At 44.5% G+C, this 55,013-nt stretch carries 42 protein-coding genes and 1 pseudogene; 4 read left to right on the top strand and 39 right to left on the bottom strand.

The window, feature by feature from the left end; genetic code table 11:
• Positions 1–182 precede the first annotated feature (182 nt).
• From msrB to ABID29_RS08535, 10 genes are all read right to left on the bottom strand, one after another.
• On the bottom strand, positions 183–1,301 hold the full coding sequence (gene msrB, locus ABID29_RS08580) for a peptide-methionine (R)-S-oxide reductase MsrB (protein ID WP_354365744.1): 1,119 nt from the start codon (positions 1,299–1,301) through the stop codon (positions 183–185).
• A 21-nt stretch (positions 1,302–1,322) separates the two neighbouring features.
• Positions 1,323–1,886 carry a redoxin family protein gene (locus ABID29_RS08575; protein WP_354365743.1) on the bottom strand — a complete coding sequence of 188 codons (564 nt, stop codon included), beginning with the start codon at positions 1,884–1,886 and terminating at the stop codon, positions 1,323–1,325.
• A gap of 12 nt (positions 1,887–1,898) precedes the next feature.
• A complete protein-coding gene (locus tag ABID29_RS08570; protein WP_354365742.1) occupies positions 1,899–2,183 on the bottom strand; it encodes a hypothetical protein in 285 nt (94 codons plus the stop codon).
• A gap of 28 nt (positions 2,184–2,211) precedes the next feature.
• On the bottom strand, positions 2,212–2,931 hold the full coding sequence (ccdA2, locus tag ABID29_RS08565; protein ID WP_354365741.1) for a thiol-disulfide oxidoreductase-associated membrane protein CcdA2: 720 nt from the start codon (positions 2,929–2,931) through the stop codon (positions 2,212–2,214).
• 1,266 nt (positions 2,932–4,197) lie between these two features.
• Positions 4,198–4,428, bottom strand: a complete 231-nt coding sequence (locus ABID29_RS08560; RefSeq protein ID WP_354365740.1) for a DUF3165 family protein — start codon at positions 4,426–4,428, stop codon at positions 4,198–4,200.
• A gap of 31 nt (positions 4,429–4,459) precedes the next feature.
• Positions 4,460–6,301, bottom strand: a complete 1,842-nt coding sequence (gene typA / locus ABID29_RS08555; RefSeq protein ID WP_354365739.1) for a translational GTPase TypA — start codon at positions 6,299–6,301, stop codon at positions 4,460–4,462.
• A gap of 283 nt (positions 6,302–6,584) precedes the next feature.
• Positions 6,585–6,977 carry a rhodanese-like domain-containing protein gene (locus ABID29_RS08550; RefSeq protein WP_354365738.1) on the bottom strand — a complete coding sequence of 131 codons (393 nt, stop codon included), beginning with the start codon at positions 6,975–6,977 and terminating at the stop codon, positions 6,585–6,587.
• Positions 6,970–7,197, bottom strand: coding sequence for a YqgQ family protein (locus ABID29_RS08545; protein WP_354365737.1), 228 nt, complete (start codon positions 7,195–7,197; stop codon positions 6,970–6,972). Before ABID29_RS08545 ends, ABID29_RS08550 begins: the two co-directional genes overlap by 8 nt.
• Positions 7,198–7,397: 200 nt before the next feature.
• Positions 7,398–8,312, bottom strand: a complete 915-nt coding sequence (locus tag ABID29_RS08540) for a DMT family transporter (RefSeq protein ID WP_354365736.1) — start codon at positions 8,310–8,312, stop codon at positions 7,398–7,400.
• A gap of 608 nt (positions 8,313–8,920) precedes the next feature.
• Positions 8,921–9,394, bottom strand: coding sequence for a Dps family protein (locus ABID29_RS08535; RefSeq protein WP_354365735.1), 474 nt, complete (start codon positions 9,392–9,394; stop codon positions 8,921–8,923).
• A gap of 132 nt (positions 9,395–9,526) precedes the next feature.
• Between ABID29_RS08535 and ABID29_RS08530 the strand changes: the two genes are divergently transcribed.
• Complete coding sequence (locus tag ABID29_RS08530) at positions 9,527–10,180, top strand: prepilin peptidase (RefSeq protein WP_354365734.1); 654 nt, start codon at positions 9,527–9,529, stop codon at positions 10,178–10,180.
• Between the two features lie 56 nt (positions 10,181–10,236).
• Here the strand turns inward: ABID29_RS08530 and ABID29_RS08525 are convergent, their stop codons facing one another.
• The 14 genes from ABID29_RS08525 to eno form a co-directional block, all read right to left on the bottom strand.
• Complete coding sequence (locus ABID29_RS08525) at positions 10,237–10,755, bottom strand: VanZ family protein (protein WP_354365733.1); 519 nt, start codon at positions 10,753–10,755, stop codon at positions 10,237–10,239.
• Position 10,756: 1 nt separating this feature from the next.
• A complete protein-coding gene (locus ABID29_RS08520; protein ID WP_354365732.1) occupies positions 10,757–11,296 on the bottom strand; it encodes a VanZ family protein in 540 nt (179 codons plus the stop codon).
• Positions 11,296–12,378, bottom strand: a complete 1,083-nt coding sequence (rlmN, locus tag ABID29_RS08515; RefSeq protein ID WP_354365745.1) for a dual-specificity RNA methyltransferase RlmN — start codon at positions 12,376–12,378, stop codon at positions 11,296–11,298. Before rlmN ends, ABID29_RS08520 begins: the two co-directional genes overlap by 1 nt.
• 119 nt (positions 12,379–12,497) lie before the next feature.
• On the bottom strand, positions 12,498–13,148 hold the full coding sequence (locus tag ABID29_RS08510) for a YutD family protein (RefSeq protein WP_354365731.1): 651 nt from the start codon (positions 13,146–13,148) through the stop codon (positions 12,498–12,500).
• A 404-nt stretch (positions 13,149–13,552) separates the two neighbouring features.
• Positions 13,553–14,611, bottom strand: coding sequence for a SepM family pheromone-processing serine protease (locus ABID29_RS08505; protein WP_354365730.1), 1,059 nt, complete (start codon positions 14,609–14,611; stop codon positions 13,553–13,555).
• Positions 14,601–15,089, bottom strand: coding sequence for a pantetheine-phosphate adenylyltransferase (gene coaD, locus ABID29_RS08500; RefSeq protein WP_354365729.1), 489 nt, complete (start codon positions 15,087–15,089; stop codon positions 14,601–14,603). Before coaD ends, ABID29_RS08505 begins: the two co-directional genes overlap by 11 nt.
• Positions 15,090–15,354: 265 nt before the next feature.
• The gene (locus ABID29_RS08495) at positions 15,355–15,654 is read right to left on the bottom strand and encodes a hypothetical protein (RefSeq protein WP_354365728.1); all 300 of its coding nucleotides are present in this window, start codon (positions 15,652–15,654) and stop codon (positions 15,355–15,357) included.
• Positions 15,655–15,664: 10 nt separating this feature from the next.
• Positions 15,665–16,204: a 16S rRNA (guanine(966)-N(2))-methyltransferase RsmD gene (rsmD, locus tag ABID29_RS08490; RefSeq protein WP_354365727.1), complete on the bottom strand. Its 540-nt coding sequence runs from the start codon at positions 16,202–16,204 to the stop codon at positions 15,665–15,667.
• 388 nt (positions 16,205–16,592) lie between these two features.
• The gene (locus ABID29_RS08485) at positions 16,593–16,976 is read right to left on the bottom strand and encodes a hypothetical protein (RefSeq protein WP_354365726.1); all 384 of its coding nucleotides are present in this window, start codon (positions 16,974–16,976) and stop codon (positions 16,593–16,595) included.
• 456 nt (positions 16,977–17,432) lie between these two features.
• Positions 17,433–18,722 carry an adenylosuccinate synthase gene (locus ABID29_RS08480; protein ID WP_354365725.1) on the bottom strand — a complete coding sequence of 430 codons (1,290 nt, stop codon included), beginning with the start codon at positions 18,720–18,722 and terminating at the stop codon, positions 17,433–17,435.
• 522 nt (positions 18,723–19,244) lie between these two features.
• Positions 19,245–20,441, bottom strand: a complete 1,197-nt coding sequence (locus ABID29_RS08475; protein WP_354365724.1) for a hypothetical protein — start codon at positions 20,439–20,441, stop codon at positions 19,245–19,247.
• Between the two features lie 20 nt (positions 20,442–20,461).
• Positions 20,462–21,922, bottom strand: coding sequence for a beta-Ala-His dipeptidase (pepD, locus tag ABID29_RS08470; protein WP_354365723.1), 1,461 nt, complete (start codon positions 21,920–21,922; stop codon positions 20,462–20,464).
• A gap of 299 nt (positions 21,923–22,221) precedes the next feature.
• Complete coding sequence (locus ABID29_RS08465; protein ID WP_354365722.1) at positions 22,222–22,875, bottom strand: GNAT family N-acetyltransferase; 654 nt, start codon at positions 22,873–22,875, stop codon at positions 22,222–22,224.
• Positions 22,876–23,105: 230 nt separating this feature from the next.
• The gene (eno, locus tag ABID29_RS08460; protein WP_354365721.1) at positions 23,106–24,410 is read right to left on the bottom strand and encodes a surface-displayed alpha-enolase; all 1,305 of its coding nucleotides are present in this window, start codon (positions 24,408–24,410) and stop codon (positions 23,106–23,108) included.
• Positions 24,411–24,611: 201 nt separating this feature from the next.
• Between eno and ABID29_RS08455 the strand changes: the two genes are divergently transcribed.
• Positions 24,612–25,067 (top strand): YueI family protein, encoded by a 456-nt coding sequence (locus tag ABID29_RS08455; RefSeq protein ID WP_354365720.1) that lies wholly within the window; start codon positions 24,612–24,614, stop codon positions 25,065–25,067.
• A gap of 70 nt (positions 25,068–25,137) precedes the next feature.
• Here the strand turns inward: ABID29_RS08455 and yghU are convergent, their stop codons facing one another.
• Complete coding sequence (gene yghU, locus ABID29_RS08450) at positions 25,138–25,929, bottom strand: glutathione-dependent disulfide-bond oxidoreductase (protein ID WP_354365719.1); 792 nt, start codon at positions 25,927–25,929, stop codon at positions 25,138–25,140.
• Between the two features lie 216 nt (positions 25,930–26,145).
• Between yghU and srtB the strand changes: the two genes are divergently transcribed.
• Positions 26,146–27,006 carry a class B sortase, LPKTxAVK-specific gene (gene srtB / locus ABID29_RS08445; protein WP_354365718.1) on the top strand — a complete coding sequence of 287 codons (861 nt, stop codon included), beginning with the start codon at positions 26,146–26,148 and terminating at the stop codon, positions 27,004–27,006.
• Positions 27,007–27,073: 67 nt separating this feature from the next.
• Here srtB and thrS read toward each other — a convergent pair whose 3' ends face one another.
• The 6 genes from thrS to ccpA all read right to left on the bottom strand — a co-directional run bounded on the left by thrS (position 27,074) and on the right by ccpA (position 41,313).
• A complete protein-coding gene (thrS, locus tag ABID29_RS08440; protein ID WP_354365717.1) occupies positions 27,074–29,014 on the bottom strand; it encodes a threonine--tRNA ligase in 1,941 nt (646 codons plus the stop codon).
• Positions 29,015–29,857: 843 nt separating this feature from the next.
• The gene (locus ABID29_RS08435; protein WP_354365716.1) at positions 29,858–31,201 is read right to left on the bottom strand and encodes a glycosyltransferase family 4 protein; all 1,344 of its coding nucleotides are present in this window, start codon (positions 31,199–31,201) and stop codon (positions 29,858–29,860) included.
• 2 nt (positions 31,202–31,203) lie between these two features.
• Positions 31,204–32,199 (bottom strand): glycosyltransferase family 4 protein, encoded by a 996-nt coding sequence (locus ABID29_RS08430; protein ID WP_354365715.1) that lies wholly within the window; start codon positions 32,197–32,199, stop codon positions 31,204–31,206.
• A 152-nt stretch (positions 32,200–32,351) separates the two neighbouring features.
• Positions 32,352–35,243 (bottom strand): VaFE repeat-containing surface-anchored protein, encoded by a 2,892-nt coding sequence (locus tag ABID29_RS08425; protein WP_354365714.1) that lies wholly within the window; start codon positions 35,241–35,243, stop codon positions 32,352–32,354.
• Between the two features lie 273 nt (positions 35,244–35,516).
• Complete coding sequence (locus ABID29_RS08420; RefSeq protein ID WP_354365713.1) at positions 35,517–39,833, bottom strand: MucBP domain-containing protein; 4,317 nt, start codon at positions 39,831–39,833, stop codon at positions 35,517–35,519.
• A 475-nt stretch (positions 39,834–40,308) separates the two neighbouring features.
• The gene (gene ccpA, locus ABID29_RS08415; RefSeq protein WP_354365712.1) at positions 40,309–41,313 is read right to left on the bottom strand and encodes a catabolite control protein A; all 1,005 of its coding nucleotides are present in this window, start codon (positions 41,311–41,313) and stop codon (positions 40,309–40,311) included.
• 176 nt (positions 41,314–41,489) lie between these two features.
• Between ccpA and ABID29_RS08410 the strand changes: the two genes are divergently transcribed.
• Complete coding sequence (locus tag ABID29_RS08410; RefSeq protein ID WP_354365711.1) at positions 41,490–42,566, top strand: M24 family metallopeptidase; 1,077 nt, start codon at positions 41,490–41,492, stop codon at positions 42,564–42,566.
• A gap of 366 nt (positions 42,567–42,932) precedes the next feature.
• Here the strand turns inward: ABID29_RS08410 and ABID29_RS08405 are convergent, their stop codons facing one another.
• From ABID29_RS08405 to ABID29_RS08370, 8 genes and pseudogenes are all read right to left on the bottom strand, one after another.
• The gene (locus ABID29_RS08405) at positions 42,933–43,814 is read right to left on the bottom strand and encodes a CPBP family intramembrane glutamic endopeptidase (RefSeq protein WP_354365710.1); all 882 of its coding nucleotides are present in this window, start codon (positions 43,812–43,814) and stop codon (positions 42,933–42,935) included.
• Complete coding sequence (locus ABID29_RS08400) at positions 43,811–44,551, bottom strand: CPBP family intramembrane glutamic endopeptidase (protein ID WP_354365709.1); 741 nt, start codon at positions 44,549–44,551, stop codon at positions 43,811–43,813. Before ABID29_RS08400 ends, ABID29_RS08405 begins: the two co-directional genes overlap by 4 nt.
• Before the next feature lie 201 nt (positions 44,552–44,752).
• Positions 44,753–48,235, bottom strand: coding sequence for an FtsX-like permease family protein (locus ABID29_RS08395; protein ID WP_354365708.1), 3,483 nt, complete (start codon positions 48,233–48,235; stop codon positions 44,753–44,755).
• Positions 48,236–48,244: 9 nt separating this feature from the next.
• Positions 48,245–48,946, bottom strand: a complete 702-nt coding sequence (locus ABID29_RS08390) for an ABC transporter ATP-binding protein (protein ID WP_354365707.1) — start codon at positions 48,944–48,946, stop codon at positions 48,245–48,247.
• Positions 48,947–49,317: 371 nt separating this feature from the next.
• Positions 49,318–49,806, bottom strand: a complete 489-nt coding sequence (tpx, locus tag ABID29_RS08385) for a thiol peroxidase (protein WP_354365706.1) — start codon at positions 49,804–49,806, stop codon at positions 49,318–49,320.
• A gap of 345 nt (positions 49,807–50,151) precedes the next feature.
• Positions 50,152–50,790: an ABC transporter ATP-binding protein gene (locus tag ABID29_RS08380; RefSeq protein ID WP_354365705.1), complete on the bottom strand. Its 639-nt coding sequence runs from the start codon at positions 50,788–50,790 to the stop codon at positions 50,152–50,154.
• Between the two features lies 1 nt (position 50,791).
• Positions 50,792–52,807, bottom strand: a complete 2,016-nt coding sequence (locus ABID29_RS08375) for a DUF1430 domain-containing protein (protein ID WP_354365704.1) — start codon at positions 52,805–52,807, stop codon at positions 50,792–50,794.
• A gap of 510 nt (positions 52,808–53,317) precedes the next feature.
• Positions 53,318–54,343: pseudogene (locus tag ABID29_RS08370) on the bottom strand (tyrosine-type recombinase/integrase); the annotation flags it as partial.
• Positions 54,344–55,013 lie beyond the last annotated feature (670 nt).

The raw sequence follows: 55,013 nt of genomic DNA, 5'->3' as shown, positions 1-55,013 counted from the left end.
ATAATGGTTAGAGGATTGATAAACAAAGTCCGTGTAAAGGCTGAGAGCATAAAAATCATGTGGAAAATATAAAGAATTTTACTATCCCTCATCTCGAACAAGGTATTCGTCTTCTACTATCAGTATAGAATAAATGGTCTTCACCTTCTTTTGTTCGCTTTGTCCTTATTATAACAGAAAGACTAGACATAGGCTAGGAGGTAACCATATCCTTTAGCTTCCATCTCTGCTTTCGGGATAAATCTAATCGATAAGCTATTGATACAGTAGCGAAGACCTCCCTTATCTTCTGGTCCATCTGTAAAGACATGCCCTAGGTGGGAATCCCCAACGCGACTCCGCACTTCCGTCCGTGTCATATTATAGCTTGTATCTTCTTTATAACGAGCGACGTCCGGGCTAATAGGTCGAGAGAAACTTGGCCAACCACAGCCTGATTCGAACTTATCCTTAGAAGAAAAGAGGGGTTCTCCTGTCACAACATCCACATAAATACCATCTTCAAACTGATCCCAATAACGATTGGAGAAGGCTCTCTCTGTAGCATTGTTTTGGGTGACATCGTACTCTTCCTTGGTTAATTTTTTCTTAATTTCTTCATCACTTGGTTTTTTATATTTACTTTCATCGATGACAGGATAAACCGCATCATTGACATTGATATGACAGTAGCCATTTGGATTTTTCTTGAGGTAATCTTGATGATAGTCTTCTGCTAAGACATAGTGATCAAGTGGTACATTCTCAACCACGATAGGCTTGTCAAATTTCTGACTTAGTTCGTCCAAGGCTTGTTTGATGATAGGCGCATCCTCTTTATCTGTATAGTAGATACCTGTTCGATACTGACTTCCGACATCATTGCCTTGCTTGTTTTTGCTTGTTGGATCAATGATACGGAAGTAATGCAGGAGCAAGTCACGCAAAGTGATTTCACTCTTGTCGTACTGAATGTGAACAGTCTCTGCATGCCCTGTCTGTCCAATTAACTGATAGTTGGTAGTATCACTCTTACCATTAGCATAGCCAACCGTGACATCTACCACTCCATCTACCCGTTCAAAGTAGGCTTCCACTCCCCAAAAGCACCCTCCTGCCAGATAAATTTCCTTTAGATTTTCAGGGGCCACCTTAGACGTATCCTTTAATTGACGTTCTGTACTTGTTTGCTTGGCAGTTGGAGCTGTACTCATCTTCTCACTATCGGTCTTTGACCCCATCTTCAGAAAGATAAAAGCCGATAAGACAATGAGCCCTAAAATAGTCACTCCTACTAAAAATGATTTCAGTTGAGGTTGCATACACTGACCTCCATTTCTTTATTATTTGATCGTTTCAAGCGTTTTAACAATATCTGCTTTCTCCATATGACCAGGCATCACCTTTGCCATAACACCATCGCTCCCAATGAATGCCGAGGTCGGATAGACACGAACGCCGTATTCTTCAATCAGTTTTCCACTTGGGTCCAGGAGAACAGGCAAGTTCTTGTGCCCAAGTTCTTTGTACCATTTCTTAAACTCTTCTTCTGATTGTTCGCCTTTTTTATTAGGAGAAACAACTGAGAGAATGACAGTGTCTGCCGGTGCATCCTTGGCTAAGCCATCGACTTCTTCTAATCCAGCTAAGCAGATAGGACACCATGATGCCCAAAACTTGAGATAAACTTTTTTCCCCTTAAAATCTGACAAGGTATAGGTTTTTCCATCCACACCCATCAAACTAAAATCGGACGCTTCTTTGCCATCATTCATCTGTTGATTATCTTGTTTGTCTGCCATTTTAGCTGTTTCTGCCTTTTGATCATCTGTTTTTGTTTGCGTAGAGCAGGCTGCTAACAAGCCTGTACAAGATAAAGCGATTGTCAGTAGTTGGAGTTTTTTCATAAATGTCCTCCCTTACTTCTTTTCTCCATCTGACATCTTGTCGTCTGACATCTTATCATCTTTCATGTTGTCATCGGACATTTTGTCGCCTTCCATCTTGTCATCAGACATCTTGTCGTCTTTCATGTTATCATCTGACATGTTGTCATCTTTCATTTTGTCGTCGGACATCTTGTCCTTTTTCTCCATCATAGAGGACTCGTCTGTCTTTTTATTATCAGATTTAGGCTGGGGTGAGCAAGCTGCTAAGAAAGGACCGCAAGCAAGTAAGATAGCGACTGTTTGTAATTTTTTCATGATATATGTACTCCTTTATGTAAAATAGTTAGTTAAAAATTGTTTCGAAAAATACAGTAATGGCATCGACCTTTCCTAAAACAAGGATAATTCCCATTAGGATAATCAAAGCCCCACCGACCTTTTTCATGGTGACCATGTGTGGTTTTAGTTTTTTAAACTGTTTGACAAGGGCAGAGCTTGACAAAGTGATGAGTAGAAATGGCAAAGACAAACCCAGTGTATAAACCAGAAGCAAAAGCCCCCCTTGTACCGAACTGCCTCCTCCTGAAGCAGCCAATCCTAGAACAGAGCCTAGCACAGGACCAACACAAGGGGTCCAGCCAAAGCTAAAGGTTAAGCCCAATAAAAATGCTGACAAGACACCATTTTTAGTTTGGAAATTAAAGCGAAGCTGTTTCTGTTTTTGCAGGCCAGCAATGTTAATCCATTCCATCTGGTGGAGCCCAAGAACAATAATGATCAGCCCCATGACCACTCTGAAAGTTGGGCTGTTGAACAGACTTCCCAGACTGGCTGCACCAAAACCTAGTAACAGAAAAACAGAAGACAAACCAGCCATAAAGGCTACGGTCTTGAGCAAGCTGTACCAGTTAATAGAAAAACCAAAGAGGGAAACTGTTCGATCCTTGCTCTCATCCAGCAAAATCCCCAGATAGACGAGCAAAAGCGGAAAGATGCAGGGAGAAAAGAAAGATAAGATCCCAGCTACAAAAACTGAAAACATGAAGACAAGTGAGGTTCCCATTCGTAACTCCTTTCTAACTTATTTCGCTTGACATATTCAGTATAAGCCAGTCTCTCGAAAAAAAATATAGACAATCCCCTTCAAAAACTCGAATTTGGTATGCTACTTTCTCTATCGGACATCTAACGTTAAATAAAATTCAAAAATAGATAAATCAGGGACATTACCAACTGACTCTCAAAGAAAATAGTATCGCTTGATTTCCAAAGGCCACAATTAGCCAAAACCCTCTTCAGTCGTCCACAGGGCTACTATAGAAGCACGCTATAGAGCTAGGAAACGTAGTGGCGATAGGGATAGACAGGCTACGTTCCAGTAAACAAACCATCTATACTTCCTATTTTTGATTTTGAAAGAGTCTAAAAGATGCTAAGCTAAACGTTTTCTCCGCCCACAAAAATAGAGATTCACAATAACTGTAAATCTCTGTTTTTGCATTGCGCCATTTCCTTGTTTTACTTGAAAAGGCGATTAGCAATTGATTTCAATATGGAATGTAGAGATTGAAGGACTTTTTGAAGCTATCAGTAACCTCTACTTCTTGAATAAGGATTTTACGTTTAGACGCAGCGATTGTTTAAGCATCTGCTGTCTTGGGAGGTTCTGGACGTGGGGTTAGTTTACCACAACCGTGGCGCTTCAAGAGAGCCTAGATGGGTTGACATGCGATTTCTTCTTGATGGGCCTCAAAGCGAAGCGTTGTGATCACTATCTCGCCTGCATCCAGTGAACGGTCTAAAAGTTTCTTGAAAAAAGCCTACTCTTATTCAGCCGTTAAATGGCTAAGGTGCCTGCCACCACGGGGTTATTTAATAATAGCAGAGAGAGGTTCTTTGAAATAGTTAGCCACCTAATTTTCGACGGTATGAGGCACATAACCAGTCAAATCCCCAAGTTTTTGGAAGGATAGGCCCTTCCGAACACAGCAGAATGACTTGAAGCCGACGATGATATGCCCATAATTTGTTTTTTAAAGCTGCGTTTAACTCTTTAAAATTAGCATCCGTGAATTTATTGATCCTGTTGCTATGCTATCATCTATTTTTGGTTTTGGTTTAATGTCATTTTGAAAAACGATTCTTATCCTTACTTCATTCAATAATTTTATAGATACAGTATTCCATCAAATCTTGTTTTTAGCATACAAAAACTCCTCTTATAGTTTCCAGTGAATATCTTTTTTTCGCTGTCCACTATATGGGAGTATATTAGTTGATACTGTTGTTTTTTCTTGAGTTAGGAAGCCCTTTCCCTTCCCATCGTCCATCACAGCCGTTCTAAATCTACCAAGGCCCAGAGGCCTAAAAAAGTCAGAAGACTTCCGACCCAAAATTCCCTTGAGGACTTGGTCAGACTGATAATGGCTAATAAAATTAGCACAAATAAGAGGACAATTCCAAAAACGAGGAGCATGACATTCAGGGTTCCTTTGATAGCTTTTGGCGCTGCAAATACGTAAAAGATGATCAGCAAAATCGCTAAAATCAGATAAAACATGACTCCCCTTTCTCAGTATTGTTCTTCTTAATTAGTCTGCTAATTTTTTATATTTGTTGGCCTTGTCACGACCAGCCTTATCTAGGATTTGCTTACGTAGGCGGATGGATTCTGGCGTGACTTCCATGTACTCGTCGTCATTGAGGAATTCAAGCGACTCTTCAAGCGTCAAGATACGCGGTGTCTTGATAACGGCTGTCTGGTCCTTGGTCGCTGAACGCACGTTAGTCATAGCCTTAGCTGTCGTGATATTAACGGTCAAATCATTATCGCGGGAATTTTCCCCGATAATCATGCCTTCGTAAACTTCTGTCCCTGGATTGACAAAGATAGTCCCACGCTCCTCAATCCGCATGATCGAGTAAGTCGTCGCCTTCCCTTGGTCAATAGAAACTAGGGCCCCACGATGACGGCCACCAATTTCCCCTGGGATAACTGGCAGATACTGGTCAAAGGTGTGGTTCATAATCCCATAACCACGGGTCATTGACAGAAATTCTGTCGAATAGCCGATCAAGCCACGCGCTGGCACTAAGAAGACCAGACGGGTTTGACCGTTACCGACCATCTGCATGTCCAGCATATCCCCCTTACGTTCAGATAAGGACTGAATCACTGCTCCCTGGTACTCCTCTGGTGTATCGATTTGAACTCGCTCAAATGGCTCGCACTTAACACCGTCAATCTCCTTAACGATGACTTCTGGGCGAGATACCTGAAGTTCATACCCTTCACGACGCATGGTTTCAATCAAAATTGACAAATGCAATTCGCCGCGCCCTGACACGATCCACTTATCCGGAGAGTCCGTATTCTCAACACGCAGGGATACGTCCGTTTGCAACTCAGCTAAGAGGCGCTCTTCCAATTTCCGTGAGGTCACCCATTTACCTTCACGACCTGCAAATGGTGAATTGTTAACCAAGAAAGTCATTTGCAAGGTTGGTTCGTCAATGCGTAAGACTGGCAGAGCCTCAACTGCATCAGTCGGTGTCACTGTTTCTCCTACAAAGATATCTTCCATACCAGAAACAGCGATCAAATCACCAGCCTTGGCTTCTTGAATCTCCTTACGTTCAAGTCCAAAGAAACCAAAGAGTTTCGTCACGCGGAAGTTTTTGGTCGTCCCATCAAGCTTTGATAAGGTCACTTGGTCACCGACCTTGATAGTACCGCGGAAGACCCGACCGATACCGATACGGCCCACAAAGTCATTGTAATCAAGCAGGGAGACTTGGAACTGAAGCGGCTCGTCCGAATTGTCAACCGGTGCTGGAATATGGTCAATGATGGTGTCAAAGAGGTGACTCATGGTCTTCTCTTGGTCAGCTGGGTCATCAGAAAGCGAGGTTGTCCCGTTGATGGCTGATGCGTAAACCACCGGGAAGTCCAGCTGGTCATCATCTGCACCGAGTTCAATGAAGAGTTCAAGCACCTCATCCACCACTTCTGCTGGGCGGGCAGATGGCTTGTCGATCTTGTTAACCACCACGATCGGAATCAAATCTTGTTCAAGCGCCTTTTTCAAGACAAAACGGGTCTGTGGCATGGTTCCCTCGTAGGCATCCACCACCAGGACAACCCCGTCAACCATTTTCATGATCCGCTCAACCTCACCACCGAAGTCCGAGTGCCCCGGTGTGTCCATGATGTTGATGCGAACATCATTATAAGCAACAGCTGTGTTTTTCGCTAAAATAGTGATGCCACGCTCTTTTTCGATATCGTTAGAATCCATGGCACGCTCTGCCAGCTCCGCACGCGCATCCAGAGTCTGCGACTGCTTGAGCAACTCGTCAACCAAGGTCGTTTTCCCATGGTCAACGTGGGCAATGATAGCAATGTTACGGATATCAGTTCTTAAATTAGTCATGTGTCCTCTTTTTTACTTTTAAATTCTTTCAACTATTCAGTATAGCACAAACTTCAGCAAATTGCTAAAGCCACCCATTGTAAATGTTTTCAGGCTTTTCTTTGGAAAATAGCAGAGCTGGCTAATCTTCCATCTACTCACCCCATTGAAAAATCAGTTTTAGAATACTAACGTTTTTGAGAGCCTAATAACTATTCTACTCACAAAATACCTAGCCCCCTTTAAACACAAAAAAGTGGGCAAGATCGCTTGTCCATAACAGACGAACCTGCCTCACTTCTGATTACTGTATCTTACTCTCTTTTACTTTGCCGTCCCAATTATCCAATCCGTAGCTAAGGATATAAACTTCTGAAAAGCCATGCTTTTTGAGCAGAAAGGCTGCATTGGTCACAGCACTGCCTCGAAGATTTTCATAAATCAAGACAGGCTTGTCCTTTCTCAAGGCGCTCAGGCTGTTCTTCAATTGAGAATAGGGGATGTTGCGTGCGCCCAAAATATGCTTGCGCTGAAAGGCACCTACTTCCCTAAGGTCAATCAACTGACCGCTGCGCATCATCTGAGCAAAATCTTCATTTTCAAGAAGGGTCGCCGCCTGACGCAAACGCCAGTAACGGTAGCCAATATAGGCCGCAAACAGAGCTAACGATAAGATTAAAATCCAAAAACTATTCACTGAGGTTCTCCTTTTTTCTATTACGATAGGCAAGTTCCTGCCTGTGCTCCTGCCGTAGAACTAGCTCTGCCTGTAAGTATTTCTGCTCTGAAATGAGGCCATTTTCATAGACTTTTTTGAGTTCCACCTGACTCATCTCTATATCGTAGAGGCGATTTCCCATATAAATCAAGATTCCAAAACGCTTGAGCAGTTGCTGGACATCGTAGTAGGTCTTCATAGTTGTATTCTACCAAAAAGACGCTTTATTTTCAAGCAAGCGCCTTCCAGAACTTGCAGGGGGATACTCACAGTCAATCCGGTACTGATAAGGCTAGGTGCTTACGGTGCTAGTAATGTCTGATAAGTCTTTTTCCATGCAGAATCACAACAGATGTTGACTAATAGCAGACATTCGCAGTTCGCTTTAACCGACTGGTTTTACTCTTGGAATTTAGACTTCTTCGCCACCATCAAATCTCGGTAAGATATTAAGCCTACAGCCAAAAGAATCAGAAGCATCCCAAACAAATCAATGGGATAGAAGACTTCTTTGATCAAAACAACTGCAAAAAAGACGGAAGCTACCGGCTCAATCGAGGCAAGCAGGCTCCCTTTGACAGAACCTATTCTGCTGACTCCCTCCAAAAAGACTGTGTAGGCAAAGATGGTCCCAATCCCCACAATACCAAAGAGTCCCAAGAGATTCTTCCCTGTCAACGGCAAACTATAGGTCCAAACTTGATAGAAAAGACCGAGCAACACTCCCCCCATCAACATGCCAAGGCCAATAACGGTTAAACTGCCATAGGCCTTAATAGCCTTCATGGGGAGGATAATATAGGCCGTGTAGGTGAAGGCTGAAAAAATCCCCCAAAAAAGACCAAGCGGTGTCACTGCCAGCTCTGTCATTTTCCCATGGGTCGCAATCAAAAAGGTCCCCATCAAAGCAAGGGCCATGGAAGCCAATTCGACACCCGTCGGAAGCTTTCGCTCCTTTAGACAAGTGTAGGCAAGCACAATGATCGGGCAAAGGTACTGAAGAACCGTCGCTGTACCAGCATTACTATGCTCAATAGCTGTCAGATAAGAGAGCTGATTAAGGACCAAGCCCACAATACCAAAAACTAAGATGAGGAACATGGATTGCTTGTCCCTTATAGCTTTTTTGAAAGCTTCTGGCTGTCTTAAGAGAGCTAGGCTTGATAAGACTAGTCCAGAAATCAAGAGCCTGAGCACCGTAATTAACTCCACAGAGATCCCATTCTCTAATAGAAATTGACCACTAACTCCTGATAGCCCCCAGGCAACTCCTGCCGCTAATGTGATAAGGGTCCCTTTTGTACTTGCACGCATTCTTTTCATCCTAACGCTTTTCTTTTAGTATACCACAAATCACCCTTATCATTTAAAAAGGAGACCCAACATCCTTCCACAAGGTACGACAGGGCATTGAAAAAGAGGCTGGGACTCTGTACTGACCTCTCAATCGGTTTTGAATTGTTGAGCAAGACGCAGTGGTTGGGAGCTCGGGCAGCCCAGAATTAGGCTGTCAAAGTTGTCTCCTAGAAACCGAAAGAAGCAATGCTGGCTTTGCTTGTTTTAGACTTGCTCCTGCATAGTTCCAAAGGTCCGGGGGACCTTTGGAAGGTGGAAATAGAGCTGACGGAGTCAGTGTCAAAAAGGGCCAGGGGACCTTTGGAAGGTGGAAATAGAGCTGACGGAGTCAGTGTCAAAAAGGGCCAAGGGAACGTTGGAAGGTGGAAATAGAGCTGACGGAGTCAGTGTCAAAAAGGGCCAAGGGAACGTTGGAAGGTGGAAATAGAGCTGACGGAGTCAGTATCAAAAAGGTGCAAGGAGAGTCCATTTCAGCCCGAATCTGAGAACGAAAGAGTGAGTAGAAATCGAATTCTTGCCGATGGCCGATTTCTATCCCACTCTCTCAATGTCGCTGCAAATCAAACTCATAAATTCGGTGCCTGGCCTAGTTCTGCTTGCAGAATCCAGATGTGCTTTTCAAGGGAACCCTTAGCGTCTGCGTAAAGGCCATTGGTCACGTCATCGCCTTCCTGATCTGTGATGTCTAGACCTTTTTGGAACAAGTCTACCAGATAGCGGAACACTTGGACAACACGTTCCAGATTCTCCGTCATGGAACGAGTGTAATCCCCCTTGACTTCGGTCAAATTAGACTGCTCATCAAACTCCTTCAAGGTTGAAAACGGAGCACCGCCCAAGACAATCAAACGCTCGCTCAATTCATCAAGGTAGCCGTCCAACTCTTCCATGTAGTCGTCCATCTTAGGATGGTAGACCAGAAAACCTGGCCCTCGCATATACCAGTGAATTTGGTGCAGGATGCTATGGGCCTTAGAGAGATCCGCGACCGACTGGTTTAAAACCTCTTTCGTCGTCAACAAGTCTTTAATATTTCCCATCATTCGTCTCCTTTTCTTTTTTGATTAATTTTATTATATCGCTTTCTAAAATGCCTCGCAAAGGTTTCAAACCAAGATGAGAAAAGTTGCAAAATTTCAGAAATATCACCAGAGAAATTCGAATAAACAGGTATGAAGGATTTCTTATTTTTTTGCTTAGGTGCGAGTCTCGGTTCCTTTTTTGGACTGGTCATCGACCGTTTCCCGGAGGCCTCTATTCTGTTTCCGGCCAGCCACTGCGACCAATGCAAAAGGCCTCTTTCCTGGCGGGACTTAGTCCCCATTGTGTCTCAGTTGCTCAATCGTTTTCGTTGCCGCTATTGCCAGGCTAAAGTGACGCCTTGGTACTGCCTATTGGAACTGGTTTGCGGCCTGCTTTGTGTATGGACCAGCCAAGGCTTCCTATCTCTTGGTCAATTAGCCGTTGCTTACACCGGCCTTGTCCTGGCTATTTACGACAGCAAAACCCAAACCTATCCCTTGATGGTCTGGCTGGCCTTCTTTGTACTGACCAGCCTATTGCTTCCATGGTCAATGATAACGGCCATTTGCCTCCTCTTGGCCAGCCTCGCCCAGCTGGGAAAAATTCCTATGGGGTCAGGGGATTTTCTCTTTATGGCCAGCCTCAGCCTCGTTCTTCCCTATCAGGCCTTTCTCTGGATGCTTCAAATCGCTTGCTTGACAGGCATCAGCTACTGCCTTCTTCGGCAGACGCGAAGCAGCATTCCTTTTATCCCCTTTTTGACCGTAGCCTTTTTTATTATCTTATCCCTTAGTCTATATTAAATTAAAAATCTCAGCAGTTTGTGTCATCAAACACACTGCTGAGGTTTCTATTTTATCTAGAGATAATGCCAAATCCAACTTCCTTGAGATTTTAAGTAGAATACGAGGAAGACAGTCATCAGACATACAGCAAGCATAAGTCCCTCAATTAACCAAAGGCACTTAGGGGGCAACAGCCAGGTCAGTACCCCATAGAAGCCACCCCCCATTAGAACGCCAAAGCCATTAGTCAAAAGATCTGTTATATCGCTGGCTCCAGTGGCCAAAAGGTACTGCAGGCTTTCTAGCAAGAGACTCAAACCAAGGCCCAGCCCTAAAATTCGCTCAACCGACCAGCCTGGTTGGTGCCGTCTGATTAACAAGCCGAAGGGCATAAAGACCAAAACATTGGCCACAATTTCCTTGATGTGTAGACTGCCATCCCAGTTTTGTGACTGTGCAAAGGGAGTCAGGTTTAGCGACCGCATCTGGGGTAATTCATAAGGAGTCAAGGCAAATTTAAAGAGGACCAACCAGGTGAGCACCAGCAGATACAGGATGAGGGTGGAGCTGATTAGCCTTTGCGATCCTTTCATGTCAGCTCCTTTCCTTTTTAAACCTCTCCTTGGAGATGGCACGGTAGGTCCAATAAGCGATCCCTCCTCCAAGGCTGTTGGTCCAGAGATCATCCATTTCAAAGACCCGACCTGCATCGATAGCCACATCTAAGAAGACCTGGGTCAACTCGATCCCCAAGCTCATGAAAAAGCTGTAGAGTAAGGCCCGCTTAAGGCTCCGCCATTTTGGAAAAAGAAGCAAACAGCAAAAGACCAGGGGTGTTAAGAGCAAGACATTGGCTAAATTTTGCAGTAAAATCAGGAAAAAGTCACTCCAAGTCGCGATCTGTCTTGCGTTAACAAAGCTATTTAAGGGAATTATAAGAAGGTAGACCCGGCCAACTTGAATAATGCCTGGCGTCATGACGTCCTTGTACTGGGGCATGAGGTGCTGGGGCGTAAAACACATGGCTATCAAAACCAGTACATAAGCTCCTACCAGTAATTGAAGGAATTTTCGTCCCAGTGGTGTGGGTTCCAACTGTCGGTCAAAGACCTTAGCAAAGATCTTAGCCCACATTAGGATGTTACAACTGCCGCTTTAGCAGCATCCTTCTTCATGGTGTTGGACCTCAATTGCCCACAGGCCGCATCAATATCGGTTCCATGCTCCTGGCGGATGACACAGTTGATGCCATTTTTCTTGAGGGTGTCATAGAAAGCCATCACCCGCTCTCTAGGACTTCTGCTGTACTGATCATGCTCCGTGACAGGATTGTAAGGGATCAGGTTAACATAACTGAGCTTTTTGATATCCTTCAAAAGTCCAGCCAGTTCCTTGGCCTGCTCAATGCCGTCGTTGACCTGATTAAGCATAATGTACTCAAAGGTTACACGACGATTGGTCGTCTTGATATAGTAATCAATGGCCTCAAAGAGCTTTTCTAAAGGAAAGGCCCTGTTGATTTTCATAATGGAACTGCGCAAGTCATTGTTGGGAGCATGCAGAGAAACCGCCAGATTGACCTGGATGCCCTCATTGGCAAACTCCTTGATCTTGTGCGCCAAGCCTGAGGTGGAGACAGTGATGTGTCTGGCTCCGATGGCCAAGCCCTTGTCATCGTTGATGGTCCTGAGGAAGTTTAGGACGTTCTTATAATTGTCAAAAGGCTCACCAATCCCCATAACCACCACGTGGCTGACCCGCTCTCCTAGGCCACGGTCGTCAAAGTATTTTTGGACCAGCATGATTTGGGATACAATTTCTCCTGCATTCAAATCTCTTTGCTTTTTAATCAAGCCTGAAGCACAAAAAGTACAGCCAATATTGCAACCGACCTGGGTGGTCACACAGACAGACAAGCCGTAGTGCTGGCGCATCAAGACGGTCTCAATCAACATGCCGTCTGGCAATTCAAACAGGTACTTGACCGTTCCATCCGCTGATTCCTGAACGATCCGCTGCTTTAGGGGATTGAGCACAAAAGCGGCTTCCAAACGCTCCAGCAATGCCTTGGATAAATTGGACATCTCCGCAAAGCTCTGCACGCGCTTGGTGTAGAGCCAGTCCCAAATCTGGTCTGCCCGAAACTTTTTGTCTCCCTGTTCAAGGACCCAGTCCAGCAGTTGCTGGCGGGTCAAGCCATAAATAGATGGTTTCATTTCCATAATTTTCCTCTGTTTAGTTAGCTTTTCATCCTTTGCTGCTTTTAGATCAAGCCCAAAGAACTGAGCCATCTTTCAATCGCTCTTATTTGCCCGATCCGACTGTCAATCCTGCCTTATTTCTGGCGAATGACAAAGTCGCGTTTGGTCGATTGAGAACTCGTTTTGGCTGGTTTCTTCTCTGGCCGTGTTTTTTCTGTTTTGATCTCAAAGTTGCGTTTGTCTGGCTGGGACTGATTGGACCGACGGCGACGAGACCTTTTCGTCTGCCCTGATTCTACCTGGTTCAACTGAGCCTTGCCGGCTCCTTGATTGGACCGGTCAGACCGTGCAGCCGAAAACTGATTTTGACGGTTTGAACGCGGCTTGCGGCGACGGCGGTTACCTCTTGGATCCTGTTCGTCTTCTTTTAAAGGCTCCTGCGGATGAGGATTTTCTAGGACAAAGTAAGCACAACCATAGTTGCAGTACTCCAAAAGATAATCTTCCAGACGGCTAATTTTCAACTCAAGCTTAGTGGTCTTATCATCCCTATAAAACCCCTTCAGGCGCAGCTGCTCATTGCCCCAATCGCCGACAATGTAATCAAACTTAAGCATAAAGGTGGTAAACCGCTGTTCAAAGGCCGTGAGGTCAAAGGCTTCCTTGTAATTGTCAACTAAAAGCAGGTCAATCCCTTCTGCCTGGATACGGTCAAAGGTTCTTTCAAATCTTGGCCCTGGAAACTTATTGTAGTTGTACATTTCCGGAGTGATGTCTTTTTTCATAATATCCCTTTCTGTCTTTCACCTCTTATTATACTACATTTTCAGCTCTTGGGGAGAAGATCTTCTGTTTTTGGTGAATTGTCAGACACTTTAACCTGATCTTCAAAAACATCAAAACTGACCAAGGCAGATGGGCAGGCCAGAGCGCATAGGAAGAGGCCAATAGCTGTATCTGCTCAGCCCTTGATACACTAGCGACTCCGACAACTTCTCCTCATACGCTTTGAAAATCAAAGATAGTCCTTGTCAACTGGCTTCGATGAACACCAGTTCTGTCCTCAGCTTCCTTTACTAGGCTAGATTGATTTTCTTTGAGTATCAAACGCTAAGAATAGGCAAAAGGGACAGGTTGCCCTCGGTTCCCCAAGCTCCTGTCCCTCATTGCCAGTTGAGTTTTTGATGAATTAGTTATTTTTCAGGTAGTCGATTGCATCTTGAACAGTCTTGACGGGAACGATTGTCATGTCTGTCTTGATGGTCTTAGCTGCTGCAAGGGCTTCTTCATAGTTGGTTTTGGCATCAGGGTGGACCTTCAAAATCTCCTTGTCAATAGGGTTGTCTGGTGCAAAAAAGATCTCTGCTCCGCTATTGGCCGCCGAAACAACCTTTTTATCAATACCACCGATATCGCCAACCCTGCCATCTTTTTCGATGGTACCAGATCCTGCAATCATGCGACCATCGCGCAGGTCAGGGTCAGCCAGCTGGGTATAGATGCTGAGGGTAAACATGAGGCCAGCAGACGGCCCACCGATACCAGCTGTCATAAACTCAACATCATGGGAACTGGAAACCTCGGTATGGTCTGTCAGACCAATGCCAATTCCATTTTTTCCATTATCCAACTTGATAATCTGGCCTTTTTCAGTCCTGGTCAGGCCATCGGACTCAAAGGTCACTTCAACATCGCTTTCAAGCTCTTGCTGGGAGACATAGTCAATCAGCTCCGCCGACGACTGGAAGGTCTTGCCATTAACGGCTGTCACTGTATCCGCGATGTTCAAAATCCCTTGGAAGGTCGAATTTTCCATGACTTGTAGGACATAGACCCCCAGATAATCCAAGGTGATCTCCTCACCGGCCAGAGTCAAGGCCTGGTATTCAGCCATGTGCTGCGAACTTTGCATATAGAAGTTGTTGATTCGCATAAAGTCATCATTGCTGGCCCCACCGGTCACTTCGGCCTTGCTGTAAATATCCGTAAATGGCGTTGCCCAAGCATAGACAAGGCTGGCCAAGGTAGCAGGCGCCATCGTGATATAAGTGAAATTATAGGACCCTTCTGCCTGATCTTCCTCCCCATCCACTGTTAAAACATGGCGGACATCCTCAGCTCCCCCAGGACTTTCAACGTAGTATGGCAGAGGCACCGTAAAAGCAGCAAGCAGGGTTGCAAGCAGAATGACAAGACTGATGATGATACGCCGTTCTTTTTGACGGCTGGTCAAGGCTTTAGTGGTCACGTTGTTTCTCCAATTCTTTCTGAACAAGGGCAGGGACATAAGCTGAAAAATCCGCCTCAAAGGCCAATAATTCTCTCACGCCACTGGAACTAACATACTTATACTCTGGCTTGGCGAGCAGGTAGATTGTCTCAAGTTCTGGCGCCAAATTGCGGTTGTAAAAATCAAAACTCGCTTCATACTCCAAATCCTGACTCCCCCGCAGGCCACGCACCAGATGGGTCACCTGATGACGCCTGGCCACCTCGACGACCAACTCCTCCGTAGAAGCAAGCACTTCAACATTACCAAGGTGAGCGGTCAACTGCTTCAACCACTCTACTCGCTGGTCAATGGGAACCAGGCCATTTTTATGGCGATTGTAAAAGACACCGACCCAAAGCTGGTCAAAGAGCTGGCTGGCGCGTTCAATAATATCCATGTGCCCCAGAGTCACGGGATCAAAAGAGCCTGTGAAAAGGCCAATTTTTCTGGTCATCTACCTATCTCCTTTCTCTCGGATTGCTTGAAATGAAATACATAAAAAGAACGTTAAGAATGATTCTAGCAACTATCTTCCAGCTAAAACCAGAAGTTACCCCATCTACAAGATAACCCCCAGCGATCACCAAAAAAAGCAGACTGCTCCATTTGAATCGAGGCTTAGGAAATTTCCCTGTCACCTGTCCATGAATGAGATAAAAGCTATAACAGAGGACTACCGCTAAAAACAAAAGCGTCATATTATCTAAAACAGTCATTCTCTAATCCTCACGGTCCTGACTAAAGTAGAGATACATAGGTAGACCAATCAATAGAAGCGCTCGGTAAATATCAGCGGTTTGCAGGCCATTTTGCTGCCAATCCAGCATCGTGTAGAGCAACTGAATCAAGGCCAGAAGCAAAAAGAACTGATTTCTCGTCCTAGATAAGGCACCGACGCCTTCTTGGTTCTTACACTTGTAACGTCTGAGCAAACCTTCCAAGCGATTCAGTCGCCACAGGAGGTAAAGCAAGACCAACAAAACCAAGAAAAACAAGACATAAATGAGCCAAACTTGCATAAGGCCTCCATCAATAAATGTAGACAGTCACCTTGGAAATCCCATACTGCTTTTGCTTCCAGATCCCCAAACCAGCAATCTCCTCCGGCAGGTCAACAGCCTGGTCTGTCTCACAGACCACCATGACATCCTCCTTCAGCAGATGACCTTCTTCCAAGAGTTCAATGGTTTTTACAATCTCCTCTTTGGCATAGGGAGGATCCAAAAAAACCAAATCAAAAGAACCTTCCAGACTAGCCAGAGCCTGGTTGGCCTCCATCTTAAGAAGCTGGAACTTCTCTTTTTCCCTTGTCATGGCAATATTCGCTTCGATAATGGCTTGGGCCTTGCGGTCTCTCTCGACTAAAACAGCCTGAGACATGCCACGAGAGACTGCCTCGATGGCTAAACCACCGCTACCAGCGTAGAGGTCCAAGACCCGCCCGCCATCAAAGTAGGGGCCAATCATATTGAACATGGCGCCTCTCACCTTATCCGAGGTCGGCCTGGTTGTTTTACCATCCAAGGTCTTTAAGGGACGTCCCCCATAATTACCAGATACAATTCTCATAGTCCTTATTATATCACAAATCTTGACAGCTGCTATCCCTTTATTTGAGGTAATTAGAAAGATTGTGACCTTTTCTCAAATCGACATATCTTCATGGTAGAAGGAATAAAGCGAGTGATTCCTGTCAGTTGACCTTAATAGGATTGCTGTTGTTATCTATTCCCTCCAAAAAAATTACCCGAACTTTTAAACACCTCTGAGTATTTTGATTTACTTGCAACAGTCGCTATGCCTTTTGCCCGTGTCATCTCATAAATGAGAAAAGGAAGTGTGATTGTTTCTTAAATCGAGTCAAAGTCAATTTGCCAGCGTTTTTTAGTTAATGGCCTCTCACATCAAAAAAAGCCTGAAGCTCTGCTTATCGAACTCAGACTTTTTGAGATATTTTCTACTCTACTGTTCCCTCAACAGGAGCTTCTGGTTCTGCCGGTACTATCGGTTGCTCGACGATCGTCTCCACTGGAACTTCTGGTGCTGGCACAATGACCGTGACAGGAGCCTCTGTCACTGGAGGTTGATAAATGACCTGACTGGTTTCTGTCTGGATTTCCGTCGACGACTGGGTCGTGGTGGTTTCCGATGATGTTTCCGTTTGACTACTTGTAGTCGTTGTGGTTGTTGTCTCCGTTTTAGCGACCGGTTTTGGTGCTGGCAATTGAGACTCAGATATCTGCTTAATCGTTGCCAAGTATAAAAGACCTGCACAAATGAGCGCTAATCCACCCAAGATAAACTGTTGAATCGCCCGACTTTCTTGACGTTTGAAACGCAAACTCCTCTACCTCTTTTCTAAATCTTTAAGATAACATCTCTTTGTCCAATCTAGTCTATCACTCCCACCCTTGCTTGTCAAGAAATCAATGCATTTCCATTTGTCTTTGATTTCAAGGTTTGAGCGCATAAGCATTTTATACTGAATTAAAATCAAAATTAGACGATTTAACTTGATACTCGATTTGTACTAAAATAAGTATCCATGAGTTACTTTTTCACATGTCGCATTGAAGCGAAAAGACACCTACGATATCCAAGGTACGTAACAGGGACATATGCCCATCACTCATTCTATCTAATTTTGATTTTGAAAGAGTATTATCAATTAAGACTCCAAAAAAGGAGCGACACTACTGGAATCAGAAAAACCTTAGAATCACATATCGAGATGTCGATTCTAAGATTTTTTAAACAGTTATGACTAAGTCTCTTCAAAAACTTTTGACAAAGTTGCTTAACTAGACCATACAGACTCCAAAATATTGGTCTGCTCGCGGCCTGGGCCAACCGAGAAGGTCGAAATCCGAATGCCTGTCAACTCGCTGATCCGACGGACATAGTTGCGGGCATTTTCAGGCAGGTCATCAAGGCTTCGCGCCCCAGTGATATCCTCAGACCAGCCCGGCAGCTCTTCGTAGATGGGCTTGCAGCGCTTGAGCTGTTCAAGGCTGGCTGGATAGTAGTCAATCCGCTCCCCATCGAGGTCGTAGGCCACACAGATCTTAAGGGTTTCAAGACCTGACAAGACATCGATTGAGTTAAGGCAGAGGTTGGTGATCCCTGACACACGGCGACTGTGACGCATGACAACGGAGTCAAACCAGCCAACACGGCGTGGACGACCCGTTGTAGTGCCATATTCCTTGCCGACTTCTCGGATGCGATCACCAATCTCATCGAACAACTCCGTTGGGAACGGCCCATCTCCAACACGGCTGGTGTAGGCCTTGCAGACCCCAACCACCTTATCAATCTTGCTCGGACCCACACCCGAACCGATGGTCACCCCACCAGCCACTGGGTTAGAAGAAGTCACAAACGGGTAAGTTCCCTGGTCAATATCCAACATGACCCCTTGGGCCCCTTCAAAGAGGACCCGTTTGCCTTGGTCAAGCGCATCATTCAAAATGACAGACGTATCGGTCACATACTGCTTAATTTGCTGGCCGTAGGCATAGTATTCTTCAAAAATTTCTTCAAAGCTGATTTCATCTGACTCATAGAGCTTAGTGAATTGACGGTTTTTATCCGCCAGGTTAATCCGCAGGCGCTCTGCGAAGATGTTACGGTCCAAAAGGTCGGCAATCCGAATCCCGACACGCGCCGCCTTATCCATATAGGCAGGGCCAATGCCCTTGATGGTCGTTCCGATCTTGTTATCGCCCTTGGCCTCTTCCAGAAGCTGGTCCAGCTTGATATGGTAAGGCAAGATGACATGGGCACGGTCAGAAATCCGCAGGTTATCCGTGCTCACACCGTTTTCATGCAAGTAAGCCAATTCCTTAACCAAAGACTTCGGATTGACCACCATGCCGTTACCAATCACCGAAATCTTCTCCGGAAAGAAGATCCCCGACGGAATCAGATGCAACTTGTACTTGAAACCATCAATAACAATGGTGTGGCCAGCATTGTCTCCGCCTTGATAACGCGCGATCACTTCCGCATTGGCCGAAAGGAAATCCGTGATTTTCCCCTTGCCTTCATCCCCCCACTGGGTCCCAACAACAACAACAGATGTCATACGTCTACTCCTGGAAATAGCTGCGCAGCTACTTCCGTCCTTTCTCGATCAAACATGGCAGGAATCTCACCTGCGAGTTTTACTCATGCCTTTCTATTATAAAGAAAAAACCGAATTAATTCAAGATTTCATCATTAAAATTCGGGTTTTATTCATTAAAATTGACTTTTGAGAATCAGAATGCTTGAAAAACGAAACCATAACTTTCCTATCAAATAAAAATTCTAAATATGATTATCTTTGTTGCAACAGAAACTCACTCTGTCAGTCAAGCCGGCTCGGTTCTGACAACTTTAGTATATTATCCACCAAGTAAAAGTATCGGGACCTCAGTCCAAATCCCTCATTCTCCCAAAGAAATAAAAAAAGAAACAACAACAGTTCCCTGTTTGTTGCTTCACTGGTGATTCTATTCAACACTCCGTAAAAACGCAGTTCCAATATCTTTTGACAAGGTTGCGATTATCTTGAGACCTACTTGTTTGATAGGTCTTTTGTCAGTCCATTTAGAGTTGTCACTTCTTAAAGAAAATTCGTCAGAATCCCTGCGAAAAGGACCGAACCTAGCGTAACGGTCGTAAAGCCTCCAACCAGCATGGTCGGGACCAAGGTGTTTGTCAAATATTCCTTTTCTTCCTCTGTCTCAGCCAAGACATTGATAGCTTCATTGGAGAGCAGGAAATTAACAGGAAAACCGATTAGACAGTTTAAAGAAATAGCAAACGAGAGTTTCCAGTTGACCTTGAGCATTTTTCCAACGACAATTCCTCCAATGGCCATCCCGATAATTCCCAAGCCAATCAAGACAATCATCGGTACAATCAAAGATAAAATTTCTTCAACAGAGCTATTTACCAAACCTCCCATGACACCAACGAGTGAGGCAACAACGAAGAAACCAAAGGTATTGGCCTTTTGCAAGGATTTGCGTTCTAAAAGACCAATCTCACCCGCAAGGATCCCGTACAGCAGGGCGAAAATAGTTGCTGAAATTTTAAAGTTTGTTCCAAAACTCCTAAACACCATACCAGACAATTCTGACGTTAGGACCGCAATAAAACCAACTAATCCAAGGAGAGCTAGGTAAGTTGCTGTATCCAAGTATTTCTCTGGAATAGGCGGAAAAATGCGCTTAATCTTATCCTCACTGGCAGACAAATCGAGTCGCCCCCTACCGCTTCTGAATAACTCTAGACGTCTGTTAACCTCAGACCTTAGCAAGCTTGGTAAAATGAAATAGACAGGAAATTCTTGCAAAGCCAAGAGAAGTAAAGCAATCGTTGACATGAGTGGCAAACCTTTTTCAAGAGCCGCACGTGACATTTCAAACGAGGCCACAAAACCTCCTGCAATTGGTGGAGCTGCAGTCACAGCGGTCTGCCAACCATAAATCAATGTTCCTAGAGGCAGGACCACCGCAGCAATCCCAATGATAGCCCCTATACCAATTAAAACTGTTTTCCACTCCTTAATAAGAGAAGACAAACTTAGCGAACTCCCCATGTTTACTACGATGATAACCATGATCACATCTGTCAGAGCATCCGAAAAACCTGCTAGAGTTATCACATCCTTCGGCAGAAGTCCACTCCAAACCAATCCCAGTAAAAGCATTAAAAAGATGAGAATCGACGGGACGATAGCTTTGGTTTTAACAGAAATCACTTCACCGATGGCCAAAAAAGTCATTAAGGTAAAAAATGCTATAGCTGGATGCATAAGAGCACCTCCTCCAATAATTAATCTAATTGTTTTAAAATCGCTAATAAGTAACGGTAAATTTTATCCGTAGACGAGACACTGAGTCGTTCAGTCGGAGCATGCAAATCCTTGTTGTTAGGGCCTATCGAAATGGCCTCCATATTCTCAATCTTATCAGAGAAGCAGCCACATTCTAGGCCAGCATGGAGAACTAAGGCCTTTATCTGATCCCCAAATAACGTTTGATAAACTTTTTCGGCAACAGACCGAAGCTCTGATTGTGGCCAATAAATCCAACTTGGATAAGCTGCAAACTCTCGTACCTTTCCGCCAATACGTTTAGCCATTACCGAAATCTGCTGATAAATAAACTGACGATTGGCCGGCGAGGACGATCTGATTTCCCCTACAAACATCAGCTGGCCCTCTTTCAAGTAAAGCTCACCTAGATTACAAGAGCTCTCGACTCCACCTAGTGAACCGATCATATCCGAAATACCATTTGGATAAAGCATAATCACATCGATCAACTGATGGCTAGTTTCCTTAGACAATATACGTTCTGGCATTGCGACAGCTTCTAAGTCCATAGCCAAGTTAGGATCACTTTCCTCGTAGACTTTTTTAATCTGTTCTCTGAATGCTTCAATCTTAGCACGTATATCCTCCAAATCCTTAGGATCAAAAACCAGAGTTACTGTTGCCTCTCGTGGAATGGCCAGACGGAAATTTCCTCCTTTGGGATCTGCGACTTCAAAATCAAATTGACTCCGTAAATCATCTAGTAATCTCCCGATTAACATAATCGCGTGAGCTCGTCCCTTATCAATGTCCTCTCCTGAATGACCGCCAGTCAGTCCGTCAACTGTCAAGCGATAGCTAACCAAACCTGAAGTCGGTTGATTAAAGCTAGCCTCAATAGATAACTCGCAACCCTTACCTCCACTACTTCCCAAGACAATCTCGTCATCTTTAGCATGATCGAGATTGATAATGCGGCTGGTCCTAAACCAGGATGGTTCAACGGCTAGAGCACCGCTCATATCTTCTTCTTCAGCTGTTGTTAAAATAACATCCAAAGGAGGGTGAGCAAGGGCTTCATCTTCCAGTATAGCCATGGCAATCGCAATCCCAATACCATTGTCGGCTCCAAGTGTTGTTCGCCCACCAGTCGAAAGAATATCCTCATCCAACTGCAAATGGAGCGGATCCATTTCGAAGTCATGGGAATGACCTGAAGCTTTTTCACAAACCATATCAAGATGGGCTTGAAGGATAATCGGACGCTTAGCACCATAACCTGGACTGGCTGGTTTCCGAATCAGAAGATTGAATTTCTCATCTTGAACAACCTCCAAGTGGTTATCCTTTGCCCAATTAAAGAGATAATCACTCACTGCTTTTTCCAAGAAACTAGGTCTAGGAATCTTAGAAATCTGGGAAAAATGGTAAAAAACTCTATTCTCTTCTAATAAATGTTCCAAGTCTCGATATACCATACTAGATCTCCTTATTTAATTTAATCATCTATTCTGTGTCGGAATATTCGGAATTGATATTTTAAAAAAATTCTAAAATCTCTCTGATGATTGACTAACATTATAAGTTCAAACAGAGTTGCTGTCAAACTTTTTGAGAGTTTTATCCAAATATTTTCCTAAAAACCAAACATTCTAGTCCCAAAGCCAAAAATGACTAGAAAGCCTCTCCATAAATCACTACACTAATTTATCAGTAAGATTTCTAGCTTGCAAGAGAATTCAATAAAATCTATTCTTAGAATTTTCAAAAGTCCCTTTTAATAATTAGGAGCTTCATAAACCTTAATATAGGTTTTCTCATGACAGACAGCATCAATATCAAACAATTCTAGATTTTCCTTTTGCGAGACGATATAAGTCCCTTCCCGTTGGTAATAAGGGATTTCCTTCCCATCTCTTGAAAACTTGAGACGTTTTTCTTCCCTTAACACCTCAAAGGTAAATCCTTCCTGGTCCTTAGGTGTCCCAACCACTAGGTAGTCTTCGGCAACCAACTGGCCTCCCCACTTTTGATAGAGGTGATTGGCAGCATCACCATCCCGAGTAAAGATAGCCAAGGCTTGGACTTCTTGCTCTTTTAACCAAGCATCTGCCACCTCCCAAAGCTTTGACGCAATGCCTTGATTTTGATAATCAGGATGAACGGCTAGATTCTCAAAATAAGCGACCTTCTCGCAGGGATAATAAGCATAGCTACGGCTATATTCTGGTTTGTAAATGCTAATGCAAAGTAGGCCCAAGACCTGTTCGCCTTCAACTGCTATTAAATCCAACTGGTCTTCATAGACCTCTGTATTCATTTCTTCCTTAACCCGAGACATGTCATCAAAAAATGGGGAAAACAAATGACTCAGCGCCTTGGTATATAACCAAGACTTCTCGTACTTAGAATCATATGGAATGATGTTCATATTAGTTCCTTTCATTTTCTCTATACTAGTGCCTAAAACCTAGCCCGTCTCATCTATAAGGTGACAATTAACAGGTTATCCTATTGATCCCACTCTGCCTCGCAGCTTCTCTTGACAAGAATGAGACTTTAAATCATAAATTATAAAAAGAAGGAACCTAGCTCAGCCAGATTCCATCTCATATTTCCCTCACTCTATGAGTTCAGGGATAATACTGTTCTTCAACTCGCTTATTTTTTCAAGTTGTAGAATGATTTCAAACCGCGGTACTCAGCGATTTCGCCCAATTGATCTTCGATACGAAGCAATTGGTTGTACTTAGCGATACGGTCTGTACGTGACAATGAACCAGTCTTGATTTGGCCTGCGTTTGTTGCAACAGCGATGTCAGCGATTGTTGAATCTTCTGTTTCACCTGAACGGTGTGATACAACGGCAGTGTAGCCAGCTTCTTTAGCCATTTCAATAGCATCGAAGGTTTCAGTCAAAGTACCGATTTGGTTAACCTTGATAAGGATAGAGTTAGCAGCACCTTCTTGGATACCACGCGCAAGGTATTCAGTGTTTGTTACGAAGAAGTCGTCACCAACCAATTGAACCTTCTTGCCAAGACGAGCTGTAAGAGCTTTCCAACCATCCCAGTCGTTTTCATCCATACCATCTTCGATAGAGATGATAGGGTACTTGTCAACCAATTCTTCCAAGAAGTCGATTTGTTGTTCAGATGTACGAACAGCTGCGCCTTCACCTTCAAATTTAGTGTAGTCGTAAACACCACGCTCTTTGTCGTAGAATTCTGATGCAGCACAGTCGAAGGCGATGAAGACATCTTTACCTGGTACATAACCAGCTGCTTCAATCGCTTCAAGGATTGTTTCAACACCGTCTTCAGTTCCTTCGAACTTAGGCGCAAAACCACCTTCGTCACCAACAGCAGTTACCAAACCACGTGACTTCAAGATTTTCTTCAAAGTATGGAAGATTTCAGCCCCCCAGCGAAGCGCTTCTTTGAAAGTTGGCGCACCAACTGGCATGATCATGAACTCTTGGAAGGCGATTGGCGCATCTGAGTGAGAACCACCGTTAACGATGTTCATCATTGGCGTTGGCAATACTTTAGTGTTGAAGCCACCAAGGTAAGTGTAAAGTGGCACTTCAAGGTAGTCAGCAGCCGCACGCGCAGCAGCGATAGATACTGCAAGAATAGCGTTAGCTCCCAATTTTCCTTTATTTGGAGTACCGTCAAGTTCGATCATGGCACGGTCGATACCTTGTTGGTCACGAACGTCAAAGCCGATGATTGCTTCTGCAATAATGTTGTTCACATTGTCAACAGCTTTTTGTGTCCCAAGACCAAGGTAACGAGACTTGTCGCCATCACGAAGTTCAACTGCTTCGTGCTCACCAGTAGACGCACCTGATGGTACCATACCACGGCCAAAAGCACCTGATTCAGTGTATACTTCTACTTCAAGAGTTGGGTTACCGCGTGAGTCAAGGACTTCGCGAGCGTAAACGTCAGTAATAATTGACATGTTTTACTCTCCTTATGAGTTAATTTTTTTACAAACTCATTATACCTTAAAATAGGCAGAACTTCAAGTGAAAGCTCAAGATTTGAAAAAACTCCTGAAAACAAGTCATTAAATGATCAAAACGATGAATCCGAAAAATATGTGAATCAATTTACAAATTTGCTCCTCAAAAATTTTGACGCTCTGTGGTAGAATAGTAGAATGACAGATCTTAATCAAACCATTTTGCAAAAGGCAAGTGGCGAAAACCGCCTCAACCCTGACCAACAACGCCTCTTTTTGGGGACCTATCGCGAACGTGTCGTCCTAGCCATCACTTTCGAAGAAGCAGGGCTTCCAGGCCTTAAAAATGGGCTAAAACCTATTTTAGAAAAACTCTTGATAGACATCCAACCACTGATCCTGAAAGTGTCCAGCCAGCTGGACGATGGGCTAAAGCTCTACTACATGCGCTTGGCCCATGATATCAGCCTGCCTTTTAGCCTAGTCAGCGAAGAGGCTAGTCAGTCACCCTACGGAATCGTCCTGCATACTGACCATGCCCTCAATCGGGAAAGCATTGGTTTGAGCAACAACTACACCGAACTGCTTCAGACACCAGAAATAGCCCCTCAGAGCCCTAAAAAAGGCTTCTGGCAAAAATTTTTTGGTAAATAATAACAATAAAAGAGATTAGCGACTCTGATTGACTCGATCAGAATGACTAAGCTCTTTTTGCTTGCTTTGGTTAGTCCTTAATAGCCTTATATTCAGCTTCCAACCCTCTTTGGACTGCTGGCCGTGCTGCAATCTTATCAGACCAGGCCTTGAGAGATTTGTAGCTATCTAAGTCAAGAAATTCATAAGCACCTTGGTAGAGGGCATCTTGGGCTAAGCGACCGTACCAGGACCAGATGGCTATGTCAGCGATCGTGTAGTCTTCACCAGCAATATAAGCTTTTTTAGCGAGTTCTTTATCCAACAAATCCAGCTGACGTTTGGCTTCCATGGTGAAGCGATTGATTGGGTATTCAAACTTCTCTGGAGCATATTGGAAGAAATGTCCGAAACCGCCTCCTAAAAACGGAGCAGCTCCTGTCTGCCAGAAAAGCCAATTGAGCACTTCTGTACGCTTGTCCAAACTTTCTGGTAAAAAGGCCTTGAAACGCTCCGCTAAGTAGAGCAAAATCGCTGAGGACTCAAAGACTCGCAAGGATTGATTCCCTGATTGATCCAGCATGGCTGGGATTTTAGAATTTGGATTGATGGCAACGAAGTCACTTCCGAATTGGTCCCCATCCATGATGCTAATGCGGTAGAGGTCATAAGCAGCTTGGTCGTAGCCCAACTCCAATAGCTCTTCCAGCATAATGGTCACCTTGATTCCATTTGGTGTTCCTAGCGAATAAACCTGAAAAGGGGCTTCACCCTTTGGCAGGCTCTGCTCAAAACGACTCCCAGCTGTCGGACGGTTGATCCCTGAAAATTTTCCTTGGTCGCTGTCCTCTGCCGTCCAAACCTTTGGCAATTGATAAGTCATAGCAATTCCTCCTTTTTCTTATCCTACCATTTTCTGGCTAATTTTTCCAAAATTCAACACAGTCAAACAAGAAATAGCACCATTGGTTTGAAGTTTCTCATTGATCTTTCGGTTAATCCTTAAACACATTAAAAATTTTCTGACATCTTACTGGATTTCTTCACTATTTGTGCTATAATATATAGAAAATTACTCAAAGGAGAATGGACATTATCCATGAAGCGCTCACAAAAGCACCGTAAAAGACAGTTCCCATGGTGGTTAAGCCTGCTGATCCTTCTTGGACTAGGGGGGCTGATTTGGACAGGAACACAGGCCTTGCAGACTAAGCCAGCAGAGACCGTGCCAAGCACTAGCCAAACAAGCTCTTCAAGCACTACGCCATCTTCGACTGAGCCACCTAAAAAGGTTTATACCGTTTCAGAAGAGGAAAAAGCCTATCTCAAATCGCGCTTTGATCCCCTCCTTGCCCTCAACAAGGACACGATCGCTTATGTCTATGCGCCAGGGACCATGCTCGATGAACCTGTCGTTCAAGGGATTGACAACAGCCACTACCTCCAATACACCATTGATGGTCAATACTCCCCTTATCTAGGAACAGTTTTCATGGATTATGAGAATTCCAAGGCCTTCGACAACAGCTTGACCTGGCTCTTTGGCCACGCTAGAGGAAGCACCGTTCCTGACCACCGCATGTTCAACGATGTCAATTTTTACGAAGATCAGGCTTATTTTGACCAGCACCGCCATGTCGTTATAGAGACCCCTGAACGTAAATATTACTATGAAGCTGCCTTCTTTATTGTTGTCCCTGAAACAACTGGTTTTTATCGGACTTCCTTTGAAAGCAAGGAAAGCTTTGCCCAGCAGTTGACCGAAGTCAGCAAGGATGCTCGAACAAAGGCCAATCATATCACCATTAACCCTGACGACAAGTACCTTGTCCTCTCCACCTGCCGCGAAGAAGACGAGACCATCCGCACCAACCTCTACCTCCGTCAAATTCCTGATGAAGAACTGGTAGATTTCTTAGAACAGCACGGTACGTCACTGACTTATCAGCCGACACGCTAAAAAGAGCCTGAGACAAGTCCTTCTCAGGCTCTTTCACTATATCTCATATTAGTCTTGTGGACTCATATTAGTCCTGTGGACGCGACTTTCTCGCAATATCAGCCAAGATATGTTCCACGAAGCTGTCCAATGCGACTGTTTCCGTCTCTTTGCTGCCATAACGGCGGACGTTGACGGCACGGTCTGCCTGTTCCTTGTCGCCGACAATGAGCTGGTAAGGAATCTTGCTGGTCTGGCTCTGACGAATCTTGTATTGCATCTTCTCGTTGCGCTCGTCCACCTCGGCTCGGACGCCACGGTCCTTGAGGGCCTTGGCCACTTCCCAAGCATAATCCACATGGGCTTCGTTAGAGATTGGGATAACAGTGACCTGTTGCGGAGCCAACCAAGTTGGGAAGGCCCCCTTGTAGGTCTCAATCAGGATAGCGGTGAAGCGCTCCATGGTCGAGATTACCCCACGGTGAATCATGACTGGACGGTGCATCTCGCCGTCAGCACCGATGTAGTTAAGGTCAAAGCGTTCAGGAAGAAGGAAGTCCAACTGGATGGTTGACAAGGTTTCTTCGTTACCAAGTGCAGTCTTCACCTGGATATCCAACTTAGGTCCGTAGAAAGCTGCTTCACCCTCGGCTTCAAAGTAGGCCACGTCCATTTCATCAAGAGCAGCCTTGAGCATGCCTTGGGCTTTTTCCCACATCTCGTCGTTATCAAAGTACTTCTCCTTGTCCTCTGGGTCACGAAGGGACAGACGGAAACGGTAATCCGTCAAGTTAAAGTCCTCATAAACATCGATGATGAGCTGAAGAGCCTTTTGGAATTCTTCCTGAATCTGCTCTGGCGTTACGAACAAGTGACCATCGTTGAGGGACATTTCACGCACCCGCTGGAGACCAGAGAGGGCACCTGATTTCTCGTAGCGGTGCATCATACCGATTTCAGCGATGCGGATAGGCAACTCACGGTAAGAATGCACGTGGTGCTTGAAGACTTGGATGTGGTGCGGGCAGTTCATCGGGCGCAGGACAAACTCCTCGCCGTCCCCCATGTCCATGACAGGGAACATATCCTCGTGGTAGTGATCCCAGTGACCAGAGGTCTTGTAAAGCTCAACGCTGGCAAGCGGTGGCGTATACACGTGCTGGTAGCCAGATGCCAATTCCTTGTCCACAATATAACGCTCCAGCTCACGACGGATGGTCGCACCATTTGGCAACCAGAATGGCAGACCCTGACCAACCTCTTGAGAAATCATGAAGAGGTCCAGCTCTTTACCGAGTTTACGGTGGTCACGCTCTTTTGCTTCCTCACGCATTTGCAGATAAGCCTTGAGGTCTTTCTTGTCAAACCAAGCTGTCCCGTAGACACGCTGCATCATAGCATTGTCAGAGTTTCCACGCCAGTAGGCACCCGCCACATTGAGGAGCTTGAAGACTTGAACACGGCCCGTTGATGGCACGTGTGGGCCACGGCAGAGGTCGACAAATTCACCTTGACGGTAAACGGTCAAGCCCTTGTCCGCATGCTCGTTAATCAACTCTAGCTTGTAAGGGTCGTCCGCAAAGAGTTCCAGCGCTTCTTCTTTGGTGATTTCCTCACGGATACAGATGTGGTTTTCTTGGACAATCTTGGCCATTTCTTTTTCGATGGCTTCCAGGTCCTCGTTAGAAATCTGGTTGCCTTCGCCATTGTCGGTGTCATAGTAGAAGCCATTTTCAATAGCAGGACCGATACCCAGACGCAGATTAGGGAAAAGGCGACGGGCTGCCTGGGCAAAAACGTGGGCTGCCGAATGGCGGAGCAGGTCAAAGGCGTCCTCGTGGTCAGCCGTGACGATTTCAAGCGAACCATCTTCTTCAATCTGACGAGTGGTGTCAATCAAATTGCCGTTAAGCTTACCAGCCAAGGCCTTCTTAGCCAAACCTGGGCTGATGGCATGGGCAATGTCATAGGTTGTGGTGCCTTTGGCGTATTCACGCACCGCACCGTCTGGGAAAGTGATTTTAATCATCGTTTAAGATATAAAGGGCGTTAAGCGGACTAGAGAAAAATAGGAAATCAACCGCAGAAGCTAGCTTCTAGGGAGATTTATCTTTTTTCCGCCGTCCGTAGCCCGTATTCAGTTAGAATGAATACGAGTGACGTCCCTTCAGTTCCTTTCTATATTTTATATAATTTATTTTTAGTTTTTGACACCCTCCCTAAGTGGTGTCGCCGTTGTGAGCTTGATAGCGTTTAGCTCTAGGATATTCTAATTTGTCAGTCTAACGACTGCTAAGAAACATCAAGAACTAAATCTCATCAATCTCCCTGACTAAGTGAAACGTCCGAGGCCTTTTCACTTGCGAACTAGCACCACAGCGGAGAGTATCGGTTGGGATTGTTTCGCTCACTTTCTGGCCTTAACTAGAGCAAATTTTATTGCCTTGCCAAGAGGTGAACGAAGTGAGAACCACTGGATGATGGTTTCGTCATCGCATGAAGATGTCGTCATGAAACGCTTGGGATTCCTCAAATAGTCCCCCAAACTATTTGAGCTACCGTGCCACGCTCCTTTAGAAACCATCAAAACATAAAACGACGCCCTCGCAAAAGGACGTCGTAACGTGGTTCCACCTTCATTTATCCATGACAAAGAGCCATGAACCTCATGTTTGGCGATAAGGGAACCACCCTTTTATGTTGGCATAAAATCAAGGAAGGAGTATGCCATCTAGCTCCCTATGCTCTCTCACCAACCGAGCACTCTCTCAAAGGAAGGTCTAGGGACACATGTCTTCTTTTCTATTGTAGCTTAAGTGGGCAAGTTTTTCAAGGGGAAAAACTATTTTTTATATCATTTTAGCTTTAGCTATCACTTCTGATCCTCACTATCTCGGTAGCGTCTGCTCAAATCTCGCAAATACCTTCTCGAACGAACAGTTGATTTGACAATGATTCTCTTTGGCAGATAGACACCCTTGCGGGCAATGAGGAGACCTGTTTGCGTGGCCTTTCGCGCCATCACAACAGGAATTGGGGATAACTCCCCATCAGCCATTCTCTGATCGTGAGCTAGAACCATTTCCAGGTAGAAGTCTGCTACTTGACGGCCAAAGTTTTCCGCTGAAATCTCATAAAGTTTATTAGCCAGAGCATCTTTTGTCATGGCCGGTGTCGCCATAATAGCATCGCAGATGGCTTCGGCCAAATCTTTTTCATAACGGTAAAGCGTGCCAAACATCTTGTCCGAAATCACACTGGATAGGTAAGGGTTATCATGGGCAATAACTGGTGTGCCCGATGCTAAAGCTTCCAGATAGGTCAGGCCTTGGGTCTCTGAGGTTGACGCCGACACAAAGAAATCCGCTGCCTTATAATAAAGAGCTGTCTCGCTAGGGGCAATCATCCCTGTAAAAATCACATGGTCTGTCAATTCCAAATCACTGGCTAATTGCTTGAGCTGAGGCAAATGCGGACCGTCACCAGCAATGACCAACTTGACATTTATCCCCTGTTCTAGGACTTGTGGCAAGGCATGGATCAAGGCCTGGATATTTTTCTCATAGGAAACCCGCGAGAGGCTGAGCAACATGCAGGTGTCCCCTGAAATGCCCAATTTTTCTCTCAGCTCAACCATGTCCTGTTTCGACAACTCTGGCCGACGGAATTTTTCCAAATCAATGCCTGTCGGAATCACCCGCTTAGGCGCAGTCACCTTATAATCTGTCAGAGTCCCTTCGACAATCTGACTCGGGCAAATGACCCCATCAATATAACTGCAATAAGACCGAATAATGTATTTAACCATGCCAGGTCGAATCACTCTTCCCTTGGCAATGTAATGCACATAGTCCTCGTAATTGGTATGATAGGTGTGAATCACAGGAATTTTCAGTTCACGCGCAATCATTTTCCCCAAAAGTCCTAGGCTAAACTCTGTCTGGGTATGGATGATATCTAAATGGTAACGCTCTGCCAATTTCACCGCATCGCTAAAACCAGCATAGGCAATCCGTCGGTCCTTAAAGGCAAAAAAGGGCACACTAGGGATACGAATAATCTGCCAATCCTCATAACGGTTGACGTCCTTATCTGTCGTTGTGAAAATAAAAACCCGATGCCCTAGCTTCTCCAACTCTTTTTTAAGGGTTTTAATGGAGGTTGCAACACCTGATACCTGTGGAAAATAAGTATCTGTAAAAATTCCAATCCGCATGCTTATTCCATTACTTTCTTGTAAATTTTGGCCAATTCTTGAGCAACAGCCTCAATCGAACGATTCTCTGCTACTTTGTAACCAGCCTCTCTTTTATCTATTTTCCCTGCTAAAATATCGTCTAACGCAGACACAAATTCTTGATTGCTATTGCCCTTAACAACCGAAACACTGTCTAACCACCCATCATATACAGGGATATCTCTGACTAGAACGTGCTGGCGACTGGCTAGCGCTTCTAAAACCACGATTCCTTCTGTCTCTTCGTAGGATGGGAAGAAAAAGGCATCTGCGCCGCTCATGGCCCCTTCAAAGACAGGCCCCTTGATATAGCCTGGAAAACTAACATTGGCTGGATGATTTTTTTCAACCAAGTCAACAATATCCTGAGGGATAAGAAGCTTGTTAATCTGACCGAACCAAATGAAGCGCACATGGGGCATTTGCTCGGCTACCTTGACAAAATCTATAATCCCCTTGCGCTTAAAATAAAGCCCTGCACTGATTACAACCCGATCTTCAGGCTGCAAATCAAAATACTGGCGAAAGGCCTGCTCTTTTTCCAGATCTGGCTGATAGCGCCCCAAATCGATCCCGTTCGACACCGGCGCAATCGGCCGCGTGATCCCATAGCCTTTCAATAAACTTGCTGAATAAGGAGTCGGTGTGATGATGAAATCCGCCTGCTGGTAAAAGAAGGTCAGGTAGTTCTTGACCATCGGCGCTAGCAAATTTGAGCCTTTAAAAGAATTCTCAAAGTCTTCCTTGGTTGAATGGGCGTGGACAATGACTTTTTTTCCCTGCCTCTTAGCCTGTCGCAAGAGTCGCAGGCTCTTAAAGCCATAGGTATTGATATGAACCATGTCATAATCGTCCTTGGGATCCGTTGTATAGTCAATGCCCGCCAAGGTGAGCGCCTTTTCCTGATGCTTAATCGCCCGTCCGATGCCAGACTTCGAAATCAGCTTCTCCCCTTCTAAATACAGTAAAATCTTCATGCTTTAATTATAGCTCTTTCCTAAAAAAAACTCAAATAGGGTTTAATAATATCTTGCTAATCAACTAAAAAAGAGTGAATTTCTAACTTGATGTTTCAAGCTCAAAATTCATCTCTTTCTTTCATCTTAGTCAAGCTACAGATATTTAATCTCTAGTAATCTCTAGATTTTCTTAAATTGACCGTAGCCAAACCTAAACCAACCACCAAGCCGATAGTCTCTAACAGAACGATATGCTTGGTTCCCGTACTTGGTAGTGTTCTCTTGCCAGATGATCCTGACTTAGATCCTTTCGGTGGATTTGTTGATCCATTTGGCTCCTCTTTAACCTTAACGGTTTGCCCCTTGTCGTTGATGTCCTTGTGCTCAGCGATGATTCTGCCTGACGCATCGTAAGCTGTTTCGAAGGCTACCAAGTCCTTGCCTGCGTACTTACGAGTGTCAAACTCGAAGACAACTGTGGCAGTACCGTTAGAATCTGCAATGGTTTGAGTGCTTTCGGCTGTCGCAACGACCTTACCTGTTGACTTATCGATCAACTCACCCTTGAAGGTAATTTTCTCGCCTACTGGGAAGTTCTTATAAGTAATGGTATCAGTCAACTTGATCGTGCCAAGGTCAACTTCCTTAGCACCCTTAAGACCTGTCAAGGTGGTCCCCATGGAACGTTTTGGCTCTTCCTTCACTTTAACCGTTTGGCCCTTATCGTTGATGTCCTTGTGCTCAGCGATGATTCTGCCTGACGCATCGTAAGCTGTTTCGAAGGCTACCAAGTCCTTGCCTGCGTACTTACGAGTGTCAAACTCGAAGACAACTGTGGCAGTACCGTTAGAATCTGTAATGGTTTGAGTGCTTTCGGCTGTCGCAACGACCTTACCTGTTGACTTATCAATCAACTCACCCTTGAAGGTAATGGTATCACCCACTGGGAAGTTCTTGTAAGCAATGGTATCAGTCAACTTGATCGTGCCAAGGTCAACTTCCTTAGCACCATTAGGACCTGTCAAGGTGGTCCCCATTGACTTCTCTGCTTCGTCGATAACGGCCAATTTATTGCCATCTGTTTTAGAGCTATGAGCTGTTGTTGTATCTGTCTTAACAGTTACTGAACCGTCTTCATTCACCAGGAAGGTAATGTCGGTCACTTTCAGATAGCCTTTGGGAGCGACTTCTTCATGGAAGACATACTCGCCGGCCTCAAGGACAAGCTTACGAGTCTTACCTGCTTCTGAAGTCCATGACGCTACTTCCTTACCGTCCTTAGTAACCACAATCTTAGCACCAGCAATCTCCTCGCCACCTAGATCTGTCTTGCTGATCAGGATCTCATGCTTCGGTGTTTCTGGAGTTGTGGTTGTGCTTGATGTTGTTGAAGGAGTAGTCGACTCTGTAGATGCACTGGTTTCACTGGTGCTTGATGTGCTTGATTCTGTGGACGCACTGGTTGCACTTGTGCTTGGGGTGGTTGACTCAGTAGAAACTGTCGTAGTCGTTGTCGTTTCCGCTTCATCAACAACCGTCAACTTGTTCCCATCAACTTTAGAAGCATGGGCTGTTGTTGTGTCTGTTGTCACTGTCACCGAACCGTCTTCATTCACCAGGAAGGTAATGTCGGTTACTTTCAGATAGCCTTTTGGAGCGACTTCTTCATGGAAGACATACTCGCCGGCCTCAAGGACAAGCTTACGAGTCTTACCTGCTTCTGAAGTCCATGACGCTACTTCCTTACCGTCCTTAGTAATCACAATCTTAGCACCAGCAATCTCCTCGCCACCTAGATCTGTCTTGCTGATCAGGATCTCATGCTTCGGTGTTTCTGGAGTTGTGGTTGTGCTTGATGTTGTTGAAGGAGTGCTCGACTCTGTAGACGCACTGGTTGAACTGGTGCTTGATGTGCTTGACTCTGTAGACACACTGGTTTCACTAGTGCTTGATGTGCTTGACTCTGTAGACACAGTGGTGCTGGTAGTCGCTGGGACATCTGCCTCATCGATAACGGTCAACTTATTGCCGTCTGTCTTAGAAGCATGAGCTGTTGTTGTATCTGTCTTAACAGTTACTGAACCGTCTTCATTCACCAGGAAGGTAATGTCGGTTACTTTCAGATAGCCTTTTGGAGCGACTTCTTCATGGAAGACATACTCGCCGGCCTCAAGGACAAGCTTACGAGTCTTACCTGCTTCTGAAGTCCATGACGCTACTTCCTTGCCGTCCTTAGTAATCACAATCTTAGCACCAGCAATCTCCTCGCCACCTAGATCTGTCTTGCTGATCAGGATCTCATGCTTCGGTGTTTCTGGAGTTGTGGTTGTGCTTGATGTTGTTGAAGGAGTAGTCGATTCTGTAGACGCAGTGGTTAAACTGGTGCTTGATGTACTCGATTCTGTAGATGCAGTAGTCGAACTAGTGCTTGATGTGCTCGACTCTGTAGTGGTCGTTGTCGTGGTAGTCGTTGTGGTTACTTCTTCTTCCTTGATACGGACAGTGATCAAGTTTTGTTTCGCACCAGAATGCTTGTAGACAATCACTTCCATACGATTGTCAATTTCAGCATCCTTAGACGGATCATTAATAGCTTGGCGGAGCGCTTCTTTTTGAGCTTGTAAAGCTGTCCCATTTCCCCAATTAGTATCCTTATTTTTGACACCAATCAAGTGGTAATACTCATTCTGAACAACCGCATAAGCCACATCTTGGTTATTGGCATAATACCAAAGAAGACGCTTAACCTGCTGGTAGGTATCTGAAGAAACACTAAATTGAGCGTTTGCATTATGCTCGTTAATGGAAACATTATCAATTTTTGAGTATCCGGTCGTTGGTTTTCCACCAGCCTCTCCGGGACTTTGCTTATTATCATTGATGCAAAGCGCCCAGAGCGCATCTAAAATACCATTCCCATTCTCTACTTTCCGTTTTTGAGACATGTCATAGGCCCTGTAGCTTTGATCCAAGGCACCTGTTTGACTTGATATGGCGAACAAAGTTACCCAAACAGCTAACAAAATCCCCAGAAGTCTTAAACCTTTTCTAGTCTTTTTCATACTGTTTAATCCTCGTAAAATATCGTTTGTAAGGTATTTCTACCTAGATGAATATTCTGATAAAACCCTTAGTCATAAAGAAATGCCTGGCATACAATAGGACTAGGTTTAAAATCCGTCTCCTAAAAGGATTTCAGAAAAACTAGCCACTATTTTTATGCTATTTGAAGCCTTCTAAACAAAATTCCTGCAGCGGGGCGCCCACTGCAGGAATCATAGCTCCCCGGTTAAAAGAGTTTTATTGTTTGTAGTTAGTCTATCAGTCTAACTTGCTTAGTCTTCCTTACGACGTTTCAAACCTGCAAGTCCCAAAAGGGCTAGAACTCCTGCACCGACTAGTGCTAAACCAGACTCTTCCTGACCTGTCTTAGGTAGTTGAGCTACTGTTTTAACTGGTTCTGTTGCTTCATTCCCAACAGTAGGTTGGCTCGGCTCTTTCGGAGACGTTGGTGTTCCTGGCTCTGTTGGCACTGAAGGGGTTGGTGTTCCTGGAACCTTTGGAGTTGATGGTTTTGGTTGACCCGGACGATTAGGAGTCGAAGGTGTCGGTGTAACAGGTTGTTTCACTTCACGGTAAACGTAAGTCACGTTAGTTGTGCCTTCAACGACCTTACCTTCTTCAGGAGCTGAGCCCTCTTGCACACGAACATACTCATAAACCTTGCCGTCTGCTGTCGTGATGCGGTTTGGCTTGTTATCATCTGCGGTGTTATAGCTTGTGCCTGTTGGGCTTTCTGGCGTATCCACAACAGATGTCTTGATGGTTTCACCGGCTTCATTCACGTAGTGAACCTTAACATCACCCTTCACCTCTTCATAGACGTAAGTGACTTTTTGTGGTGTTTCAGTAACGGTTCCTGTAGGAGGTGCTGAATCCTGCTTCACTTCCTTGTAGACAAACGTACGGCCATCTTCAGTGACAATCTTGTCTTCTGGCTTGGTCTCGTATGGTGTACCTGTTGGCTCGTTTGTCTTAACTGGCGTTTCTGGTTTCAACACTTCACCAGTTGTTGTGATGTGTTCAACGGTGACTGAACCTTTCACTTCTTCGTAGACGTAAGTGACTTTTTGTGGTGTTTCAGTAACTGTTCCTGTAGGAGGTGCTGAATTTTCCTTAACTTCCTTGTAGACAAACGTACGGCCATCTTCAGTGACAATCTTGTCTTCTGGCTTGGTCTCGTATGGCGTACCTGTTGGCTCGTTTGTCTTAACTGGCGCTTCTGGTTTCAACACTTCACCAGTTGTTGTGATGTGTTCAACAGTCACATTACCAGTTGGTTTTGGTGCTTCTGGCTTCAATTCATAAACGTAAACAACCTTCTGAGGACCTTCTGTAACAGTACCTGTTGTTGGTGCTGAGTCTGACTTATGCTCTTTGAAGACATAAACTTTACCGTCTTTACCAGTCAACTCTGTTTCATTTTGAGTCGTGTAGGTTGTGCCAACAGGTTGATTTTCACTGAAGACTGGCGCTTCTGGTTTCAATACTTCACCAGTTGTTGTGATGTGCTCTACAGTCACGTTACCAGTTGGTTGTGGTGCTTCTGGCTTCAATTCATAAACGTAAACAACCTTTTGTGGGCCTTCTGTAACAGTACCTGTTGTTGGTGCTGAGTCTGACTTATGCTCTTTGAAGACATAAACTTTACCGTCTTTACCAGTCAACTCTGTTTCATTTTGAGTCGTGTAGGTTGTGCCAACAGGTTGATTTTCACTGAAGACTGGCGCTTCTGGTTTCAACACTTCACCTGTTGTTGTGATGTGCTCTACAGTCACGTTACCAGTTGGTTTTGGTGCTTCTGGCTTCAATTCATAAACGTAAACAACCTTTTGTGGGCCTTCTGTAACAGTACCTGTGGTTGGTGCTGAGTCTGACTTATGCTCTTTAAAGACATAAACTTTACCGTCTTTACCAGTCAACTCTGTTTCATTTTGAGTCGTGTAGGTTGTGCCAACAGGTTGATTTTCACTGAAGACTGGCGCTTCTGGTTTCAACACTTCACCTGTTGTTGTGATGTGCTCTACAGTCACATTACCAGTTGGTTTTGGTGCTTCTGGTTCGTCTTCGAGTTTGTAGACGTAGGTAACTGCTCGTTGTCCAGGAATAATTTTTCCTTCAACAGTATCAACAGCCGCCTTATACGCATCTTGCGTAGTAGCGTGAAGGCTACTATCATCTCTTACCTCACCAATAGCGTAATTACCTGCTGGGGCTAGAACATAGGTCTTGCCATCCTTTTCAATCTTCGATGGCTTCTCGTTACCCTCTGCTGCGTTATAATCATTCCCTACTGGAGCGTCCTTGGTATCTGTATGCTGAGGCTGAAGCACATTCCCGTCTACATCGACATAGTTAATGACAACAGAACCCGTTTTAGCCGGTTCCTTAGTATAGTAATACTCTACAACTTTTGTCTTACCAGCTTCTACAAGTCCCTCTTCGTCATCACCACCTGTATCATCCGTTGATAAGACCCATTTCACACCATTAGAATCTGTGATACTAGTCGGACGAAGGTCTTTGGTATCGTACTTGTCGCCTTCTTTTCCATCTTTTGTATCCACTTCAACGGTATTAACAGTTGTCTTATCTTTGAGGCCTTCAGCAGTACCAGACAATGGTGTAGATTTACCGTTTTCAAGAGCGAAGTATTTCACTTCAACGTTACCAGTTGTCGGTTGCTCAACATAGTAATAGTTCACAACCTTGGTCTTATCAGCTTCTACTTGACCTTTTTCAGAAGCTCCATCTGTGTAAGGTTTTTCACTTGTTTCGGGCGTGACTAAAGTATAGGTCTTTTCATTTAGCTTGATTTCTGATTTTTTCTTAGAAGTTGCGTCATAATTGCTACCCGCTGCTGCCTCTGAAACAACCGTCTCTTTTGGTACAGCATTCGGAGTCAGAATAGTCCCTTCTTTATCAACAATGTGATAGTGAACATTAACGTCACCTGTCTTAGGCAACTCTTTAGCAGGTCCAACTTCTTTATAATAGTAAGTTGTCTTACCGCCCTTGAAATACGGGTTACTGATGTAGAACGTTGTGACATCAGTCGTCTCAATTGTACCTGTTGAACGGCTAATATTAACAGGGGCATGATCAACTTTTCCTGGTGTAATTGTCCCTGTAGTAGGCTTGTTTTCACGTCTAGCTTGAGGGGCTTGCTTACCATTTGGATCCAATAAGGTCCACTGGAGAGTCCCTTTATCATCTAACATTTTGTAGTGAATCATGTAGCCTAAGTCAGTACCAACAACAAGCTCATCACCTTTATTAACAAATGGGCTCAACGTTCCGGTAACGTTCACAGATTTATTTGGAATCAGTTCATAGGTTTTGCCATTGGCTACAATTTTTTTAGGAGCCTCTGTTTTAAATTTTGTTCCAGACAAATCGGTCTGTGTCACAGTCGCAATGACTTCTTTTGTGCCATCAACGACATAGTCGGTTTCCTTTTTGATCAACGTCGGCACGAACCAGCCGTAGCCGATGTACTTATTTTTCGTAATATTGCTCAAGGCAGTTTCATAGTTCGTATAGAGTTCGTTGAAGAAGCCTTGTGGGTCTTTCCCAGCAACCCCTAAAATCGGTTTTAGATTCCCTTTAGAGTCTTTTGAGAAGTTGTAGTTGATGGTGTATTCACCATAGGTTTTGCTTTGTGGCTTATTGGCTTCAAACTTATCCGTCTTGATAAGCTTCCCATTCGCATCATAAAAGCCAGCATAAACAGCACCAGATCCATCTTTTTCTGTACTGAAAGCGATTTGATGGATTTGTGTAAAACCTCTTCCAGAACGCTTACTGTAGTTCCCATTACTATCAAAGTAAATTTCACCTGGAACTCCGGCGGTATAGTAGTCCCCTTTGCTGCTAACATCGATAACAGCAAACGTTTGTTTGGTATTATCATGATAAACAGTCTTATTGGTGCCGTTCATGTTAGTCACAACAGGACTTTCTGTCGTATAACCTGTTGTTGGCACGTTGTTCATGGCAACACCATCAACTTCAGTCACTGGCATTTTAGCTTCCGCTGTCACACCTTTTGTCGCGTTTGAGTCAGTTGGCACCACTGGTTGAGCTTCTTTTGCCTTGACAACCTTGAAGTCAACGAGGTAACCAACCTCTGATAAGGTATGGGTTACGGACTTGTCCTGACCAGGTGCCAAGTCATAGCGCTGATCGCCTGGGATACTAGTCGTATCTGCGATAACTGTTGCTTGAACATTGGCAACAGTCTCACCATATTTTGCTTCAACTCTCTGTTCGCGTTGCTCACGATGGACGACTTGAGTCGTTTCCACATCTGTATAAGTCACATCATACTTAACTGGTGCAATCCCTAAAAATACGCCGGTGTTATTATTAGGAACGTTAGCCACAGGCTGTGCAACTGGTTCCACTACCTCAGCTTCAGTCCCCGCCTCAGGACTGATCTCTGTAACCGGAGCTTCAATGTTCTCGCTTGCTGCTACAGTGCCTCCTGTCATCCAAAACGCCGCAATCGCTACTGAAGCCACTCCGGCTTTAAACTTACGAATAGAAAAGCGCAATCTTTTACCAGACTGTGCCGATGAATTATGTCGCATAAATTCTCCCATATTTTTTATATCATTTAAGGAATAGTATTCCCTATAATATTCTACCCCCCCCCCCCGAGTTTTTGTCAAGTATTTTGGTGCCATAACACTGGTATTTCAACAACTTTCGGTTTTTAAATCTATTCCTTATTTCCTTGTAAAAAAACAAAATCCCTCTCTTTTTGAGTCTTCTCTAAAAAATGAAACATTATTCAAAACAATAACCTGTTTATGCGCTCGAAAAGCTTTTATGAGCAGTAAAAAATGGTATTCTATTATATTTTATACAACCATTGCTCCTGTTAATTATTTTCTTTCACCCTGTTTTATGGTATAGCAACATTATAAAAACGAACAATTCAGAACCTCAAACAACTTTAAGGCTATCATTGTTCGTTATTTATCAAGCAAGATGTTCTAAAATAATAGAAAAATAAGCAAAAACGAGGTAGAAAACGTTTTACCCTCCATTTCCTAAGACGAACTATCTAGTTGACCGACGCTCTGCAATGCTATGATTAAGGAATACTTCACGGTCTTCCAACTCTTCCTTGAGCATGATTTTGGTCAGCATCCGCATGGCAATCGCCCCAATGTCATAAATCGGCTGGCTGATAGATGTTAGGTTTGGACGGGCAAACTTAGTCACTGTCGAATCGTTGCTGGTGATGATTTCAAACTGTTCAGGAACCTTGACGCCTGCATCTTCAATCCCGTTCAGAAGACCGACTGCAATCTCATCTTCTGCTACAATCGCAGCAGTTGCCCCAGATTTAAGGATGCGCTCTGCCAAGGCGTAGCCTTCTTGGTATTTATACTTGGCTTCAAAGACCAACCCTTCATTGAAGGCGATGTCGCTAGCCTTGAGTCCTTCTTTGTACCCTTTGAGTCGCAATTTACCGTTGATCTCGTCAAGCAATGGCCCAGAGACAAAGGCAATTTTGTCATTGCGCTTAGCTAGCAACTTAACGGCATCGGCAGTCGCTGTCTGATAGTCAATATTGACACTTGGCAGTTGGCGATCCAAGTCCACTGTCCCTGCCAGAACGACTGGTTTACGAGACCGCGAAAACTCTGCCCGCACCTTATCGGTCAAGTGATAGCCCATGAAAATAATCCCATCCACCTGCTTGGCAAAGAGGCTATTAACAACGTTCACTTCCTTGTCATCATTTTCATCGCTATTAGCGATAATGATATTGTACTTATACATCTCAGCAATGTCGTCAATCCCTTGCGCCAAAGTTGAGAAATAAGCGTTGGCAATATTAGGAATAACGACCCCAACTGTCGTCGTTTTCTTGCTGGCCAGTCCACGCGCTACCGCATTTGGACGATAGTCTAGGCGCTCGATGACATCAAGAACCTTCTTACGGGTATTCTCCTTGACATTTTTGTTGCCGTTAACAACACGGCTGACAGTTGCCATCGAAACACCCGCTTCACGAGCAACGTCATAAATGGTGACAGTTTCATCTGTATTTAACATATGTTATATCCTTTCTGTTTGAAAATGGCGCTTACATTCTATCTTTAAGTTTACCATTTTGTAAAAAGTCTTTCAAGTGAAAACGCTCTTTCTTCTTGATTTTTCACTGTTTTTTTGAAAAAATAGAAGACAGGATCTCATTTAATCTAAAATAAAGCTTAGAAAGTTGGTATGTTATGTCCAAAATACAATCCGTTAGCCAATACCTCAATGAGCAAGAAGCAGGGCTAGCCCTCTTTTCTGACCCTGTTTCCATCAATTATCTGACTGGTTTTTACAGTGACCCCCATGAGCGCCATCTCTTTCTCTTTGTCTTTCGAGATAGAGCCCCTCTTCTTTTCCTTCCAGCCATGGAAGTCAATAGCGCTAAGCGCATCCTAGATTTTGAGGTGGTCGGTTATCAGGATGCCGAGAACCCTTGGGCTAAGCTCAAAGCTAAACTTCCTGCTGTTTCAGGTCCTATTTTAGCAGAGTTTGATAGCCTTAACCTGACACGCTATCAAGGCCTGAAACAAGTCTTTGATAACTCTTTTGAAGATCTAACCCCCTTCATCAATCGCCTGAAATTGATCAAATCAGCCGATGAGATTGCCAAGCTCAAGTATGCCGGTAGCTTTGCAGATAAGGCTGTCCAAATCGGCTTTGAGGCGATTTCCCTAGATAAGACCGAAAATGACCTGATCACTGAGATTGAATTCGGCATGAAAAAGTTGGGTGTCAAGAAGATGAGCTTTGATACCATGGTGTTATCTGCTGAAAATGCAGCTGATCCTCATGGCATTCCCGGGGCGAATATGATCCAGAATAATGCCCTGCTCCTCTTTGACCTTGGAACCGAGAACAATGGCTACATGTCAGATATGACACGGACCGTTGCGGTTGGTCAACCTGACGCGTTTAAAAAGGACATCTATCAGCTCTGTTTAGAGGCCCAGTTAACTGCTATTGACTTTATCAAGCCAGGGGTCACAGCTGCTGAGGTCGATGCTGCAGCTCGCAATGTCATTGCCAAAGCAGGTTACGGAGAGTATTTCAACCATCGTCTCGGCCACGGTATCGGTATGAGTGTCCATGAGTTTCCTTCTATTATGGCAGGTAACGACCTTGTCCTTGAAGAGGGCATGGCTTTCTCTGTCGAACCCGGCATCTATATTCCTGGGAAGGTTGGTGTTCGTATCGAAGACTGCGGTGTTGTGACCAAGAATGGCTTTGACCTTTTCACCAACACTCCTAAAGAGCTTCTCTATTTTTAAGCCATCTTCAGCAGTAGCTGGCTAAGCCGAAATCGATATTGGCACCCTATCTGGATTGCTTTTTTAGGAGCTACTTCGTAGAGTCCTTTAAGCCTTACAATGACAATGCCATTGTTAAGAACCTGTATGTGTGAAGATGTTTTAATGAAGATTGCAACATTTGGCCCATTCTCGGCAGAGTTTTGAAGGTATCCGAGGCATATGTCCAAAAATCTATCGACGAAAAACTAAGCAGAACAGAGGAGTTGGCAATCTCACCTATGGATACAAGTCCTAAACGTTTACATCACTTTCTGATCTGATTAAAAAAGCCTGTCTCCTTGATATAACGCATAGAGACAGGGCTTTATTTTTTAGAAGAGTTTCTCAGAGCGATTCAGTCGCCTTGGGGCCAAACAATTGATAGCTGATAATCACTATTAAAACGGTTTGGACCAGCACACTAATGACACTGCCTTCAACACCAAAAGCACCTCCTGACAGCCAATCAGGTCCCTGAGGACTGACTTGAATAAAAGCAGATCCTACATTGGTACCACTGACTGGAAACGCAAAGACATTGCCCTGGAAGCAATTCCAAGCCGCATGCAAGCCACTAATGACCCATAAATTTTTCGTCTTCATCATCACCAAGCACCCCAAGACTCCGAAACAAAAGAGATCCAGAAGGGGAATGAACTCAATCCCGTCATTTCCCAAATGCATGGCTGTGAAAAAAACTGCAGAAATCAGAATCGCTATCCATTTGGAATAACGAGTCGCCAGCGATGTAAACAGCCACCCTCGGCAAAGGACTTCTTCAGCGGTTCCTTGGATAGACCAAGCCAAGAGCAAGAGTAGGAATCTGCCAAGTGTTTCCTGCGAAAAATCCGTTCCTGTCAACCGGGCACTGCCAGTCCAAAGCATTAAGACGACACAGCTGCAAAGCATGGCTCCTCCCCAGAACCAGCCTTTTAGGAAAGAGGTAACAGCCCCTTGTTTCGTTAATCCAAGGCCATCTAAAGGAGCTTTCTCGACACATTTAGCCCACAAAAGGACAGCCAAAATAATCGCAGCAAAGCTCAGCAATTCTAAAATTTCTGAATCAAGGGGGAAAATAGCTCCTAGACCTTCAGACATGAAGAACCCTAAAACTTCTCCTAAAAATAAGAGCACGGTACCGATTAAAGGAGCTAACCACCAGCTAAAATTGAAGCGCGACTTTTCCTTAGCCGACACAAATCCTAGGTGTCCAAGTGTAGGCATCATAGGCTTTCCGAACTCCTTTCAATTTCTGTAAAAGGGGCAAGTTGGCGCACCATCAAAACGGTCATCACCACCCTTGACAAGCATAAAACAAAAACAACACCAGAAACCAGAGGATTCAACTTAATCAACCCACCCATCAGGATATAATCCCACAGGCCATGGTCCACAGCTTGATAAGCAATCTTTTGCGTCAACATGTAGAGATGCGCATAAAAAATCCCCATAAGGCCTGTTAGAAAGACTTGCAATGCTACCCTATGCAAGGGACTACCACCAAAGAAATTAAGTGCATGGAAAAGTCCAAAAACCACGGAAGAACTCAAAATCGCCTTTTTAACCGGCATTCTCTTTAAAAGATACGTCAGAAGAATGCGACGGAAAAACATTTCTTCGCCTATACCCACTAAAAGAGTTGCTACGAATGGTAGCATAAACTGCCAGTTGGGCTGAAAAGCTCTCAACCAATAGTAGCCAACTAGACTAAGAAGGGGCAAGATTGAGGCCAAAATATAGGTATTCCGAACAGGAAAAGTTTTTTCAAGTTTTAAGGTAGATTGATTTTTTAGCCAGTAAAGAATCGTCATGGCCGCTAAAATGGTTAAAAACGGCAACATGCTGGCTAGAAAACCTTCATCTTCGTAGGCAAATCCCTTAATATGGTAACTATAAACCAAGCCCATTAGCATAGTGCCCACATAGGCACTACTGAACAATAACATTGATTTCTTTTCAGACATCATAACTCCTTAGCTATTCTATTTTTCCTATTACTAGGATAGCAAATCCATCTATTGACCATCTATTCAGGGTCTGAGATTGTTCTATTATTCCTAAGTTGCTGGCTCAGTAACAGCAACAGGCTAACCGCTTACTCTAGATACCAAAAGCTTCAACCATCCTTGACCGTTGAAGCTTTTGAAATATGCTCACACTGGGAGCTACTCCACTGATTTAAGGGCCTCTAACATATCTACCTGCCTTAGGTGATGGTTGACCAGCCATCCCAGAACGGCTAGTATGACCGCGATGGCCAAGACTGGCACCATGTAGACATAGAGGGCCGCTTGGGGCTGGAACATGATATTGGAAAAGGCGATCATCTCGAGTAGCAGACGATGAAGGAAAAAGCCGCCTACCAAGCCGACCATAATGCCAAGCAAGGACAAGACTATGGTTTCACGGTAAATGTAGAAGGTCACCTCCTTGTTATGGAAACCCAGGACCTTGATGGTTGATAGCTCCCGGATCCGCTCTGCCACATTGATATTGGTCAGGTTGTAAAGGATCACAATCGCCAATAACACCGACAGGGCAATCAAGACCAACATGACTGCGACCAAGGAATCGGCTGTCTTAGTCAAGGCCGCCTTGAGTGTCGTATTTTGCACGACACCCGCCACGCCATCCAGCTTCAAGAAATCTGCTGCACTACGACGGACAGCTTCTGCTAAGCGCTCTTTCAAGGCCACCAGATAGCTATTGGGGATTGGCTCTTGGCCTGTGACCTGCTGGTAGTAGTCATTTGAGAGATAGAGGTAATGGCCAGCATACATTTCTGTTATACCTGCGACACGCACTTCTACTGGGCGGCCTTCCAAGGTGATGGTCACTTCGTCTCCGACCCCTACCCCATAACTGGCTGCTAATTTTTCGGTTAAAATGGCTCCGCTCTCATCCAAGTTCAGCTTGGTTTTGGAGTTGCGTTGTCTCAAGTGAACAAGGTCTGCTAGGGCTGATGGTTCTGCGACCAAGACACTGATGGTCTGTTCTCCGACCCGATCAAGGTCTTCGGTCAATGTTAAAAAGCGAATAGCTTGTGCTTGCTCAACCCTTTCAGAAGCTAGCAAGTCTGCCACTTCAGCCTGCTCAGACTCTGAAGCTCTGCTATTTCCCGCCACAATCAAATCATAGGTCACCAGTTCCGTAAACTGAGTCTCTGCTACACCCGAGATCGAAGATTGGATCCCAAGCCCTGCAAAGAGAAGGGCTACTGAACCTGCCACCCCGAAGATAGTCATCAGCATGCGCTGCTTATAGCGGAAAATGTTGCGGGCAGTTACCTTTTGAGTGAAGGATAAGCGTCGCCAGAGGGCAGGAAACTTTTCCAGCCAGATACTTTCCCCTGCGACAGGTGGCTTGGCCTGTAGGAGCTGGGCCGCCTGTTCCTTAACCAAATCTCTTCTGGCAACCAGATAGGCTGGCAAAACTGCTGATACAAGCGCTAAGAAAAGAGCCAGCAAGGTCCAAGAAGGGTAGATAAAGCGGTCAATAGCCCCCAGAACCGACTTCTTGCTCAGTATATTCCCAATCATGCTGGACAGGACCGTATGTCCCAAAAGGATACCGACCATTGTCCCAGCCAGACTCGCAACCAATCCATAGAGGACAAACTTGGCCATAATGGCTGGATTGCTATAGCCCAAAGCCTTGAAAATCCCAGCATTATGGCGTTCCTCGTCCACAAAACGGGTCATGGTGGTGAGGGTCACTAGAGCCGCCACTAAGTAGAGCACAATGGGAAAGACATTCCCCACAGCAGAAATAGCCGAAGCCCCTGTGATAAAGGTATCGTAGCCATGTCCGCCTGGCAAAGTCTGACGGGTATAGCTCCTATAAGCAGGCTCTTCCAAACGTTGTAAGTTCTCTTGAGCCCTTGTTAGGTCCTTCTTGGCAGTCGCTATCGCCTTATCTGCTTCTGCTTTTTGGCGCGCATAGTCTGCTTCTGAATGACCTAACTTAGCCACAGCTTCCTCAATCATCGCTTGGTTTTGAGCAATAGCAGAGCTGGACTGATGGAGTTTGGCTTGACCTGCTTGATAGGCTGCCAAGCCTGATTGGTACTCCGATAGGCCTGCCTCATACTGGCTTTGACCTGCCTCGTAGTCTGCAAGCCCTTGCTGATAGGCGGCAAGCCCAGCTTCGTACTGAGATTTGCCCGCTTGATAGGCTGATAGACTGGCTTCATAGTCCTCTTGCCCCTGCTGGTATTGGGCTTGGCCTGCCTGATAGTCTGCCAAATTTTGCTCATATCGTTGTCGTCCAGCTTGGTAGTCTGAAAACCCTTGGTTATACTGACTTTCTAAGCTAGAAAGTTGCTGGTCTGTTTGTGCCAACTGAGTTTCCAAGGCTTGTAGATCAGAGGCCGAACTAGGGTCTATCCCTTGGTCTATTAAGGCTTGTTTTTGACCCTCCAAAGCCGACAAGCCGTCCTGCCACTCCTTGCGGCCAGACTGAATGAGGCCAGCCAAGCCATCTAACTGGGCCTTGCTAGCAGCCAAAGTTGCCTCTGCCTGAGCTAACTGGTTACTGGCAGTCTCCAGCTGGGCCTTGGTCGCCGCCAAACGCTCTTTTCCGCTTTGCAATTCGGCTTCAGCACTAGCCAACTCTTCAGCAGTTTGATCCAGCCGGGCCTTAGCCTGGTCGAGTTCTGACTTGGCTGCCTCTAGCTGGCTTCTGGACTGGTCTAATTGAGCCTGACCAGTCGCCAAATCATTAGCTACTTCTGCTAGTTCTGCTTGCCCCTGAGCTAATTCAGTTCGTCCCTGATTCAGCTGATTCTGGCCGCTGGCAAGGTCTTGTTCGGCTTCGGTCAATTGTTTTTGGCCATCAGCTAGTTTCTTGTCCGCAGCTGCAATGTCAGCATAGCCCTTATCTATTTCGGCTTGGCCATCTGTTTTTAAGACGGTCAGGCGTTGCTGGCCATTGTCCGCCAAAAGCTGGTCCAACTCGTTTTGGTGCTCTGCTATTTTTTTAGCATAGGTAGGGTGGTAAAAGGGCAAGTCAGCCAAATCATCATAAATCAGTCGCGCAATCATATAGACCGAGCTGTCAAAAGCCTCCGCCGTCGTCACGCCATAGCCTGCCAGGTCACCTGTTCCAACTGTCGTCTGCCCTAGTGAATCCCGATCCCAAATCTCAGACGACTGGACGAAGCCTGTGATGGTAAAGGTTTCTCGCGTCAAGGGGCTATCATCAGCTAGCGCAATAGTCAGTTTATCTCCGATTTTGTAGCGATTCTTGAGCTGTTCAGCCAGAGCGATTTGATCAGACTGCTGGGGCATTTTCCCCGATAGGACACGGTAGCTAGAAATAGTTTTTGGGGCTGAAAAAATGCGGATGGCCTCATCTTTTTCAGCCAGGGTCACATCTGTCAGGTAGCCCAACTCAACCTCTGCCCCTTCCAAGGATTGGAGCTCAGCCACATCTTGATCAGATAAACCATAGTCCGCCATGACCGCCAAATCAAACATCTTGGTCTTTTCAATATAGGCCTGGGCTGTCCTTTGCATATTGGGAGTCGTAACCTTTAAAGCGACCAAGGCCATGGAACCAATCATCATCAGACTGAAAATGGACAAAAACCGTCCCTTGGATTTGAGAACAGACTGCCATAAATCCTTCGTATAAACACGTTTTACCATAGGTCTCTCCTAGTATTCCAAGCTCGCAATATCTTGGGGATAAGGATTGGTCTCAATGGACTTAACCGTGGCATCCCGCATGTGGATCACTCGGTCCGCAATCGGTGCCAGGGCCGAGTTATGGGTCACGATAATGACGGTCGCTCCCTCTTTTCGGGACATATCCTGCAGGATTTGAAGAACCTGTTTGCCAGTTTGATAGTCTAGGGCGCCTGTCGGCTCATCGCAGAGTAGCATTTTGGGCTTCTTGGCCACCGCACGAGCAATCGAAACCCGTTGTTGCTCACCGCCTGACAGCTGGGCTGGAAAATGATTGAGCCTCTTGCCCAATCCGACCTTCTCCAAAACATCAACTGGATCCATGGCATCTTTGACAATCTCTGAAGCCAACTCCACATTTTCTTTAGCCGTTAAATTGGCTACCAGATTGTAGAACTGGAAAACAAACCCCACATCATCGCGCCGATAATTGGTCCGCTCATGGGAATTAAATTGGGCAATGTCGACACCGTCAATGATAACCTGTCCCTCATCATTGGTGTCCATACCTCCTAGAATATTGAGAAGAGTAGACTTGCCTGCTCCTGAAGAACCAAGGATAATGACTAGTTCCCCTTTTTCAATGTCAAAGCTGACATCATGGTTTGCCACGATGCGATTTTCTCCCTCACCATAATATTTTGACGATTGCTTCACTTCTATATAAGCCATAAAGTTACTCCATTTCTTTCTCCTATTATACCAAATCTTAAGCAAAAATAAGATAGTTAACCAATCTGAAAAAATTCTCTAGTCGATGGACTTCAGTAAGCTGGATGATATGGTTTTCCTCTTTAAGATCACTTGATAGCCGTCAAACAGGAACGATTTAGGGCTTCACACTAGTCAGGTGATCACTTTCAAAACTTTTTTTAGTCGAACAATCTATCTTTCCTTGAAACCTCGTCGTCATTAATCAATAGAATCCAAAGTCCCGCCGCCAAAACAATAACGAATAGCCACTGGCAAAAGCAAAAAAGACTACAGTTCAAAATAGCTACTGTAATCTTTTAAAAGAAAAATGGTAAGAAAGCTTCTCCGCCTTACAATGCTTTAACAGCTGCCAAGGCCGCCTCGTAATCTGGATGTTCATTGACATTGTCCAAATACTCCGCATAACGGATACGGTCCTCATCATCTAAGACCAAAACCGCACGCGCCAAGAGATGCCACTCTGTCATCAGAACGCCGTAAGCCTTGCCAAAGCTCTGATCATAGTAATCTGAAAGGGTAACCGCATGTTCCAGGCCTTCAGCACCGCACCAGCGCTTCTGTGCAAAAGGCAAGTCGCATGAAACGGTAATCACTGTCACCCCATCCATTTCAGACAGGTCTTGGTTAAAACGGCGCGTCTGGGCCGAACAAATCCCCGTGTCAACAGACGGCACTATACTGATCACCTTCTTGCCTGAAAAATCAGACAAGCTCACCTTTTCCAAGGCTGGGTTAATCAAGGTAAAATCAGGTGCTATATCTCCCACCTTCAAGGGAGCACCCTCTACTGTCACTTCTTTTCCGATGAATGTTGTCATAAGACCTCCTCGTTTTTTCTTTTATTGTAAGCCTTTTCCAGAAAAATTACCACCAATTGAACTGCGACTTATTTCACAAAGAGCCTTTTAGTCAGACTGACAGAGTGGCTATCTCAGGCTCTTTATTTTTAACGGAATCCACTTGCAATGCCAGTAACAGGGATGTCAAAAACCAGTACGGCTATAAAAAGACAGCCAATCCTGATCTCGGGCATCATCTGATTGACTGTCTTTTTGGCGTAAGTCTCGCTAAACCTTGCTCTAAGGGATAAATGTCCTTGACTCAGGAATGCTCAGTTAGTTGCGTCTCCTCTTGTTAAAAGGGCTGTGGCAAGACACCACCCCTTAAACACCTTGTAGACTATCCATAGTGACCACTTCATCAGCCATCTCCCAGATTGTCGGATTGTGGGTCGCGATAATGATTAGTCTGTTAGCCTCACGAAGCGACAGTAGCATCTCCATAATCAACTGAGAGGTTGCCGGATCTATGGAAGCCGTCGGTTCATCTGCCAAAATAAAGGGTGGATTCTTTAAGATAACTTTTGCCAAGGCAACCCGTTGTGACTCTCCGCCAGATAACTCAAAAATACGTTTATCGAGGTCAAGGTAAGACAGACCGACCTGTTCTAAGGCCTGCTTCTGTTTCAATCGTTGCTCCGACCGACTCAACTTTTGACCAACGAGACCTAGTTTAAGGTTTTCTTCTATGGTTTGATTTTCAATCAAGCCAAAGTTCTGGAAGAGGTAACCCAATTCGTGACGGAAAAAATCACTCGACTTATAACTGGCCAAGTCTTTACCTCGGTAAAAAATCGTCCCATCATAAGGTTCTAATTTCCCCATCATGTTCATTAAGGTTGTTTTCCCACTACCGCTTGAACCGATCAAGGCATAGACTTTCCCAGCCTCAAATGTCATTGAAAGATTCGAAAACAACTCTCTTTCTCCAAAAGACTTACTTACCCGTTTAAGTTCAATCATATTAACCTCCCTTCAAAACAAGCATGGACATCTTGTTTTCTTTCTGCATTTGGACCTGTAGTTGTAAAAGAGATACACCAATAAAGAGCAATAAGACTAAAAAAGCAACCACTACCTCTACCTGAAGGAATACACTCGCCACAAATCCCAGTAAAAACACACCCAATTGAGCCAAGAGGTAAGTCCGATGGATTTCTAAGAATCTAAGACCTGCAATCCGTTTGATAAAGATGGCACGTCTAAATTCTTCAAAGTAGAGCCTATTCATGGTGTTAAACAACAAAATCGAAGTTGCAATCCCAAGCACAGCTCCTGCTAGCATTACCCAACGTTCCCTCTTGATATTATTCGATAATGTGATGTAGTTGTGGTAACCTGTTTTCATTTCTGAGACCCAATTTTCAATGCCTTGTCTCTGGATAAGCTCCTGGGCATCAGACAATTGATTAAAGAGAACATAGTTCTGTACTGCGTCTAACCAAAACGCAATGGACTGTGGACCAGTTGATTGGGGTGTTATAACAATGATGATTGGATCTTTCAAAAACTGCTGGTAAGAAATAGGGGTCGTATTATAGACAAAACGATCCTGACCTGATTCCAAGTAGCCTACCGTCGCAGTCATCGGTTGTTGCTCATCTTGACTAGACATGCGACTGGTTAAGTCGTCTTCAAAAATAGACTTGTACTGTTCTTCCTCTGAACGGAGGTGCTCAGGTAACAACAAGATAAACTCCCCTAATGCGAGGTGATTCATCTTTTGTTCAACGGCCATATCTACAGAAATGTTTTGACGCTCCAGGTATTGCGGTGTGACGATAAGAATATTCCCATTCGGGCTGTAATCGTGCCATTCTGTAGAGGTTGTCAAATTTTGGGAGGAGTTCATGCCATTTTGCATGATACGATCAATTAACTGGTGTCTGGATAAGAAGGCCTTTTGTTCTGAAACAGCCAGATCCATCAGTTGATACCACGTTCTACGCTGCCTTTGAGCCTTTTCATCTAAACCTATCGTTATCCCTTCACGACTAGTCGCTAGGATAGTCAGCTGCCTTTCCTGACTCCAGGCTTCTTCTCCTATCCGATGCTGTTGCCAGGCTTGGGAATACTTTAAACTACTTCCTATTCCCAGCGTCACAATAATAACCGCTAATAGTTGACCGATTAAAATCAAACTAATGATTCCTCTGACAGGCACTTGCCCTTTTATAATCTGCATCAGGTGTACCTTTTTTATCCCAACTGCGAAGAGTTGAGCGAAAAACAGGGAGATCAACAACAAGATGAGATTATAACTGAGCAATCCTGCTCCTATGGTCATCAGGGATTCCGTTGGAAGCGACAGAATTTTTTGCATAAGAATGGCGAGCACGACAGCTAAACTGAAACCAACAGCTATCCCTTTCAAATCTTCAACCACGGGCCTAAGAAAAATGGACCACCGTTTCTCTCCTGAAATGAGGCGAATGCCCGACGACCGTAATTGGCTAATTTGACTAATTAAAGTCAGTGCTCCAAAGGTTAAGATGAAAATCAATAGACTGATTAACTGAAATCCGTTACTAAAGATAGCCATTAACGTAGATAGTTTAGATGGAATTGTCAGGTGCATGTTAGTCAAGCCAAGTTGACTTAGCTCCTCCCTTAGCAAGTGAATATCTAGGTGTCCATCAAATATAAAGTAATTCGTTTCAACACTGCTACTTTGAGCGTCTTCAAACTTTCTCTCCTGAAGCCCATCAGGCAACTTTCCGTCCCCAAAGGTCGTATAAGAAAAAACTGTAGTACCTTCTGAGTTAGGATCTTGGTGTTGAATCGCAATAAAGCTGTCCGTTTCTTCTGCTAGTTTTTCCAAGTGTTCCGCAACTTGCTGAAAAGTTGTCTCAGAGGAAGAATCAAGTACAGCAATGTTAGGGTAATAATGGGTGACATATGTATCCGTCCAAATGGTAAATACCCAAACAAAGAACAAACTAGCAAGCAGATTGGATATGAGTATAAATAGTTTTTTCACAATGCACCTTGAAACCCCTTTCTTTTTTCTTTTATTATAACATCTGTCACACCTTTTTTCAATTTCCTTCATGTTCTTGGCGCAATCTTTTAGACGGTTCACTTAGCTTTCAAAAAAACCATTATAGTCGATTTTAGAGAGTGTTTCAATCCATTTTGAGAAATCCGGATCCCTCAAAAGATAGGTCCTGTGGGGTAAAAACACGCAGTAACTTTCAGCTTCTTTAGAATAGCTCTTAAACCGAAACGACTATACCATGCTGGAAACTCTCTTGGACTAATGGCCGAGCTAACAACTTTCGAAAGCGCAAAAAATCCTGCCAAAGTTTTTTGGCAGGATTTTGAACGGTAACCCAAATCAATTATTCCATTTCTTTCCATCGCTACAAGCTCTAAAAGATTGGTGAATCGGATTCCCACTCTTAAATGGCTAAGTATTTCTTATTTAAGCGTAACTTTAGCATGGGTATGACACCCCTTGGTATTAAGCGTTTTTCTGAGTGTTCTTCCCCTATGGGGGTGTTTGTGGGGGTGTCGAACTAACCCCCTCTTTTTGCAATAAATCTGTTATTTCATTACCAATACTATTCTTATGAGCATAGTAATGAGAATAGGTATTTAGAGTAGTTGCCTTATCGACCCTGCCAGAACGTTGTGAAACAGCCAAGACATCTTTGCCAAGAACATTTATCATAAATGAATCGTGACTATGTCTCAACCCCTTGCCCGTAATCTCTGGTACACCTGCCAGCTTAGCATGACGCTTCAGCATTCGTGTCAAGGTACTTTTTATCATTGGCGAGCCAAACTTGGAAAGAATATAGTCGTCATCAGCATTTGAGATTTGGACTTCACGCCAGCGGTCAAGAACATTGATGGTTTCATCATCTAAATCCACAAACCGTCTGCCAGCCTCTGTTTTGGTCTGCTCTTTTCGATAGTAAATGCCACCTTTCAAAGCTTCCATCGTCGCATGAACAAAGATACGTTTATTTTCCTTGTCGTAATCTGACCATAAGAGGGCAAAACCTTCGCTAACACGGACACCTGTCATATAATAAAGCCAAGTCGTCGTGAAACGCATTAAGTCTTCATAGTCCGTCAGGTCAAAGGTTGCAATAACCTTTTTAAACTCCTCAAATGTCCAAAATTTGGTATCTGGTCGTTTACCTTTCGGATTATCCAGACTCTTACAAGGAAAACTCTTGATATACTCCATTCGCTCAGCATAGCCAAGGCACTGCTTAAATCGAATCCAGACACCTTTAGCATAATTTGGAGAATATTTCGCCATCAAATCCAATCGAAACTTTTCACAGTCACGTGGCTTGATATCACGAAGTTTCTTCTTTCCAAAAGTATCAGTAAAAACCTTGAAATGTGTCAGTGCTGTCTGATATGTAACCTCTTGTACAGTTTGCTTATAATAGGTTAAGAAAATATCTTCCATGTACTATGCAAAGGTTAGGTTATAATCAGCGTAATCAAATTTCTCATAGAAATCGACCCTAGCACGACACAGCTCATCGTAGGCTTCCATACTCTAATATGATAAACAATTTGTTTTATATGTGCCTCCAAATCTAGAATTTTCAAATCAGTCTCATTCATATGCTTCACCAACTTAATTAACTCTATTACTTTATTTCGTGCATAAAAAGTACCTAGTTTTTTATTTGACGAAGTAGGACATATTTTTCTCATTTTTTTGAAAAGATCTGTTTATCACTTCCGTCAATCGTTCTATATTTTTGATAGCCTCTTCATAACTATCAATAGTCTTATTCATTTTTTCTTGATAGTCTTCAATCTCCTTCTCCACCTGCTCCAGTTTAATGGCTGGTGTCAAATTGATTTACTTACGGATAATGCGGTAGTGATCTGTCATCTTGTCATACTTCTTTTCTACTTGCCTCTATCGGGTCAGCCCCGATACCGTATGGGATACGGGTGCTTCCTAAAAGTCTCAACGCTTGGCTTTTCGGCTTTTGCGAGCTCAGCTATTGTGTCCACAATAACCCAAAATCTAATCGCCAGCCAACCAAAACCTTGCAGGTTTGTCAGCCGACGATTCAAAACATGGTGGCTTCGCCCCCAAACCCCAAAATAAAAGAGGCCGGGCAAAAACTAGCCTCAAAATCAAACCACACCGTGATTTCTGTCTTGAAAACAATCAAGATGAAAGAATCACTGTGTGGTTTTTGAGT

The sequence above is a fragment of the Streptococcus rupicaprae genome (assembly GCF_040545225.1).
In the GTDB taxonomy this organism is placed as follows: domain Bacteria; phylum Bacillota; class Bacilli; order Lactobacillales; family Streptococcaceae; genus Streptococcus; species Streptococcus rupicaprae.
The sequence above is the reverse complement of the archived record's forward strand: the minus strand, read 5'-3'. Positions and strand labels throughout refer to the sequence as shown.

Excerpts from the sequence above, each read along its gene's own strand:
- msrB (WP_354365744.1), bottom strand. The coding sequence starts at position 1,301 with ATGCAACCTCAACTGAAATCATTTTTAGTAGGAGTGACTATTTTAGGG.
- ABID29_RS08575 (WP_354365743.1), bottom strand. The coding sequence starts at position 1,886 with ATGAAAAAACTCCAACTACTGACAATCGCTTTATCTTGTACAGGCTTG.
- ABID29_RS08570 (WP_354365742.1), bottom strand. The coding sequence starts at position 2,183 with ATGAAAAAATTACAAACAGTCGCTATCTTACTTGCTTGCGGTCCTTTC.
- ccdA2 (WP_354365741.1), bottom strand. The coding sequence starts at position 2,931 with ATGGGAACCTCACTTGTCTTCATGTTTTCAGTTTTTGTAGCTGGGATC.
- ABID29_RS08560 (WP_354365740.1), bottom strand. The coding sequence starts at position 4,428 with ATGTTTTATCTGATTTTAGCGATTTTGCTGATCATCTTTTACGTATTT.
- typA (WP_354365739.1), bottom strand. The coding sequence starts at position 6,301 with ATGACTAATTTAAGAACTGATATCCGTAACATTGCTATCATTGCCCAC.
- ABID29_RS08545 (WP_354365737.1), bottom strand. The coding sequence starts at position 7,197 with ATGAAGACCTACTACGATGTCCAGCAACTGCTCAAGCGTTTTGGAATC.
- ABID29_RS08540 (WP_354365736.1), bottom strand. The coding sequence starts at position 8,312 with ATGCGTGCAAGTACAAAAGGGACCCTTATCACATTAGCGGCAGGAGTT.
- ABID29_RS08535 (WP_354365735.1), bottom strand. The coding sequence starts at position 9,394 with ATGGGAAATATTAAAGACTTGTTGACGACGAAAGAGGTTTTAAACCAG.
- ABID29_RS08530 (WP_354365734.1), top strand. The coding sequence starts at position 9,527 with ATGAAGGATTTCTTATTTTTTTGCTTAGGTGCGAGTCTCGGTTCCTTT.
- ABID29_RS08525 (WP_354365733.1), bottom strand. The coding sequence starts at position 10,755 with ATGAAAGGATCGCAAAGGCTAATCAGCTCCACCCTCATCCTGTATCTG.
- ABID29_RS08520 (WP_354365732.1), bottom strand. The coding sequence starts at position 11,296 with ATGTGGGCTAAGATCTTTGCTAAGGTCTTTGACCGACAGTTGGAACCC.
- rlmN (WP_354365745.1), bottom strand. The coding sequence starts at position 12,378 with ATGAAACCATCTATTTATGGCTTGACCCGCCAGCAACTGCTGGACTGG.
- ABID29_RS08510 (WP_354365731.1), bottom strand. The coding sequence starts at position 13,148 with ATGAAAAAAGACATCACTCCGGAAATGTACAACTACAATAAGTTTCCA.
- coaD (WP_354365729.1), bottom strand. The coding sequence starts at position 15,089 with ATGACCAGAAAAATTGGCCTTTTCACAGGCTCTTTTGATCCCGTGACT.
- ABID29_RS08495 (WP_354365728.1), bottom strand. The coding sequence starts at position 15,654 with ATGCAAGTTTGGCTCATTTATGTCTTGTTTTTCTTGGTTTTGTTGGTC.
- rsmD (WP_354365727.1), bottom strand. The coding sequence starts at position 16,204 with ATGAGAATTGTATCTGGTAATTATGGGGGACGTCCCTTAAAGACCTTG.
- ABID29_RS08480 (WP_354365725.1), bottom strand. The coding sequence starts at position 18,722 with ATGACATCTGTTGTTGTTGTTGGGACCCAGTGGGGGGATGAAGGCAAG.
- ABID29_RS08475 (WP_354365724.1), bottom strand. The coding sequence starts at position 20,441 with ATGCATCCAGCTATAGCATTTTTTACCTTAATGACTTTTTTGGCCATC.
- pepD (WP_354365723.1), bottom strand. The coding sequence starts at position 21,922 with ATGGTATATCGAGACTTGGAACATTTATTAGAAGAGAATAGAGTTTTT.
- ABID29_RS08465 (WP_354365722.1), bottom strand. The coding sequence starts at position 22,875 with ATGAACATCATTCCATATGATTCTAAGTACGAGAAGTCTTGGTTATAT.
- eno (WP_354365721.1), bottom strand. The coding sequence starts at position 24,410 with ATGTCAATTATTACTGACGTTTACGCTCGCGAAGTCCTTGACTCACGC.
- ABID29_RS08455 (WP_354365720.1), top strand. The coding sequence starts at position 24,612 with ATGACAGATCTTAATCAAACCATTTTGCAAAAGGCAAGTGGCGAAAAC.
- yghU (WP_354365719.1), bottom strand. The coding sequence starts at position 25,929 with ATGACTTATCAATTGCCAAAGGTTTGGACGGCAGAGGACAGCGACCAA.
- srtB (WP_354365718.1), top strand. The coding sequence starts at position 26,146 with ATGAAGCGCTCACAAAAGCACCGTAAAAGACAGTTCCCATGGTGGTTA.
- thrS (WP_354365717.1), bottom strand. The coding sequence starts at position 29,014 with ATGATTAAAATCACTTTCCCAGACGGTGCGGTGCGTGAATACGCCAAA.
- ABID29_RS08435 (WP_354365716.1), bottom strand. The coding sequence starts at position 31,201 with ATGCGGATTGGAATTTTTACAGATACTTATTTTCCACAGGTATCAGGT.
- ABID29_RS08430 (WP_354365715.1), bottom strand. The coding sequence starts at position 32,199 with ATGAAGATTTTACTGTATTTAGAAGGGGAGAAGCTGATTTCGAAGTCT.
- ABID29_RS08425 (WP_354365714.1), bottom strand. The coding sequence starts at position 35,243 with ATGAAAAAGACTAGAAAAGGTTTAAGACTTCTGGGGATTTTGTTAGCT.
- ABID29_RS08420 (WP_354365713.1), bottom strand. The coding sequence starts at position 39,833 with ATGCGACATAATTCATCGGCACAGTCTGGTAAAAGATTGCGCTTTTCT.
- ccpA (WP_354365712.1), bottom strand. The coding sequence starts at position 41,313 with ATGTTAAATACAGATGAAACTGTCACCATTTATGACGTTGCTCGTGAA.
- ABID29_RS08410 (WP_354365711.1), top strand. The coding sequence starts at position 41,490 with ATGTCCAAAATACAATCCGTTAGCCAATACCTCAATGAGCAAGAAGCA.
- ABID29_RS08405 (WP_354365710.1), bottom strand. The coding sequence starts at position 43,814 with ATGATGCCTACACTTGGACACCTAGGATTTGTGTCGGCTAAGGAAAAG.
- ABID29_RS08400 (WP_354365709.1), bottom strand. The coding sequence starts at position 44,551 with ATGTCTGAAAAGAAATCAATGTTATTGTTCAGTAGTGCCTATGTGGGC.
- ABID29_RS08395 (WP_354365708.1), bottom strand. The coding sequence starts at position 48,235 with ATGGTAAAACGTGTTTATACGAAGGATTTATGGCAGTCTGTTCTCAAA.
- ABID29_RS08390 (WP_354365707.1), bottom strand. The coding sequence starts at position 48,946 with ATGGCTTATATAGAAGTGAAGCAATCGTCAAAATATTATGGTGAGGGA.
- tpx (WP_354365706.1), bottom strand. The coding sequence starts at position 49,806 with ATGACAACATTCATCGGAAAAGAAGTGACAGTAGAGGGTGCTCCCTTG.
- ABID29_RS08380 (WP_354365705.1), bottom strand. The coding sequence starts at position 50,790 with ATGATTGAACTTAAACGGGTAAGTAAGTCTTTTGGAGAAAGAGAGTTG.